The organism is Streptomyces achromogenes subsp. achromogenes (assembly GCF_000720835.1).
GTDB classification, from domain to species: Bacteria; Actinomycetota; Actinomycetes; order Streptomycetales; family Streptomycetaceae; genus Streptomyces; species Streptomyces achromogenes.
On record NZ_JODT01000017.1, the window covers coordinates 1 to 55,837 of the forward strand.

Here is a 55,837-nt window from a genome sequence, read left to right on the forward strand (position 1 = left end):
GTGCGAGCGGCAGGACATGCTGCTCATCGTCGACGACATCCAGATGGGCTGCGGCCGTACCGGCGCCTTCTTCTCCTTCGAGGAGGCCGGCATCACCCCCGACATCGTCACCGTGTCGAAGTCGATCAGCGGCTACGGCCTGCCCATGGCGCTCACGCTGTTCCGGCCGGAGCTGGACGTGTGGGAGCCGGGCGAGCACAACGGCACCTTCCGCGGCAACAACCCCGCCTTCGTCACCGCCACCGCCGCCCTCCACATGTACTGGACCGACGATCAGATGGAGAAGCACACCCGGGCCCGTGGTGAGCAGGTCGGGCAGGCCCTGCTGGCCCTCTGCGACGAAAGCGGTGCCGAGGGAGCGCGCTGCCGCGGCCGGGGTCTGGTCTGGGGCCTGGAGTTCTCCCGGGCACAGCGGGCGTCCGAGGTCTGCCGGCGGGCCTTCGAGCTGGGCCTGCTGCTGGAGACGTCGGGCACCCGCAGCGAAGTGGTCAAGCTGCTGCCGCCGCTTACCATCTCCGCCGACGAGACGGACGAGGGACTGCGCACACTCGCCCGCGCCGTCCGCGACACCGGCTGAGGCACCGCCGGCGTAGTACCGAGAAGCGGTCACCGCGCACGCCGCGACGGAAGCCCCGGCCGGCTGCCGAAGTTCACCGTGCGGCCGGCGGCAGCCGTGCACCTGGCGCGGCAGCGGGCCACGGACGCACGGCGGTCCGCCGCCGGGACTGGATGCCCCACTCCGCTTACGGGCTGGGCGTGTTCGAGCTGGACCCGGCGGTGACCGGCGGACCGCGGCTGCGTGGCATGGCCGGCAGTATGTACGGGTCCCACCTGGTCGTCATCGGCACCCCCGACGGCGAGCAGGGGCTGTAGCAGGCTCCCCGGCCGCGTCGCCGCCACCACCGCCTGGGCGCCGGTCCGTCTCGCACCGGTACGGACAGCGCGGCACCGCGGCCAGGGGCTGCTACGTCAGCTCCGCCTGGTGTCCTGGCGGGACTCCTCGTGCTGGGAGTACGCGGCGATCAGGTCGTGGGGTACGGGGTCGTCGGCGCCGCCGCCTTCCATGGTGGCGGCCTCGGCGCTCCGGGGAAACATGGCCTGCTCGTACGCGTGCAGCGCGGCCTCGGGGTCGTCGGGGTGCGCGGCGAGGGCTTCGCCGAGTTCGGCACCGTCGAGCATGGCCAGGTTGGCGCCTTCGCCGTTCGGGGCCGACAGGTGGGCGGCGTCGCCGATCAGGGTCACCCCCGGCACGCGGTCCCACCGGTGCTCGGCCGGCAGGGCGTAGAGGCGGCGCAGGACGGGCGCGGTGTCGCTGTCGGTGATCAGTGCGGTGAGTTCCGGTGCCCAGCCGTCGAATTCCCGGGCGATCCGCGTGGTGGCCGCGGCGGCGTCGGTGAAGTCGATGGCGGCGAACCACTCCTCCGGTTCGGTCAGCCCCGCGTAGGCGTGCAGGGTGTCGTCCTTCTCCCGGTGGGCGAAGAGGTCCCGGTCCGGAGTGTGCACGATCATCGATCCGCCGCCGACCGCTCGCGCGCTGGCCGGGTGGCGGGTGTCGGCGTGGAAGAGGTAGGTCTCGACGACCGACTTGCCTGTGTACTCGGGTGTGGCGGCGGACAGCAGCGGCCGCACCCGTGACCACGCGCCGTCCGCGCCGATCAGCAGGCTCGTGACGACGGTGCCGCCGTCGGCGAACTCCACCTCGTACCGGCCCTCGCCGAGGGACCGGACGAGGCGGGCCTTGTGCCCCCATCGGACGGTCCCGGGCGGGAGCGAGTCGAGCAGCATCTGCCGCAGTTCGCCGCGCTGTACCTCGGGGCGTCCTCCCGTGCCGTCGTCGGCCTTGTCGAACAGGACGGTGCCGTCCGGGGCCAGCAGCCGCATCGCCTGACGGCCCTCCAGGACGAGGGCGCCGAACTCGTCCATCAGTCCGGCCGTCTTCAGGGCGAGTTGCCCGTTGTAGTCGTGGATGTCGAGCATCCCTCCCTGGGAGCGCGCGGCCGGGGAGGACTCCGCCTCGTAGACCGTGGCCGGTATCCCGTGCACGTGCAGGACACGCGCCAGCATGAGACCGCCGAGCCCGGCGCCGATGATCGTGACGTCAACCGCCATGGGAGTCTTCCTTCCGAGTACGGACCGCCGGGCGGACACCCGGCGGTCACCAACCTCCCCCCGCCGACCGACAAACCACCGACAGACCCCGCAGGACCACCGACAGATCGCCTCCAGGTCACCGACGCCGGGCGCCGGAGCAGGCGTCGGCGGAGCGTCCCCGGGCCCCGGCAGTGGGTTCGGCCGCCCCCGTCCCCGTGGCCGATCACCCATGTCGGCTGAGTACCCGTGCTCAGGCCCGCCGCCATGGTCGGCTCGTAGCGTCCCGTCCATGCGCATAGACCACGCTGCTCACGGCCCGGCACGGCGAGCGGGCATCACCGCGGCGGCTTCCTGTCTGCCGGAGCGGCAGGTGACGTCCCGGCAGCTGCGGGACCGGATCGCCGCGGCCTCCGGGGTGTCCCTGCCGCACCGGCTGTTCGAACGGGCCACCGGCATCGTCTCCCGCCGGACGGTCGCGGACGGCGAGTACGCCTCGACGCTCGCGGTGCGGGCGGCCCGCGACGCGCCGGAGAAGGCCGCGCTCGCCCCGTACGACGTGGACCTGCTGGTCTTCGCCTCCGCCACGCGGGACGTGGTCGAACCGGCGACCGCGCACATCGTCCAGGCCACACTCGCCTCCCGCGCCCACGCGCTGGACGTGACCAACGCGTGCGACAGCTTCGTCAACGGCATCGACACGACGCGCGATGATCCTCGCCGGCCGGGCCCGCCGGGCCCTGGTCGTCACCCGGCACGTCGGTGCTCGACCGGATGCGGCACCGCACCGGACTGGCGTGGAGCGACTTCCGGCACATCCTGGCGCACCAGGTCACCGTGCCGTACCTGGAGCGGTTCGTGGAGCTAACCGGCGTGCCCCGGGACCGGCTCGTCGTCACGGTCCCCGAGCCGGGGAACATGACGAGCGCCGCCCTGGGTGTGCAACTCGACCGGGGGTACGAGGGGTTGCGCCCGGGTGACCGGGTCCTGTTCGTGGGCCTGGGCGGCGGCGTGAGCATCATGACGATGGTGTGGGAGAAGGCATGAGCGCCCTGTGGGTGGTGGTGCCCGCGCACCAGGAGGCGGCGCGCATCGGCGCGACGCTGGACGTGCTCGCGACCCAGCGCGACCGTGACTTCACCCTCGTCGTCATGGACAACGCCTCCACCGACGGCACCGCCGCGATCGCCCACGACTTCGCCGCTGGGCGCCCTTCCCGGTCCACGTCCTCAGCGAGCCGGAGAAGGGGGTGGGCTGCACGGTGGACACCGGCTTCCGGTACGCGATCGGGCACGGGGCGACGCTGCCGGCCCGCACCGACGCCGACTGCCTGCCGCGCCCCGGCCGGACGGCCGGTGCCCGCGACGCCCTGCGGCACGGCGCGGGCCTGGCGTGCGGACGCGTCGACGTGCGCCGCGACGAGCACGGTCCGCCGGGACGGGCCGCCTTCCGCGCCCTGGTCCGCGCGGCCGCGTGCTTCGGGCGGATACGCCCGGCCCACCGCCGCCGCCACGGCTACCTCACCCCGTACCGGATGCACACCGGCAACAACATGGCCGTCACCGCCGCGCGGTACGAAGCCGTCGGCGGCATGCCCCGCCGCCCCTCCCCCACCGACCCGTCCCTCCACCGGCAACGGTCCGTGGCGGGCGGACGGCATGGCCGGGGCAGGACGGTCGGCTCGGCCCCGGTCTGCGGCGTGACGGGCTCAACCGGCGCCCTGGCACGTCCTGTCGGGGCAGGACTGGCGTTCCGCCTTTTCCCACGGTCTGACTCCGAGCTTTCCGGTGGTTCCGAGGTCCAGGTGCGGGGTCACCGTCACCGGTTCGGCGCCTTCCCGCGCCCGCACCCGCACATGGGGCACGTTCACCGGCGTGCCGAATCCGGTGGTGTTGCGCCAGACCAGGGCGGCGGTCGCCGACTCGCCGGGTTTCAGTGTGACGGGCCGGGGCGGTTCGTCGGGCCCGTCACCGGGGGTGATCTCACCACTGCCGTGGAGGATCCGGACGCCGTCGACGGGCCGGAGCGTGTCGTCCAGGAGTTCCAGCAGCGGATAACCCTCGACGGTGTAGGCGCGCTTGCCGCAGTTGTCGAGGTGCAGGCCCACGACGCGCAGCCCCATGGCCGCATCGCCCTTGTCGGCGCTGACCCGGATCCCGGAGGCGGGACACGTGCCAGGTCCGGCCGGCGCCTCGCCGATGGGAACCTTGGTCACCTGGAACACCTTGGCCCCCGTCACCCGAGGCGCCGCCGACGGCAGTTGCCCCGCCCGGACGGTGCCCCGCACGGTCTGTCCCGGACCGACGTCGCGCACGGTCTCGGTCTGGAGGGCCACGGCTCCGCCGTCGCCGCTCAGGAAGGTGAAGACGACCGAGTAGGTCCACGCGTCGGTGCCGTCGTTGGTGACCTCGTACGCCGCGGAGACTCCCGAGTCCGATCCGGTGGTGAGCCCATCGACGGAGAGGGAGTCACGGGTGGGCGACGGGGAGGCCGGCGGGAGGGTCAGCGAGGTGATCCGTACGCCGTCCTTGCCCGGGTCGTCGATCCGTGTGCCGTCCCGGGACGCCGTCGCGCGGGCGTCGGTCCTCCCGGTCTCCTCGTGCTCCGTCCCGCACGCCGTGAGCAGCACGGCGGTCGCGGCCAGGGCCGACAGCAGGGGAAGGGGCGCGGCGAAAGCGGGGCGGAGCTCGGCGGGTCTGCGCATCCGGCCATCCCATCAAGGCAGGCGCCCCGCGTGTGTCGCGCAGGTCACAGTTCCGGTCACAAGGGTGTCACGAGTGGCGCGGGGAGGCACCAAGAGCCCGTCCCGCCACCGTCGTTGGACCGCTTCGGTGAGGTTCGGCCGATGCCGCCGGGAGCGAGCGGGCGGTGGGCGGCGAAACCAGGTCGCCGTGACTCCGTGCGGTAGCCGATCATACGTTCATGCCTCTGAGTGAGACCCTTGCCCGAGTCGACGCGGACCTGTCCGCCGGCCGGGTTCCTCTCGCGCGCCAGCGTTTGCGCGGTCTCGTGTCGTCCTTCCCGTACGATCTGACGCTCCGTCGGCGTCTGGCCGAGGTGTACCGGCTCTACGGCGACGCCGCCGAGGCCGGACGCTGGATGTATCTGGAGGAGGACCGCGATGCCGAGGAGACCGCCGCCTTCGAGGCGCGGTACGGGTCTCCGGCGTGGCGGATGAAGGCCCTCGCCTGGCGCGGCCCCGAGGCGCTGGCCGCCACCGCCTTCGCGGAGCGCGAGCTGGTCGCGGTGCGGACCGCCTGCGCCGAGGAGCTGGGGCGCTCCGTCGACTGGGACGACCCGGACTCCTACCGGGACGGCCTGGAGGAGGAGTCCGAGGACCCCTCGCAGCCGTGGTCGGTGGGCGGTGTACTGCTGGGCGCCGGCTGCCTGGTGGCCGCCCTTGCGTTCCTTGCGATCTGGGTGATCGGAGTCGTCGCCCTCTTCGACTGAGGCGGACCACCGGGGCCGGCGGGGGCGTGGGCCGGCCTTGGTTCGGGCAGCCGGTCACCTCGGGCGCTGTTCGGCCTCCGGCCAGGGCGATCCGGCGGTAGCGTGATCGTCATGACGGTTGAGGGCGAGGCGCTGGTCGGTGGGATGGCGAACGCGGGGGCGGTCTTCCGCCGCGGTGCGCTGGTCGAGCGCCCGGCACCGCGCAACGCGCGCGCCCTGCATGCCTACCTCCACGCGCTGAGGGAGCACGGATTCGACGCGGCGCCGGTGCCCGTCGGTCTCACCGCGGACGGCCGCGAGCAGCTGACGTTCGTCCCAGGAGACGTGGCTCTGCCGCCCTACCCGGACTGGGCGATGACGGAGGGCGTCCTCGCCTCGGTGGGGGTCCTGCTGCGGCGCTTGCACGAGGCCGGCGCGGCCGTGGCCGTCGACACCCGTGCCGAGTGGCCCCGGGACCTGGCCGACCCGGAGGGGGGAACGATGCTGTGCCACAACGACGTGTGCCCGGACAACGTCGTTCTCCGCGACGGCCGTGCCGCGGCCCTGATCGATTTCGACCTGGCGGCCCCGGGCCGTCCTCTGTGGGACATCGCCATGACCGCCCGCTACTGGGTGCCCATGCTCGATCCCGAGTCGGCGGCCGCCTTCTACCCTTCCGGGCTGGACGTGCCCGCACGGCTGCGGGTCCTCGCCGACGGTTACGGCCTCTCGGCGGCGGACCGCGCGGAGTTGCCCGGTGTCATCGAGCAGGCCACGCAGGTGTGCCGGGCCTTCGTCGCCCGCCGTGTGGCCGACGGTGACCCCGTCTATCTCCGGGCGCTGGCCGAGCGTGGTGGCTGGGAACGCTGGGACCGCGTGCGGACGTGGCTGGCGGACCACCGCGAGGTGTTCACGGCCGTCCTGCTGAACCGACCGGAACGGACCGGACAGTCGTAGGGCAGGCGGAGCTGTCCCGTACGGACCGCGACGATCAGTGGAGTCCCGACAGGACGCGCGCCGTACGCAGGAGAAGGCGAGGGCTCGTGAGCGCGCGCGGATGTTTGCGCATGTTCACCACGGCCATGAACTCCTCGTTGACGGCCCGGTCGATCACGGATGCCTCCACGACCTTGTCACCGACCCAGCGGAGCAGCCGGTAGCCCGGAGGGTACGGGCCCGTCACATGCGGCTGGGCGAGGTCGGCGACCGCGGAGACCTTCCATGCGGCGTCGACGACGACGCCGAGCCGCCGGAAGTAGTCCCAGGCCGGCGCCTGCGGAGCGGCCCCCGAGCGCAGGTGGGCCGACAGTGACGAGGCACCGAGCGTGGCGAGGGTGAGCCCCTGGCCGTAGACGGGGTTGACGGAGGCGACGGCGTCGCCGACGGCGATGAGGCCGCCGGGGAAGCGCCCGAGGCGGGTGAAGTCGCGCCGTCGGCTCTCGGGGAAGTGGAACGTCTCGATGTCTCCGTCCCACCGGCAGCGGTCGGCCACTTCACGCAGCGGGGCGACACACCGGCGCATGCGTCGCAGGAACTCCTCGGGGTCCCGGCCGGGCCGGTAGTCGCCGTAGCCGACCAGCACCACGGACCACCGGCTTCCCTCGACCGCCACGAGGGCGCCGGGCTCGCTGAGGCGCTGCTCGTAACCGTTGGCGGGGCCCGGTGTCGCATGGGCGACCACCGTGCCGGGAAGTTCGTCCCCGCGGTGGAACGTGGCGGTGGCGTAGCCGAGGTCCACCCTCATCCGCTCCATGGGCGGGCTGTCCCAGCCGTGCTCGACCAGCCATGTGCCCAGTCGGCTGGAGCGGCCCATGGCGTCGACGACCAGGTCACCGCTCAGGTCGGCGAGGGCGGCGGGCCGCGCGGTGTCCTCGGCGGGCAGCACCCGGACGCCGCACACCCGTGCGCCGTCGAAGACCAGGTCGCGGACCTGCGCCGTCACCACGGTGACCTGGGGCAGGGCCAGGACGCGCCGCCGCACGTGCTCCTCGAGGAACGGCCTGGTGGCGCCCAGCAGAGTGTTGTCCGGCAGGCAGGCCTTCAGTGCTCCATCGACGTAGTACTGCACCTGCGGGCCTCGTCCCACCTGGGCGCCGCCGGCCACGAGTTCCTCGGTGATGCCGGGCAGCCAGCGGTCGAGCTGCGCATGGCCCATCGACAGCAGGGCGTGCAACTGCCGTCTGTGCGGAGCGCCCTGGCCCGCCCCGTCCGCACCGTCGGGATCCACGACGACCACTTCCTCCGCGTGGTCGGCCAACACGCGGGCCGCGAGCAGCCCGGCGAAACTCCCGCCCATCACGATGGCTCGTCGCACCTCGACCCCCTGAAGCAGGCTCGCCCTGAAGCAGGCTCGCACGGACCCGGCTCGGTCGGCGCGCCGAGCCCCGGCCGATGTCACGCCCGACAGCGACTCCACCGGACCCGTCGACTCCACCGGGCCCGTCGGCACCCTCACCCTAAGGGCTGGGCGCCGCCCGCGTACGCCCGTCCCTCCACCAAGTCCGAAATCGACTCCTCCAGTTCATCCGGGTGAGTTACCGGTGCCGTGCCTGCAAGCCGTCTACCGGCCTTGTCGCTCCAGGTAGATGGAGGTGAACACGGCGACCTTGGCGCGCAGGGCCCAGGGGTCGAAGGGCTTGCTGATGTAGTCGACGGCGCCGGCCGCGTACCCACGGGCGGAGTGCTCGGACCCCGTGCCCATGGCGGTCAGGAAGATGATGGGCACGTCCCGCGTCCTCGGGCGGCGTTTGATGTGGGCGCAGGTCTCGTAGCCGTCCATCTCCGGCATCTGCACGTCCATGATGATGACGGCGAAGTCGTCGTGGTCGAGCAGGGCCTTGAGGGCCTCCCGGCCGGAGGAGACGGTGACGAGTTCCTGCTCCAGCGTCGCCAGTACGGCGGTCATCGCCAGCAGGTTGTCCGGCTGGTCGTCCACGACGAGGATCTTGGGCATGCCCTGCCGTCCCGTCGGCAGCACGGCCGTCGTGGTCTGCTCTACGGCGTCCAGCTGGCGTTCGAGCAGATCGCAGCGGTCCTCCGCCGCGGCGCGCTGGGCCTGTGCCTCCTTCAACGCCGCGCCGAGCCGCTCGACTTCCAGCCGGAGCGCGTCGCGCTCCTGGATGAGGCCGTAGACGTCCGGATGCGCCTTGGCGAACTCGTCCGCTCGCCTCTGCTCCGCGATGCGGTCGACTTCCAGCTGGTTGAGCCGCGTCTCCAGGTCGGCGATGCGCTGTGTCCGGTCCAGCAGGGCGTCGCCGAGGACGTCCCCGCGGACGCTGGACCGCCGGGACACGTGGTCGGCGTCGGCCAGTTGCCGTTCCAGGATCTCCACCGCGTGCTTGGGCGACGAGGCGGCGTCCACGGCCGATCCGTACAGGCCCCGCACCAGCTCGATGGCCTCGGTGGTGACCGCGGTGCCGCGATGCTCGGCGACATCGGCGAAGAGGTCGCTGATGACCTGCCAGGGCGGTAACCGGGTGCCGTTGAGGTACCGCGAGACCGTGCCCGGATCGAGTCGGCGCCGGGCGGCGTACCGGCGGACGGACACATCGAGGCTCTCGAACAGCTCGCGCAGCGCCTCGGCCAGTGCCCGGGAAGCCTCGTTCAGGTCCTGTCCGAGTGGTCGCAGTTCACCCATTGCTCTCCCTCTCGGCCGGGCCGGCGCCGATGGAGGCCGGGGGCCGGGGGGCGTGGTCGTCGGCGGCGATGAGGCGGTTGAAGAACGGCACGGCCAGTCCCGTCGCGGCGAGGCCCGCGAGCAGGCTGCGGGCCGCTCCTTCCCCGGAGACCGCCGTCAATCCGCTCGCCGTCGCGCCGGTGAGCAGGGCGAGCAGAAGTACCAAGGCTGATCTCGGTGACAACAAAGGACGGTCCACCGCGCGCTCCATTCATGCGACCCGCCGCTGTCCGACGGGACGTGCCCTCCCCCATCCGGCCGATCGCGGACGGTGGGACCAGGATGGACGAAGCGGGGGGCGTTGCGGTCCACGTCGCGGAAGTGGGGCGGCGCACACCGCGTGTTGCGCGGACGTTGCCGCCACTCGTGCCACCGTCCTGGCCGGTCGGAGGCGTGGCGCGTGATCCGTTGCCGGAGTGTTGCTCCGCAACGGTGCGCGACGGGCGGGTGGGCCGGAGTGCTGGGGGTGCCTAGGATCGTCGGCATGGGACTGCGGCCGGTTCAGGTGAACATCAAGGCTCTCGACAGCTCGGCGGTCGGCCGGTTCTGGGCGGAGGCGCTCGGCTGGACCGCTTACCACCCCGGGGTGACCACCTATGTGGGCCCCGCCGGCGGCCTCGTCTGGCCACACCCGACGGCCGTCGGCGTCGATGTCGTTCCCGTCCCGGCGCTCAAGTCGCCGACGAAGAACCGCGTGCACCTCGATCTCGCCACCACCTCCGCGGCCCATCAGACGGAGTTGGTCGCGCGCCTGCGGTCTCTCGGTGCGAAGCCGGCCCAGGTGGGCCAGGGGACCGTGCCGTGGACGGTCCTCGCCGATCCGGAGGGGAACGAGTTCTGTGTGCTGGAGCCCCGGGAGGCGTACCGGGACACCGGGCCGGTCGCCCGGGTGGTGGTCGACTGCGCGGACCCACGGGCCATGGCGCGGTTCTGGGGTGAGGCGATGGACTGGGTCCCGCACGAGGTGTCCGACGAGCGGGCGGTGTTGCGCTCCGCCGAGGGCTCGGGGCCCTTTCTCGTGTTCCTCCGCACGCCCGACGTGAAGACCGTGCCGGACCGGGTCCATCTCGACCTGCTGCCGTACCCCGGTGACGACAAGGCGGCGGAGGTGACCCGGCTGCGGGCTCTGGGGGCCACCGATCTCGACCTCGGTCAGGGCGACGTCCCGTGGACGTGTCTCACCGACCCGGAGGGCCACGAGTTCTGCGTCCTCGCCCTGTCATGACGCGAAGGCCCGCCTGCCCGGCGCGGGGGCGGCGCGCGGTGTGACGCGGAGCCGTGCCCGGTACCCGGACTCGTAGCGGAACGCGGGCGGGCCGGCCGCCCACGGGTGGGCGGCCGGCCTCTTTCCATCCCGGCACGTGACCTTCGTGCCGTGCCGTGCCGGCGACGGGCGACGGGCGACGGGTCAGCTGACGACCTTGAGCTGCTTCGGCCAGCCGTACCGGTCGGCCGTGCGGAACAGGTCCCTGATGTGGTTCGGCGTGAGCTTGATGCAGGCGTAGGAGTAGTAGTCCCGCACGCCGTCCCAGCGGTACGGGTTGTCCTGGCCGGGCAGCTTGGCGCCCTGCTCACCGTCGGGCTTCATCTCGCTGTGGATGAACAACTCGGTCCGCTTGGTCCGGCCGTCCTTGCAGTACTTGTCCTGGACGTGGATGGCGTAGCCGTTGATGCCCTTCTTGCCGCCTGCCTTGTGCTTCTCGTGCCCGAGCACCTTGTACGAGCCGTTGGGCAGCCAGCCCCGCATCGGTGCGCACTCGCCCTTGCTGCCGTTGCCGGAGCCGGCCCGGTAGCTCTTGATCACCTTGTCCTGGCCCGGCACGCTCTTCATGTAGGACAGCTTCGACTTGGTGGGGTCGGACTGGTTCTTGTCGAAGAGGAAGTAGTACGTGCCGGTGCTGCCCGCGGCGGCCCGCGAGACCGCGGTGCCGGACACCGCGGCTGCCTGCCGGTCCGGGGCCGCCTGGGTGGGCTGGGCGACGGCCGCCAGGCCTCCCGTCAGCAGGATGCCCGTCAGCGCCGCTGTCGTCAGTCGCTTCACAGTGGAACTCCTTCCGTGTGGAACCCCCGTCCGGGGAGCGGTTCTCATCTTGGGAGGCCGGCCGTGTCACGAACCTTGGACGGACCTTGCCCACAACCTTGAATCACTGGTCGGGCGATGCGTGGGGAAGGGGGAGGGCACGGCGTGATCAGTGGTGTGCGTCCGGCTTCTCCGGCAGACCGGCCAGCTCGTCGACCAAGGGCTGGACCCGGTAAGGGATGAGCGCGCTCAGTGCGATGACCGTCGTGCTGCGGCGGACGCCCGGCACCTCGAGGACGTGGTCGATCACCTGTTGCACATGCTGGTTGCTCGTGCCCGCGATGCGGCACCAGATGTCGCCGGGGCCCGTCACGATGCGCGCCTCGAGGATCTGCGGCACCGCCCGCAGGCGCGCGGCGATCGCCTCGCGGGCCGGCTGGTCCACTTCGAACGTGGTGAACGCCTCCACCACATGGCCGAGGGCGGCGACGTCCACGTCCGGTCCGTAGCCGGTCACCACGCCGGAGCCGGTCAGCCGGTCGAGCCGCGCCTGCAACGTGCCGCGCGCGACGCCGAGTTGGCGGGCGATTTCCAGCAGGCCCGCACGCGGGTGCTCCCGGAGCAGGCGCAGCATCCGGCCGTCCAGCCTGTCGAGTCCCTGTCGTGCCACCGTACCTGCCGATCTGCGACCTCGGAGACACCTTCACGCCTCGTTTTTTGTCAGATTAGCAAGGCAATCAAGAGTCTGTTGCGTATTCGTCTGCCGGTGACCCACGCTGTGGCTCCCCGTCCACGAGGAGCAGTCGTGAGGCAGCACACCCACCCGTTCGTTCCCTACCGGCCCGACCGTTACGACGAGGCCGAGATGGTCCGGCGGGGCAAGGACTTCGTGTCGTTCCTCGAACGTCGGCGCAGCGTACGGTTCTTCAGCGACGAGCCGGTGCCCCGCGCGTGCGTCGACCTCGCCATCGCCGCGGCGAACACCGCCCCCTCCGGAGCCCACCTCCAGCCCTGGAAGTTCGCCGTGATCGGTGACGCCGAGACCAAGCACCGTATCCGGGTCGCCGCCGAAGAGGAGGAGCGGGTCAATTACGAGGGCGGGCGGATCCCGCCCGAGTGGCGCGCCGCGCTCGCGCGCCTGGAGACGGACTCGGACAAGGGCTACCTCGATGTCGTGCCGTGGATCGTCGTCTGCTTCGCCGAGAAGAGCACCGCGATGCCGGACGGTTCGCTGCGCAAGAACTACTACGTGAACGAGAGTGTGGGCATCGCCTGCGGCCTGTTCATCGCCGCGCTGCACGCGATGGGGCTGAGCACCCTGACGCACACACCCAACCCGATGGGGTTCCTCACCGAGATCTGCGAGCGGCCCGGCAACGAACGGCCCTACATCCTCTTCCCCATCGGCTACGCCGCGGCCGACTGCGAGGTCCCGGACCTCACCCGCAAGTCTCTGGCAGAGGCCACCGCCGAGAGCCCGGGGATGCGCTGACCCTGTCCGCCGCGGCCGGCGGGAGCCTCGGCAAGTGAGCGCCCCGGCCGGTGGGCGCCTCGGCCGGTGGGCGCCTCGGCCGGTGGGCACTTCGGCCGGTTGGCGGGCCGCCCTCAGCGCGGACGCACGACGAGGATGTCCCGGTGGCCGTTGACGTCGCCCGGCACCAGGCCGTCGTCGTGCGGGAAGGCGACGGTGCGGCCCCCGGCGTCCGCGGTCACCTCGTACGTGCCGGTGGGGCTCTCGGTGCCGTCCACGCCCACGTCCAGCCGCCGTACCGCGCCCGTGCGCAGGTCCTTCGCGAACACGTCGGAGGCGCCGTTGGTGTCACCCGGCACCAGGTTGTCCGCGGCGGAGACGAAGAACACCCGCCGCCCGCCCGCGCTGAGCAGACCCCACCCTGAACTGTCGTGCGCCTGCGTGCCGTCGGCGGCGGTGCTCACGCGCCGGGTGGTGCCGGTGGCCAGGTCACGGACGAACACATCGGCGGCGTCGTTGGTGTCACCGTCCACCACCTCGGCCGACGGGGAGGAGAACACCGCGTAGCGCCCGTCCGGGCTGAGGCCCGTCGTGGGCGACGCCGGCATGCCGAGGGTGTTGCCGTCGCGGTCGACGGCGGCGGGCACGGTCTTCCCGGTGCGGGTGTCGTGAACGTAGAACCACCAGGGCCTCGGCGCCCTCGGCTCCCGCCCGGCCGACCCGCGCGGCGGGTACCACATCCGGCGGAACCCGATCCTGGTGCCGTCCGCGCTCATCGAAGGTGCCAGGGAGGTGCTGGTTCCCTGGAGGTGGTCGGTGAAGACGCTGACCAGCCGCGTGGTGCCCCTCGCCCGGTCGTACACGAACACGTCGATCCCGCTGTTGGTGTCCTGCGGCACCAGGTCGTCGCGGTAGGAGGCGTACGCCACATAGCGGCCGTTCGCGCTGATCACCGGGTCGTAGCTGTTCCCCGGGACCCCGCCCGGGTTGGCCACGACGGCCTCGGTGCGCCCGGTGGCGCGGTCGTGCACGAAGACGTCCCAGGCACCGGGCATGTCGCCGGGGGCGAGGTTGCCGGCAACGGAGTCGAACGCGACGTAGCGTCCGTCCGCGCTCACCGAGACATGTGACGCGGTGGCGTCGGCCTGGCTGCCGTCACTGGCGACGTCGACCCGGTCCACGGCGCCCGTGCGCAGGTCCTTCACGAACACGTCGGCGAGGCCGTTGGTGTCGCCCGGCACCAGGTTGCCGGCGTCCGAGAGGAAGGCCACGAAGCGGCCGTTCCCGCTGAGCACGGCGCCTTGCGAGTCCCCGACGGCCGGGGTGCCGTCCGCCGCCGTGCTCACCACCGCCGGCCCCGGATCCGGCCCCCCGCCGCGCGCCTGCGGTACGGCCGCCGCCGGAAGCACGCCCGCGGCGCAGGCCAGCACCACCACCGGTAAGACGGCCGGTCCCCGGAACCGCATGTGTCCTCCCCTGCCCGCGCCCGAGCCGGTCACCGCCGCCGGAACGCGGACGGCGCGACCGGACGACAACCCCCTGCTGCCCTACGGTCCGAGCCGAGCCAACCCCGGCCCGCCCGCCCGGGTCAACAGACGATCCGGCCACCTGGCCTCAGGACCAACAGTTCGCCTTGTCCAGCCTCTTGACCGAATCCGGTCGGCGACTATGGTCTAGACCTAACGGGAAAAGGTCCAGACCTTTCGGCCCGCGCCTCGGCTCGTCCCGTACGGCCGGCGAGCCCCGGGCCGCACACGCGACGGTTTCGACTCACACCGAAGGAAGTGGCACGGCATGAACACAAAAAGACGAGCGGCTCTCACGATCGGCGCGCTGATCGCTCCGGTGCTCGCCGTCAGTCTCCCGGCGAGCACGGCCAGCGCCCACGGCTGGGTGACCGTGCCCACGAGCCGGCAGCAGCAGTGCGCCGAGGGCACCGTCGACTGCGGCCAGATCAAGTACGAACCGCAGAGCGTCGAGGGGCCGAAGGGCCTGCAGAGCTGTAGCGGCGGACACGCGGAGTACGCCGAGCTCGACAACGACAGCAAGGGCTGGAAGGCCGCGCCGGTCGGCACCACGGCGACGTTCACCTGGCACAACACCGCCCGGCACGCCACCTCCACCTGGCAGTACTTCATCGGCGGCCAGAAGATCGCCGAGTTCGACGGCCGTAACCAGCAGCCGGCCGCGGACGTCAGCCAGCAGGTGAACTTCGGCGGCTTCACCGGCCGGCAGAAGGTGCTCGCGGTCTGGAACATCGCGGACACCGGCAACGCCTTCTACTCCTGCGTCGACGTCAACATCGGCGGCGGCAGCGACGGTGGCAGCGGCGGCGGTGGGGACACCTGCGCCGCGCCGGCCTGGGACGCCGCACACGTCTACAGCGGTGGCGACACCGTCTCCTACGGTGGCCACACCTGGCGCGCCAAGTGGTGGGTGACGGGCGACAAGCCCGGCACCACCGGCCAGTGGGGTGTCTGGGAAGACCTCGGGGCCTGCTAGACCACACTGCCGGGCCCGCCGGCGCGCGCACGGGTTGGCGACCACCGAAAGGCACCCTTCGCCGGGCCGATTCCCGACCGGAGGAGGGTGGACCGCCGGTCACCGGGTATCCGGTCATCCGAGCGGTGCTCCGGAAGAAGCGGGGCACGACGACGGGAGGAGCGTCATGGCCGGAGTTGTCGAACGCATCAAGCAGTTCGCGCGGAGTCCGCAGGGCCGGCGAACGATCGAGCAGGTGCGCAGGAACGCCGCCGATCCGCGCCGCCGTGCTCAGGCGCGGGATCTGGTGCGGAAGCTGCGCGGTCACCGCTGAGCCCCACGCCGCACACGGGCGGCGGGCCCGTGTCCGAGCCCCGCGGCCGGTGCGCCGGTCGCCCAGGCCGCGAACAGGACGTCTGCCTGACAGAGAGCGCTTCGGGCAGTCGTCCTGTTGTGTGATGAACGAGAGTTGGCCTGCAGTCGTCCGGTCCGTGACCAAGTGTCCAGCTCATGGTTCCCTGAAGGCAAAGTTCTCCCTCCAAGATCGGCATGTCCGCGACACCGACCAAGGAAGCGCTTGTGAGAACGCATCGCACTCCGCGTAAAGCCGCCGCCCTCGCCCTGGGTGCCACCCTGCTGGCCCTCCTGACCGCCGCCCCCGCCGGGGCCGACGACAAGGACCTGCCGACGGTCACCCCGACCAGCGAGACCCCCGCCCTCTACGACGACGAGGCGGGCGGCGACTCCGACGCGGACGACCCCGCGATCTGGCGCAACGCGGCCGACCCCGACCGCAGCCTCGTCATAGCGACGGCGAAGAAGGGCGGCCTGCGCGTGTACGGCCTGGACGCCCGGCTGGTGCAGTCGCTGCCCGCGCCGCGTCCGCCGGCGCAGGACGACGCCCCGGGCCGTTTCAACAACGTCGACCTCGTCACCGGTCTGAGCACCCCCGCCGGCCGGACCGACGTGGCCGTGGTCAGCGACCGGGGCAACGACCGGCTGCGGATCTACCGCATCGACCCGTCGAAGCCGAGCGCGCCGCTGACCGACGTCACCGACCCGGCCGCCGCCCCGGTCTTCTCCGCCGACCAGGCCGAGATCAACGACCAGCGCACCGCGTACGGCCTCGCCACCTGGCGGGACAAGGCCACCGGCCGCTCCTACGCCCTGGTCAGCCAGCGGGAGCGGACCCGGCTCGCCCTCCTGGAACTGACCCCGACCGCACGCGGCACCGTCGGCTACCGCAAGGTCCGCACCCTCGACCTCCCGGCGTCGTTCCGGCTGCCCGACGGCACCACCTGGTCCCCCTGCGCCGAGCCCGGTGAACTCCCCCAGGTCGAGGGCATGGTGGTGGACCCGGCCACCGGCACCCTGTACGCCGGCCAGGAGGACGTGGGCATCTGGCGGCTGCGCGCCGATCTGACCGACCGGCCGGTCCTGGTGGAGAAGGTCCGCGAGTACGGCGTCCCCGGCGTCTACGACGAGACCACCGAGGAGTGCGCGGCCGGCGCCGACCCCGGTTTCGGCGGCGAGCACCTGACCGCGGACGTCGAGGGCCTGACCCTGCTCCAGGAGTCCGACGGGGACGGCTATCTCCTCGCTTCCAGCCAGGGCGACAACACCTTCGCCGCGTACGACCGCGAGGTGAGCGAGGACAACGAGTACGAGGGCGGCTTCCGGGTCGGCGCGGCCTCCGCGACGCTCGACGGGTCGGAGGAGTGCGACGGCGCCGCCGTCCTGAACGCCCCGCTGGGCAGCCGCTACCCGCACGGCCTGCTGGTCGTCCAGGACGGCCACGACACCCCCGGGGTCCCCGACGGCCAGGGCGGCACCCGTACGGCGACCGGCTTCAAGTTCGTCGACCTGGGCGACGTGGTGGACGCCGCCGACCTGTGACGCGAGGGTGCCCCGCGGGTGTGCGTTCGCACGCCCGCGGGGCACTTTCCCCGTGCCGGCGGGTGCGTCAGTTCCCCTCGGTTTCGAAGGTGCGGAGCAGATCCGCGGCGACGCTCACGGCGATGGTGGCCGGTTCCTTGCCGGTGATGCCGGCCAGCCCGATCGGGGTCTTGATCCGGTCGATGACGGCGTCCTTGTGACCGCCCTCGGTGGCCAGCCGTTTGCGGAACCGCGCCCACTTGGCCGCCGACCCGATCAGCCCGATGGAGCCGAGGTGGGGGGTGCGCAGGGCGGCGTCGCACAGCGCGGCGTCCTCCGCGTGATCATGGGTCATGATCAGGATGTGGGTGCCGCGCGGCAGTTCCTCCAGCACCTCCTCGGGCAGCAGCGGGGTGTGATGCACATGCACCTGTGCCACCGCGTCCGCCAGCACGCCGAGCCGCTCCTCGGTGAGGATGTCGGAACGGCTGTCGATCAGATGGAGGTCGAGGTCCTGACGGGCCAGGATCCGCGCCAGTTCCAGCCCGACGTGCCCGACGCCGAAGATGGCCACCGCCCGGACCACCGGCAGGGGTTCGAGCAGCACCGAGACCGTGCCGCCGCAGCACTGCACGCCATGCTGGTTGGTCACCTTGTCGTTCAGGGCGAAATCGATCAGCTCCGGCTCCGGCACGGACGCGGCGATCATCTCCCGGGCCCGTTCGATCGCGACGGCCTCGACATTGCCGCCGCCGATCGAGCCCCACGCCTCGCTCCGCCCCACCACGAGTTTCGCACCGGCGTCGCGCGGCGCGTGGCCGCGCACGGTCGCGACGGTCACCAGCACGCCGGGCTCCCGGCGTGCTCGCAACCGCGCGACCGCGGCGACCCACGTCATGTCAGGCACCGTGCAGCGCTTCCGCGCCGGTCCGGTCCCCGCCCTCGGCGACCTGCCCGTTCCCGGCGTGGCCGCCCACGGTGACACCGTCGCGGACCTGACCGTTCCGGGCGGCGGCGCCCCGGCGAGCCGCCTGGACCGCCCAGTACACCGCCTCGGGCGTCGCGGGCGAGGCCAGCTCGACACTCGCCCCGCTCGGCCCGAACGCGGCGGCGGCCTGCCGCAGCGCTTCCCGCACCGAGAACGCCAGCATCAGCGGCGGCTCGCCCACCGCCTTGGAGCCGTAGACCGCGCCCTCCTCGGTGGCGTTCTCCAGCAGCGTGACGTTGAACTCCTCGGGCATCTCCGAGAAGCTCGGCAGCTTGTAGGTGCTGGCGGCCTGGGTCAGCAGCCGGCCGCGGTGCGGTCCGTCCCCGGCGTCCCAGCGCAGGTCCTCCAGCGTCAGCCAGCCCGCGCCCTGCACGAAGCCGCCCTCGACCTGACCGATGTCGATCAGCGGGGACAGGCTGTCGCCGACATCGTGCACGATGTCCACCCGCCGGATGCGGTACGCGCCGGTGAAGCCGTCCACCTCCACCTCGGTCGCGGCGGCGCCGTGGGCGAAGTACTTGAACGGCGAGCCCCGAAACGTCTTGGCGTCCCAGTGCAGCCCCTCGGTCCGGTAGAAACCGGCCGCCGACAGCTGGACCCGCTGGAAGTACGCCGTGCGCACCAGGTCGTCCCAGGCCAGCTCCTGGTCGCTGCCCAGCAGGCGCGCGACGCCTCCGACGATGCGCACGTCCGAGGCATTGCCGCCCAGCCGGCCGGCGGCCACCCGCAGCAGTCGCTCGCGCAGCTGCTCGCAGGCGTTCTTGATCGCCCCGCCGTTGAGGTCGGCCCCGGAACTGGCTGCGGTGGCCGAGGTGTTGGGCACCTTGTCGGTACGCGTCGGGGCCAGCCGCACCTTGTCCAGCGGGATGCCCAGGGTGGTCGCGGCCACCTGCATCATCTTGGTGTGCAGGCCCTGGCCCATCTCGGTGCCGCCGTGGTTGATCAGGACCGAGCCGTCCTTGTAGATCAGCACCAGCGCGCCGCCCTGGTTGAAGGCGGTGAGGTTGAACGAGATGCCGAACTTGATGCCGGTGAGGGCGAGCGCCCGCTTGGTGTGCGGGTGCGCGGCGTTGAAGGCGGCGATCTCCCGCTTGCGGTCGGCGACTCCGGCGTCGTCCTTGACCTGCTGCCAGACGGTGGCGATCCGTTCGGCCTGCGTGACCGGCTGTCCGTACGGCGTCGTCTGGCCCTGGCCCGGCCGGTAGAAGTTGCGCTCGCGCAGCTCCATGGGGTCCAGGCCGAGCCGTGGGGCGCAGCGGCCGAGGATGTCCTCGATCACCAGCATGCCCTGGGGCCCGCCGAAGCCTCGGAAGGCGGTGTTGGAGACCGTGTTGGTCTTGGCGATGCGGCCGGCGACGCGCGCGTTGGGGATCCAGTAGGTGTTGTCGATGTGGCACAGCGCGCGGGCCAGCACCGGCTCGGACAGGTCCAGGCTCCAGCCGCCGTCCGCGACCAGGGTGGCGTCCAGGGCCTGGATACGGCCCTCCGTGTCGAAGCCGATCTTCCACTTGGCGTGGAAGCCGTGCCGCTTGCCGGACATGGTCAGGTCCTGCGTCCGGTTGAGCCGGAACCGCACCGGCCGGCCGGTCAGCTTGGCGCCGAGCGCGGCGACGGCCGCGAAGCCGTGGGGCTGCATCTCCTTGCCGCCGAAGCCGCCGCCCATCCGCAGGCACTGCACGGTCACCTCGTGGGCGGGCACGCCGAGCACGTGCGAGACGATTTCCTGGGTCTCCGAGGGGTGCTGGGTGCTGCTCTGGATGAACACCTGCCCGTTCTCGTCGATCTGGGCCAGTGCCGCGTGTGTCTCGAGGTAGAAGTGTTCCTGGCCGGAGAACTGGAACTCGCCGGTGAACACATGCGCGGAGTCGGCGAAGCCGGCGTCGATGTCACCGGTCTCCATCAGGGGCTGGGCGCCGTGGTAGCTGCCGGCCGCCATCGCGTCCTGAAGGGTGATCAGGGAGGGCAGCTCTTCCAGCTCCACCTCGACGGCCGCCGCGCCGAGCCGGGCCGCTTCCAGGGTCTCGCCGAGCACCCAGGCGACCGCGTGGCCGTAGAACATGACCTCGTCGGGGAACAGCGGTTCGTCGTGCTTCATCCCGGCGTCGTTGACACCGGGCACGTCGGCGCCGGTCAGCACGCGCACCACGCCGGGCACGGCGAGCGCGGGCTCGGTGCGCAGTGCGGTGATCCTGCCGTGGGCCTTCATGACCTGGACCGGGTAGGCGTGCAGCACGTCCTTGGTGCGCCAGACGAGGTCGTCGGTGTAGAGCGCGGTGCCGGTGACGTGCAGGGCCGCGCTCTCGTGCGGCATCGGCACGCCGACGACGGGGTTCTCGGGGCGTTCGGACAGATGGCTCATGACGGCACCGCCTCGGTGTTTCGCGCGTACAGCTTCAGCAGGCTCTGGCCGAGCATCGCGGAGCGGTAGTCGGCGCTGGCGCGGTGGTCGCTCATCGGCGTGCCCTCGGCCCGCAGCACGCGGGCCGCGGCGTCGACGGTCTCCGCCGCCCACGGCTTGCCCTCCAGCGCCTCCTCGGTGGCGAGGGCGCGGATCGGGGTGGCGGCCACGCCGCCCAGCCCGATGCGTGCCTTGCGGACGACCCCGTCCTCGATGTCGAGCGCGAAGGCGACCGCGACGCTGGAGATGTCGTCGAAGCGCCGCTTGGCGATCTTGTGGAAGGCCACGACCGGGGACAGCGGCAGCGGGATGCGCACCGCGCGGATCAGCTCGCCGGGACGGCGCACGCTCTGCCGGTAACCGGTGAAGTACTCCGCCAGCGGAACCTCGCGCTCACCGTCGGCGTCGGCGAGCACCAGCGACGCCTCCAGTGCGAGCAGCACGGGCGGGCTGTCACCGATGGGCGAGCCGGTGCCGAGGTTGCCGCCGAGAGTGGCGCCGTTGCGGATGAGCCGGGAGGCGAACTGCGGGAACAGCTCGGCCAGCAGCGGGACCTCACCGTCGAGACGGCGCTCGATCTCGGTGAGCGTCAGCGCCGCCCCGATCTCGATGGCGTCGGACTCCACGCGCAGTTCCCGCAGTTCGGGCAGCCGGTCGATGGCGACCACGCAATCCGCCCGGCGGGAGCGGATGTTCACCTCCACGCCCCAGTCGGTGGAGCCGGCGACCACCACGGCGTCGGGCCGCTCGCGCAGCAGCCGGAGCGTCTCCTCCAGGGTGCTCTTGCGTACGAACGCGCTGTCGTCCTGGGTGTACTCGGTGGCGGCCGGGGCGGGCGGGGCCTGCTCGCGGCGCCGCGCCAGCGGGTCCTCCTCGGTGGGCGTACCGACGGCGAACGCGGCGTCGCGGATCGGGCGGTAGCCGGTGCAGCGGCACAGGTTTCCGCTCAGCGCGTGCAGGTCGAACCCGTTCGGTCCGTGCTCGGCGTCGGTGTGGCCGTCCGTGTCCGCGTGCGCGCAGCGATCGGGCCGGTAGTACTCGGCGGCCATGCTGCAGACGAATCCCGGGGTGCAGTAGCCGCACTGGGAGCCGCCGCGGACCGCCATCTCCTCCTGCACGGGGTGCAGGGTGGACGGCTTGCCGGGTTCGCCGGCGGTGGCGAGGCCCTCGGAGGTGACGACCTCCTGGCCGTCGAGCGCGGCGACCGGGACCAGGCAGGCGTTGACCGCCACCCAGTCGGTGGGCTTGTTCACCCCGGGCCGGGCCACCAGGATCGAACAGGCGCCGCACTCACCCTCGGCGCAGCCCTCCTTGGTGCCGGTGAGGCCGCGCTCGCGCAGGAAATCCAGCACCGTGGTGTGCGGTGCGGCCGGCGAAATGGGTGTCTCTTTCCCGTTGACCGTGATCCGCGCCGCTACCATGACAGGCCTTCATTCCGGTGCGCGATCGATCGATTCATCATGTTCGCCAATTTCAGGCAGCTTTCTGTGCTCAGACGCGCCACGTGAGAGCAGCGGGCGCAAAACGACACGTGAGAGGACGTGCCGGGATGTCGTTTAGGAAAACTTGAGACGTGCCACGCACGGGCACACCTGAACGGCCTGTTCAGCAGCCGTGTGCGAGGCGACCCGGAACCCAGACCGTGCGGCGAGCGAGGCGACCGAGATCAGAGCTGATGTACATCGGCTGGTCGCCTCCTTTCGGCGGTTATGGTTCGACGTATCGACGTATACCGCAAAATAGTGGCTGGGGACACGGAATTCAAGTGGTCGATCCCCGGTTATTCACCCGGTGCGGAGGTTCCGTTTCCGTGGGTCAGTAGTCGATGCGGTCGGACTTCGCGATCCACGCGTCGAACGGCGCGGTGCGCTCGGGCAGGTCCAGGTGGGCGACCTGCAGGGGCCACGCTTCGGTGGGCCGCTTCTCGAACAGGTCGTAGAACTTGCGGTCGTCGAAGCCGGCCACCGCGGCGTCGTTGCGGTCGGCGCAGTACACGAGCCGGTCCAGGCGCGCCCACAGGGCGGTGGACAGGCACATCGGGCACGGCTCGCACGAGGTGATCAGGGTGCAGCCTTCGAGGATGAAGGTGTCCAGTTCCCTGCAGGCGGCGCGGATCGCGTTGACCTCGGCGTGCGCGGACGGGTCGTTCGTCGCGGTGACCTGGTTGTGGGCGGTCGCGACGACCAGGCCGTCCTTGGCGATCAGCGCGCCGAAGGGACCGCCGCCGCTGTTGGCGCTGTCGGTGGCGACGGCGATGGCCTGCCGCATCCATTCCTGCTCGTTCTGCACGAGGGTCGCGGTGTTCACGGTCACGGTTGCTCCTTGTCGAATGCCGTGGGGTGGGGTGCGGGTACCGTCGGGGAGGCGGTGGCACCCGCACGAACAGGGGTCCGGCCGGACGCGGCGGAGGTGCTCCGGGGGGACCGGGTGCGGAGGGGGCCCGGGCCCGTGGGCGTCGCCGGCGGCGGTCCCGGCGGACCTGGTGGGCGTCGGCGCGTTACGCCGGGTTCGCCGACGACAGGCGGCAAGCCGATGCGGGCGGTGAAGCGGTGGCCGCGGCCGGTGACGAGCCCGGCGGTGCCGTGCTCGTCGTGGATCTCGGCGGGGCGGCGGTGGACGTGACGGCGGAACGATGCGCGAAGTGCCGACAGGGCAGCGTCTTCGACAAGGCCTTCCCCCTTCTTCGCCGTTCGGGCTTGTCAGAGCAGTACACAGCGGGGCGGAGGAATCAGCCAGGCGCCGAAAACATGAAACGTGGGCACCGCGGGACCCTCCGCTTGTAGGTTTCTACGAGTGCCGGTCCGGCCCGGTGTGGACGATGGAGCCGTCTCGCCTGGAACGTCGCTGTTCGCCGGGGGTGGGACGCTTCGTCGGGAAGCATGGGCCACCGGCCGGCGGCTACCGGCCACCACGAGCCGGGCGGCCACCGCACATGTGCCGGCTCCGTCGCGGGTGCGGTAGGGCTCCCGGTGCGGGGGTACGCGTGCGGCATGATGAAACGTGCGCTGTGGCCGGGGCTGCTGGCGGGCGCGGCCGGGGTCGTGGCGATGACCCTGGGCGAGAAGGCCGAGCAGCGCTTGACGGGCCGGCCGAGCTCATACGTTCCGGCGCGCACCCTGGAGCGGCTGACGGGCATGTCCGAGCGGCCAAAACCGCCACGGGCGGTGAACTGGGCGATGCACTACGGGCAGGGCGCGCTGCTGGGCGTGGTGCGGTCGGTGATGGCGCAGGCCGGGCTGCGCGGGCCGGTGGCATCGGCGCAGTTCACCGTGGTGAGGCTGACCAACGACCAGATCCTGGAGAACGCCACCGGGGTCGGCGCCCCGCCGCGGACCTGGCCGCGCGCGGAGCTGCTGGTGGACCTGGTACACAAGGCCGTCTACGGCTTCGCCACCGGCGCCGTCGCCGATGCCCTGGCGGCCCGCTCCGGCCCCGGCCCAGGCCAGCGGCACGCGGCACAGCGGCCGGGCCGGAAGACCGGTGCGGGACCGCTCCCCCGCCACGAGGCGTACGGACACTGAGCGAGTGAGGGCGGCCGGGGTCTGGGCGCCGGCGGCTCGGGCGGAAGGAGTGGGTGATCCATGGCCCTCACCGACGGGTTCACCGGCGACGCGCTCGATCTGCGGTTCATCGGCAATGCCACGGTGCTGCTGCGGTACGGCCCGGTGACCCTGCTCACCGACCCGAACTTCCTGCACCAAGGCGAGTACGCCTATCTCGGCTACGGGCTGCTGAGCCGACGCCTGACGGAACCCGCCCTCGCCCCGGAGGACCTGCCCCGCGTCGACGGGATCGTGCTCTCCCATCTGCACGGCGATCACTGGGACCGCAGGGCCCGGCGGTCCCTGGACCGTACGATCCCGGTCCTCAGCACTCCCCATGCCGCGCGCCGCCTGAGAGTGCTGCACGGTTTCCGGCGGACGGCGGGGCTGCGGACCTGGCAGGGGCTCACCCTCGAACGGGGAGGGGTACGGGCCACGGTCACCGCGCTGCCCGGCCGGCACGCCGGGCACCCGGTGCTGCGCGGGCTGCTGCCACCCGTGATGGGCAGCATGATCGAGTTCGGTGCCGTGGGCGGACCGGTCCGGCTGCGGCTGTACGTCTCCGGCGACACGCTCCTCTACGACGGCCTGGAGGAGATCGGCCGCCGTTTCCCGGCCGCCGACCTGGCCGTCCTCCATCTGGGCGGCACTCGCCTGCCGGGCGGCTTCCTGGTCACCATGAACGGCGCGCAGGGCGCCGAACTGGTCCGGCGTCTTCGCCCCCGCGCGGTCCTGCCGGTGCATTACGAGGACTACACGGTGATGCGTTCGCCCCTGTCCGCCTTCCTGGCCGAGGCCGGCCGGCTCGGTCTCGGTGACCGGATCGTGCCCTGCCCGCACGGCGGCCGGGCGTGTCTGCCCGCCGGCCCCGGAGCGACTCCCATGGTCGGCTAGCGGCGAGCGCGCGCCCGGCCGGTGCTCCGCGGTCAGGAGGACGCGTGCGGGAGCCGCTCGCCGTGGGTGCCCGCGGGCACGGTCGTGTCGAGCAGGAGCAGGGCGTCGTGGTCGGGGGTGCCGGGTTCGGCGGTGTAGACGCCGAGGCGCTGCCCGGGGGTGCCTTCCAGGTGCATGGGCTGGGAGGTGAGGGTGATGGTCCCGACGCGGGGGTGGCGGAAGGTCTTCCGCGCGGGCTTGCGGCCGGTGACCTCGTAGCGCTCCCAGAGCCGGGCGAAGTCACCGCTCTTGAGGAGGAGTTCACCGACGAGGCTGGTCAGGTCGGGGGCGTCGGGGGCGGTGCCGGCGACGGCGCGCAGGCGGGCGACACAGCCGGTGACCTGCCGGTCCCAGTCGGGGAACAGGTCACGGGCCGCGGGGTGGAGGAACAGGTAGCGCGCGAGGTTGCGGTGCCCGGCCGGCCAGTCCTCCAGGCCCGCGTAGAGGGCGAGGCCGCCGGGGTTCCAGGCGAGTACGTCCATGCTGCGGCTGATGACATAGGCCGGGTTCGGGCGCAGCGACTCCAGCAGCAGTTTCAGGTGCGGGCGCACGGTGCGGCTCGGTGCGGGCGGTGGTTCGGGCGCGTACCGGGCGGCCCGGGCGGCGAGCTCCCGCAGGTGCTGGTGCTCCTGGTCGTCCAGGCGCAGCGCGCGGGCGAGCGCGTCGAGGACGGCGGGGCTGGGGCGGGTCTCCTTCCCGCGCTCCATCCGTACGTAGTAGTCGACGCTGATCCCGGCGAGGGTGGCCAGTTCCTCGCGCCGCAGCCCCGGGGTCCGGCGCAGGCCGGGGCCCACGGTCAGGCCGACCCGCTCGGGGCTGGTCCGGGTACGGCGGGCGCGCAGGAAGCGGCCCAGTTCCGCGCCCTCGCTGCTGCCGGTGGGGTGTTCGGATGCCATGTCCTCAGTTTCACACCGCCGTGACCCGGGCGGCGGCGCGGTGGGGGGCCCTGTCGTTACCCCCCGACAACCCGGTCTGGCAGGCGGCCTGCCAGGGCGCGACGGTGGACAGGTGCCGGGCCGGGACCGCGGCGGGCACCGACACCTCTGGTCGTCGCCGACGACCACCCCGCCCGGCCGGCGCCCCGCCCGGCCGCCGTCCCGTCCGACCACCGCCCTGTCCGTGCGCCGCCGTGCGCGGCGCTCGTATCCCGTTGGGAGTTCCCCTTTCTCATGCGCGCAGCAGTGATGTACGGAGCCGGAGACGTCCGCGTCGAGGAGCGGCCGGATCCGAGGATCGAGAAGCCGACCGACGCCGTCGTGCGCACGGTGGCCTCCTGTGTGTGCGGCAGCGACCTGTGGCCGTACCGGTCCATGCCCGCCGACGGCACCGGGCGCCCCATGGGGCACGAGTTCCTCGGCGTCGTCGAGGAAACCGGCGCGGACGTGCCCGGGCTGAAGCCGGGTGACCTGGTCGTCGCCCCCTTCACCTACAGCGACGGCACCTGCGACTACTGCGCCAAGGGGCTGCACTTCTCGTGCCGCAACGGCGGCCGGTACGGGTTCGACGGGGTCGACGGCGGCCAGGGCGAGGCGGTCCGCGTGCCGTACGCGGCCGGCACCCTGGTCAGGCTGCCGGTGTCCGCCGACGCGGCTCTGCTGCCGTCGCTGCTGGCGCTGTCGGACGTGATGACCACCGGTCACCACGGCGCGGTCACCGCCGATGTCGGCCGTGGTGACACGGTGCTGGTCGTCGGCGACGGGGCGGTGGGCCTGTGCGCGGTGATCGCCGCCCGCCGGCTGGGTGCCGAGCGCGTGGTGCTCGCGGGTCACCACGAGGAACGCACCGCCCTGGGCCGCGAGTTCGGCGCCAGTGACGTCGTCGCGGAGCGCGGCGAGGAAGGCATCGCCCGGATCCGGGAGTTGACCGGCGGGGTGGGCAAGGTGATCGAGGCCGTCGGCACCCGCCCGGCCCTGGACACCGCGCTCGGCGCGGTCCTGGACGGCGGCACCGTCAGCCGCCTCGGCGTCCCCCAGTACGAGCAGGGGCCGTTCGGCCGTGCCGAGTTCCTGCGCAACATCACCCTCACCGGCGGCGCCGCCCCCGCCCGCGCCTACATCGGGCAACTGCTGCCCGACGTCCTGGACGGGACGATCGACCCCGGCCGCGTCTTCGACCGCTGCTTCACCCTCGGCCAAGTCCCGGACGCCTACCGGGCGATGGCCGACCGCCGGGTCCTCAAGGCCCTCATCCGGCCTTGAGGAGACGGCGTCCGACGGCCGAACGGACGGGCAAGAGCCGGGAAGGGCCTGTGAGCGCCCCCTCTCAGCGCAGGACGCGGACGAAGACGTCCGTGTGGCCGTTGGTGTCGCCGGGCACGAGGTTGTCCGCGGCGCTGTCGAAGGACACGGTGCGCCCGGAGGCGTCGGTGCCGAGGAAGCCCGCTCCTCCGTTGGACTGTGTCCCGTCGTCGGCGACATCGACCCGCCGGACCTCGCCGGTGCGCAGGTCCCGCAGGAACGCGTCGGCCGCTCCGTTGGTGTCGCCCGGCACCAGGTTGGAGGCGGTGGAGGTGAACACCGCGTACCGGTTGTCGGCGCTGAGGTGGGGGCGGCCGGTCCCGGAGTCGTCGTTCGGCTCGGAGCCGTCGTGTGCCAGGGAGAGGCGCCGGGTGACACCGGTGGTCAGATCCCTGGCGAAGTGGTCCCGCGCGCCGTTGGTGTCCCCCGGCACCAGATTCGCGTACGCGGAGGAGAAGAGCGCGTGGCGTCCGTCCGGGCTGAGACCGACGTCGCCGTTGAGGGGAGTCTCCTCGCCGTCGAGGTCCACCACCGCCGGTGTGGTGCGGCCGGTCCGGGTGTCATGGACGTAGAAGTAGCGGGACCGGGGGCGTTTGTGGTCCGTCGCGGGCTCCTCGGCGCCGGTGCCGAGGCGCCGGGCGCTCGTGAAGGCGATCCGGGTCCCGTCCGCGCTGATCGCCTCGCTCGTGGACCGGCCGCGGCCCTCGGTGCCGTCCGTGGCGACGCTCACGCGCCGGGTGGTCTTCGTCCACCGGTCGTGGACGAAGGCGTCCGACTCGCCGTTGGTGTCCCCCGGCACCAGGTCGGAGCGGCTGGAGGTGAAGGCCACATAGCGTCCGTCGGCGCTGAGGGACGGGGCGTAGGTGAAGCTTCCCTCGGGGCCGGGCCCGATCAGCGGCTCCGTGCGCCCCGTCCGGCGGTCGCGGAGGAAGATGTCCTCGCTGTCGGGGGTGTCCCCGGGGACCAGGTCGCCGTCGAGCGAGTCGAACGCGACGTACCGTCCGTTCCCGCTGATCGAGAAGGCGGTCGGGGGTACGTCGGCCTGAGTGCCGTCGCTCGCGACGTCGACCCGCTCGACCGCTCCCGTCCGCCGGTCCTTGACGAAGATGTCGTTGACGCCGTTGGTGTCACCCGGCACCAGGTTCGCCGACCACGACTCGAAGGCGATGTACCGCCCGTTCGCGCTGACTTGGGGACTTCCCGAGTCGGAGTCCCCGCCGGTCCCGTCGGCGGCGGTGCTCACCAGACCGGTGTGCGGCCGGCGCCCCTCACTCGTGGCCGCCGCCGAGGTGAGGGGCAGCGCCGTCGCGCAGACACCCCATACCGCCAGCCCGGCGGCAACTCGCTTCAAGTACCGCATACTTCCCCCTCGCGACACAGCCCGCGTCCCCGGTCGTACAGGTCGCGGACAGCTAATACCGGGCGGCGCGGAGCGTCAACGACGTGGACGCCGTCGGCCGGCCGGGCTGCCACGGCTCCGCTCGCCGGCGACCGGGGCCGGCCGTGTTCCACGGAGTGGATGGCTCTTGGCCGGGGGATGCGCCTGTTGTACAAATAGATCTCATGATCTCCGAGTCCTTGGTGCGACGCCTGGTCATCGACCTGTGCCGGCGCCCGGGCTCGTGTTGTCGCTGATCCGGCCTGTTCCCGCACCCCTCGTCGTCCGGTGACCTCACCCGGACGAGGGCCCGTGTCGCGCCCTGCCGGGGTGCTCCGTCCGCAACGTTCAGCATCGCTCACGCCGGGGCCGGCCGCCGCCCTCCCCCCTTGAGGCCGTTCCTCCCCGGCGTTCCATGGAGGACGCCCGTGTCCACGACTCCCCCTCTGTCCAAGCCGTCCACCACCGGGCCGCACGCCGACGTACCGCCCGCGCCTGCCTTGCGGGTACGGCGGCTGTGGGCGCGTACTCGCTCCGTGCTGCTGCCGTTGGCCTCCCTCGTCGTCTTCCTCCTGCTGTGGCAGTCGCTGGCGGTGAGCGGCACCTGGAGCGAGACGCTGGTCCCGCCGCCGGCCAAGGTGGGGGACGCGTTCGTCGACGTGTCCACGACGCACGCGGGAGTACGCGGGTACAACGGCACCTACCTCGTGGAACACCTGGGCATCAGTCTGCGCCGCATCGCGCTCGGCGCCGGGCTGGGCATCGCCGCCGGGGTGCTGTTCGGGCTGCTCATGGGCACCGTCGGCTGGCTCCGCGCGTTGTTCGAGCCCTGGATCACCTTTCTGCGGACGCTGCCGCCGCTGGCGTACTTCTCCCTGCTCGTCATCTGGCTGGGCATCAACGAGGAACCGAAGATCACCCTGTTGGCGGTGGCCGCCTTTCCGCCCGTGGCGGTGTCGACGACCACGGCCGTCGCCGCCGTGCCGAGAAGCCTGACCGAGGCCGCCCGCGCGCTCGGCGCCTCGCGGTGGAACGTGGTCACGGACGTCGTCGTCCCCTCGGCGCTGCCGGAGACGCTCACCGGGGTACGGCTCGCCGTGGGCGTGGCCTATTCCTCGCTGGTGGCCGCCGAGTTGGTCAACGGGCTGCCCGGTATCGGCGGCATGGTCAAGGACGCCGCCAACTACAACAACACCCCGGTGGTGCTGGTGGGGATCATCACCATCGGCGTCTCCGGCCTGATCATCGACGGCCTGCTGCTGCGACTGGAACGCGCCGTCGTGCCGTGGCGCGGCCGCGCCTAGCACCAGCCCGCCCTCCCCCAAGTCCCGCTCCCGGTCGCGACGGCGTCGAGCCCGCCGTCGCGGCCGGCCGGTGCACCTTCCGCCCAGTCACCCCGCTCCCAGCACAGAAACGGCCCTGTCATGTCCCCTGTGTCCCACGGCGCTTCCCGCCGGCTTCTGCTGGCCGGTGCCCTCGCCGCCGTCTCCGCGGCCGTCACCGGCTGCTCCTCCGGCGAGGCGACGGCCTCGGGCGGCTCCCGGCGGCTGCGCATCGGCTACTTCGCCTTCCCCAGCGGCGACTTGCTCGTGAAGAACAGAAAGCTGCTGGAGAAGGAGCTGCCCGATTACCGCGTCACCTGGATCAAGTTCGACTCCGGGGCGGCCGTGAACCAGGCCTTCCTCGGCAAGTCGCTCGACATCGCCGCGCTGGGCTCCAGCCCGTTCGCCCGCGGCATCTCGGGCGGTTCACCGATCCCGTACAAGGTCGCGTGGGTCCTGGACGTCGCCGGGGAGAACGAGGCCCTCGTCGCGCGCAAGGGCAGCGGCATCGTCGATGTCGCCGGTCTCCGGGGCAGGACCGTCGCCACACCGTTCGCCTCGACCTCGCACTACAGCCTGCTGGCGGCCCTGCGGACGGCCGGGCTCAAGACCTCCGACGTCAAGCTGGTCGATCTGCAGCCGCAGGCCGTCCTCGCGGCCTGGCAGCGGGGCGACATCGACGCCGCCTATGTGTGGCTGCCCACCCTGGACGAGCTGCGGAGGACCGGTATCCAGCTCACCAGCAGCAAGGAGATCGGTGCGGCGGGCAAGCCGACGCTCGACCTGGCGGTGGTCTCGGACGACCTCATCGCCAGGGACCCACATGCGATCAGCTCCTGGCGCAAGGCGCAGGCCCGGGCGCTGCGTCTGCTCCGGTCCGATCCCGACGGGTCGGTGGCGGCCGTCGCGGCCGAGCTGGGCATCAGCGCCGCGGACGCGCGGGCCCAGCTCAGGCAGGGAGTCTTCCTCACCCCGGAGCAGGTGGCGTCCCCCGACTGGCTGGGCACCGACGGCCGGCCCGGCAAGCTGCTCGGCTACGTCACCGACACCGCGCGTTTCCTCGCCGAGCAGAGGCAGCTCGACGCCGCGCCGGCCGAGGACACCGTCCGCAAGGCGTTCTACCTCAAGGGGCTGTCCGATGACCTCACGTGATGTCTCCGCGCCCCCGGAGGAGGCCGGCACCGGGCGGGCGGAGGCCGTCCGCCTCGACCGGGTCGTCCACCGGTACGGTCTGGGCGGCGAGTCCTTTACCGCCGTGGGGCCCGTCGATCTGACCGTTCCCGCCGGGGAGTTCCTGGTGCTGGTGGGCGCCTCCGGCTGTGGCAAGAGCACCCTGCTGCGGCTCGTCGCCGGGTTCGAACGGCCCACGCGGGGTTCGGTGCGTGTCCACGGTGCCGAACCGCGGCCGGGGGCGGGCGCCGGCGTGGTCTTCCAGACACCGCGGCTGTTCCCCTGGCGGACCGTGCGCGGCAACATCGACCTGGCGCTGCGGTACGCGGGCGTCGAGCGCGCCCGACGGCCCGAGCGGCGACGGGAGTTGCTGGACCGGGTGGGACTGGCGGGGGTCGAGGGGCGCCGGGTCTGGGAGATCTCCGGCGGCCAGCGGCAACGCGTCGCCATCGCCCGGGCCCTCGCCGCCGAGAACCCGCTCCTGCTGCTGGACGAGCCCTTCGCGGCGCTCGACGCGCTGACCCGGGAACGGCTCCAGGAGGACGTCCGTCAAGTGGCCGCGCGGACGGGCCGGACCACGGTGTTCGTGACGCACTCGGCGGAGGAGGCGGTGTTCCTCGGCTCGCGCATCATCGTGCTGACCAGGAGCCCGGGCACCGTGGCCCTGGACCTCCCGGTCCCGCTGCCACGCGCCGGCGTCGACGCCGAGGACCTCAGGAACTCGGCCGAGTTCGCCGAGCTGCGCGCGCGGGTCTCCCACGCCGTCAAGGCCGCCGCGGCCTGACCCCCGTACCCCCGATCCGGAAAGGACACCAAGATGAGCCTTCTCAGCGAGCGGCCCGCCCCGGCGCGGCTGCCGGTCACCCCGCTCGGCCCGCGCTTCGGCGCCGAGCTCCACGGTATCGACCTCGGCCGTCTGGACGACGACGAAGTCCTGGCGCTGCGCGAGGCGTTGGTGGCGTACAAGGTGCTCTTCGTGCGCGGCCAGCACGGGCTGGACGACGCCGCGCAGATCGAGTTCGGCCGCAGGCTGGGCGAGGTCACCGTCGGGCACCCGGTCCACGACTCCGGTGACTTGGCGCCCGAGGTGTACTCGCTGGACAGCCAGGACAACGGGTTCGCCGACGTCTGGCACACGGACGTGACGTTCGTACGGCGTCCGCCGGCGATCTCGGTCCTGCGGGCCGTGGTGCTGCCGCCCAGCGGCGGCGACACCAGCTGGGCCGACAGCCAGTCGGCCTACGAGTCGCTGTCGCCGGGCCTGCGGGACTTCGTCGACACGCTGACCGCCGTCCACGACGGCACCCGTGAGTTCGGGTACTACCTCGCCCAACGCCGGGGCGGCCGGGGCAACGTGTGGGAGGGCGAGGTGTTCACCGAGCTGACGCCGGTGGAGCACCCGGTGGTGCGGGTCCATCCGGAGAGCGGGCGCAAGGGCCTGTTCGTGAACCCCGGCTTCACCTCGCACATCGTGGGTGTCTCGGAGCACGAGAGCCGGGGCATCCTCGACATCCTCTACGCCCACCTCACCAAGCCCGAGCACGTCGTACGGCATCGCTGGCAGCCGGGTGACGTGGCCCTGTGGGACAACCGCAGCACGGCCCACTACGCCAACCGGGACTACGGCGACCGGCACCGCGTCATGCACCGCATCACACTGCGCGGTGACACACCGGCCGGACCGGCGGCCGTCCGCCGCTGACGGGGTGTGCGGGAGCCCGGCGCCCGTGGCCTCCCGCACACATGTCCGGCACGTGCGCGGTTGATCGTTGCGCACGGATGTCGTTTGTGAAGTCCTCGTTGCACGGTGCGTATCGCCCTGTCCCCGGGTGGCGGGCCGTGCTTACCTCGTCGCAACTCAGCGCCGCTCTCCCGCACGAGGAGCACCATGAGCAGCCAGCCCGTCGACTCCGTCACCGCCGGCCACACCGCCGAGGAGCCGTCCACCGGCCCCGACACCTCGGCCTGGTCCTTCGAGACCAAGCAGGTCCATGCCGGTGCCGTGCCCGACCCGGCCACCGGTGCCCGGGCCACGCCGATCTACCAGACCACGTCGTTCGTGTTCCGGGACACCCGGCACGCCGCCGACCTGTTCTCGCTGGCCGAGCCCGGCAACATCTACACCCGGATCCACAATCCCACCCAGGACGTCCTCGAGCAGCGGCTCGCCGCCCTGGAGGGCGGTGTGGCGGCCGTGGCGCTGTCCTCCGGGCAGGCGGCGGAGGCCCTGGCCCTGCTCACCCTGGCGGGCGCCGGCGACCACATCGTCTCCAGCGCCTCCCTGTACGGCGGCACCTACAACCTGTTCCGTCACACGCTGCCCCGGTTCGGCATCGAGGTGTCGTTCGTGGACGACCCGGACGACGCGGAGGCGTGGCGGGCGGCGATCCGGCCGAACACCAAGGCGCTGTTCGCGGAGTCGCTGGGCAATCCGCGCGGCAATGTGCTCGACGTGCGGGCGGTGGCCGACGTGGCGCACGCGGCGGGCGTTCCGCTCATCGTGGACAACACGGTGCCGACCCCGTACCTGCTGCGGCCGCTGGAACACGGCGCGGACATCGTCGTGCACTCGGCGACGAAGTTCCTCGGCGGTCATGGCACGGCCATCGCGGGCGTGGTCGTGGACGGCGGCACGTTCGACTTCGGCGCGCACGCCGACACGTTCCCGGACTTCACCGAGCCGGACCCCAGCTACCACGGTCTGCGCTACTGGCCCGCGCTCGGCCCCGGCGCCTACGCGGTCAAGCTGCGGGTGCAACTGCTGCGCGACCTCGGCCCGGCGCTCTCCCCGCACTCGGCGTTCCTGCTGTTGCAGGGCGTGGAGACGCTGAGCCTGCGCATCGAACGCCACACGGCCAACGCCCAGGCGCTCGCCGAGTGGCTGGAGCAGCGCGACGAGGTCGCCGTGGTGCACTACCCGGGTCTGCCGTCCAGCAGGTGGTACGAGGCCGGGCGGACGTATCTGCCGCGCGGTGCCGGTGCCATCGTCTCCTTCGAGCTGCGCGGCGGCATCGAGGCGGGCAGGCGGTTCGTGGACGGCGTGGAGCTGTTCAGCCACCTCGCCAACATCGGTGACGTACGCAGCCTGATCATCCATCCGGCGTCCACCACGCACAGCCAGCTGGACGAGGCCCAGCTGGTGGCGACCGGCACCGCGCCCGGGCTGGTGCGCCTGTCGGTGGGCATCGAGTCCCTCGCCGACCTGAAGGCGGACCTGGAGGCCGGTTTCCGCGCGGCCAAGGGCGCGTAGATGCACGCCGTCGCCGCCGCCGAGGCGCCCCTGCCGCCGGCCACCGGGGCCTGGCGGGAGGGGGATCCGCCCGGGCGGCGCCGGTGGTACGACGCGGAGAAGCCGCTGCCGTTGGAGGCGGGCGGTGAACTCCCGGGCGTGCGGCTCGCGTTCGAGACCTGGGGGACGCTCGCGCCGGACCGTGCCAACGCCGTCCTGGTGCTGCACGCCCTCACCGGGGACAGTCACGCCGCCGGTCCGGCCGGCCCCGGACACCCGACGCCCGGCTGGTGGGACGCCCTGATCGGTCCGGGGCGGGCGCTGGACACCGACCGCTGGTTCGTCGTCGCACCGAACGTGCTCGGCGGCTGCCAGGGCAGCACCGGACCGGCCTCCCGGCGTCCCGGCGGCGGGAGGCCGTGGGGCGGCGCGTTCCCGTTCCTGACCCAGCGCGACCAGGTGGCCGCCGAGGCCGGACTCGCGGACGCGCTGGGCATCGACCGGTGGGCGCTGGTCGTCGGCGGTTCGATGGGCGGCATGCGGGCCGTGGAGTGGGCGGTGTCGTACCCGGCGCGGACGGGCCGGCTGCTGCTCCTCGCGACCACGGCGGCGGCGAGCGCGGAGCAGCTGGCGTGGGCGGACATCCAGGTGCGCGCCATCCGCGCCGACCCGCACTGGCAGGGAGGCGACTACCACGACACCGGCCGCGGTCCGCACGCGGGGCTGGGGCTGGCCCGCCGGCTGGCCCATGTCACCTATCGCAGCGAGCCCGAGCTCCAGGTCCGCTTCGGCCGTCTGCCGCAGGACGGGGAGGACCCGTGGCGGGGCGGGCGCTATCAGGTGCAGTCCTATCTCGACCATCACGCGGCCAAACTGGTACGCCGTTTCGACGCGGCGAGCTACGTCGTGCTGGCCGAGGCGATGAACGCCCATGACGTGGGCCGGGGCCGGGGCGGTGTGCGGGCCGCCCTGCGCCGGGTGACCGCGCCCGCCCTGGTCGCCGGGGTCGACTCCGACCGGCTCTACCCGCCGGCCCAGCAGGCGGAGCTGGCGGCGCTGATCCCGGGCGCCGACCGGCTCAGGGTGGTGGAGTCACCGTACGGGCACGACGGGTTCCTGATCGAGACGGAGCAGGTGGCGGCGCTCGTCCGCGAGTTGCTGGACTGAGACCGGCACCCGCGCGGCGGCCCGCTCAGTCGGGGGTGCCGCCCGGGATGGCGAGTTCGCGGCCTCGGTAGAAGCCTTCCCGCTCCTCCACGACGTACGGAGCCATGGCGGCGCGCCGCCGCTGCTCGGGCTCGGACGCCCGCCAGGTGTCGCATGTCTCCTCGGAGTCCCAGAACGACACTCCGGTGACCTCCTGTCCGTCCGCGGACCAGTACGCGAAGGCACGGCGCATTCCCTGCGGCCGGTCCGCGGGCCGCCATGCCCGTTCGAAGTCCTCCAGGCCGTCCGGCTGGATGCGGCGGGTCGTCACCCACACGAAGCACTCCTCCATCGTGTCCTCCTCCGCTGCGGCCGTCCGGGGTGTCGGCGCCACTGCGACCACGGTAGGTCCCCGGCGCGGAACGCGCCTGGTGTGACCCTCGTCTCCCCGAACGGGCGATTCGCGAGGTATGGGGGTGTTTTCATGAAGGCGGCGTGAACACGGAAACATTTCTGCAATCTAAGGTCTACTAGCTATATGACCTTGTAAATGCAGGCATTGCAGCCGCTTTGATCTTCCGATCTAATGTCCGGTGTCCGGAGCGGCGACCCCGCCTCCGGTGTGATCCAGGGCGCTCCTCCACGACCGGAGCAGCCGAGGCGAGTCGGGAGTGCGACAGCATGGCAGCGGTATCGATGACACAGGTGTTCCGGCGCGACCGGGTCGGAATGGTCTCGCTCGCCGTCGTCGGGTTCTTCGTGCTCCTCGCCGTCACCGCGCCGCTGATCACCGCCCTCTACGGCAAGAATCCCACCGAGCACTACGGGCAGAACGAGACCGGCCTGCTCAGTCCGGAGGGGCTGCCCGTGCTGCCCAACGGCGGCATCTCCGCCGAGCACTGGTTCGGCATCGAGCCCGGGCTCGGCCGTGACGTCCTCGCCCAGCTCCTCCACGGCATCCGCACCTCGCTGCTGATCGCCTTCGCCTCGGCCGCCGTCGTCGCCGTCGTCGGCGTGGCCGTCGGTGTGACCGCGGGCTACCTCAGCGGCCTCGTCGACCGGGCGTTCACCTTCGTCTGCAACGTCCTGCTCGCCTTCCCGGCCCTGCTGTTCCTGCTCACCCTGGGCCCGGTCGTCCAGACCCGCTTCGTGGGACCGGAGGAGAGCGAACCCGCCTGGATGCAGTTCACCGTCCTCATCCTCGTCTTCTCCGCCTTCGGCTGGGTGCCGCTCGCGATGGTGCTGCGCACCGTCGTACGGTCCCTGCGCGAGCGGGAGTTCGTCGAGGCGGCCCGGGCGCTCGGCGCGAGCCGGCGGCACATCGTCTTCCGGGAACTGCTGCCCAACGTCTGGGCGCCGGTGCTGGTGCACCTCACCCTCGCCGTGCCCGCGATCGTCACCACCGAGGCCGCGCTGTCCTTCCTGGGCGTCGGCATCAACGAGCCCCTCCCGGACTGGGGCCGCATGATCTCCCGGGGCTCGGAGGTCTTCTACGACGACCCCACCTACATGGTGTTCCCCGGCGTCTCGCTGCTCGTCTTCGTCCTCGCCTTCAACCTCCTCGGCGACGCCGTGCGGGACGCGCTCGACCCGCACACCGTCCGCTGACCCCCCGCACACCTTCTCTCATCTTCACCAGCAACATCCGCACGACACAACGGAGTTCGTCATGCCCGCAGTCACCCCGCGCGCCGCAGCCGTCCCGGCTCTCGCCACCGCCGCCGCCCTGCTGCTGTGCTCCTGCTCCGCGGGGGCGGGCACGGACCCGCACCAGAACAGCACCGCCGCCAAGAGCGGCCGGCGGCTGACCGCCGCCCTCGGCACCGCCGAGGACAGCCGGGGCCCCGCCCCGAAGGTCCCCGGCGCCCGCGAGGGGGGCACCCTCACCATCGCCAACCCGGTCGACTACACCCACCTGGACCCGCAGAAGATCTACGCCGGCGAGGCGTACAGCACCTCGCTGCTGTGGGGGCGGCAGCTGACCCAGTATCAGGTGATCGACGGCAGGCCCAGGCTGGTCGGCGACCTCGCCACCGACACCGGCACGTCCTCCGACGGCGGCCGGACCTGGACGTACCACCTGAAGGACGGCATCGCCTGGGAGGACGGTGAACCCGTCACCGCGCAGCAGGTCAAGTACGGCATCGAGCGCACCTTCGCCCCCGGCTTCGAGGCAGGCCCCACCTACTGGCCCGAGTGGCTCACCGGCTCCCAGGACCGCACCGAGGCGGTGAAGAAGTACGGCGGGCCCAAGAAGGACGGCGACTTCGAGGCCATCGAGACGCCCGACGACAAGACCATCGTCTTCCACTTCCCCGAGCCGCAGTCCGACGTGCCGTACATGGCCGCGCAGTCCTCCTCCTCGCCGGTCCGGGCCGACAAGGACACGGGCACCGGCTACGACGTGCGGCCCTTCGCCACCGGGCCGTACCGGATCGTCGAGCACAAGCAGAACAAGAGCCTCACCCTGGAGCGCAACCCGCACTGGAAGCCGGCCACCGACCCGATCCGGCACGCCTACCCGGACCGCTTCGCGTTCACCTTCGGCAAGGCCGTCCTCAACACCGCCCAGGAGGTGTTCAACGGCCAGGGCTCGGGCCCGACGACCCTGACCACCAAGGGCACGCTGCCGCCGGAGCTGATCTCGACGGTCGAACGCGACCCCGTCAAGCGGACGTTGGTCGTCTCCGGCAGCCAGGGCGCCTACACCTCGGACCTGTACATCAAGAACGACCGGGTCACCGACCCCGAGGTCCGCAAGGCCATCCACTACGTCTTCCCGCGTCAGCAGGCCCGCCAGGTCCTCGGCGGGCAGTACGCCGGCGACTTCGCGACCACGCTGTCCTCCCCGGCCGTCGTGGGCTGGAAGAAGTACGACCTCTACCCCGTCGCTCCCACCGGGGACATCGCCAAGGCCCGGGACCACCTGGCCAGGGCGAGGACGAAGGTCACCAAGCTGACGTACGCGTACCCCGTCTACAGCGCGCAGGACGACCAGGTCGCGCAGGTCCTCGCCGACGCCTTCGCCAAGATCGGCGTCGAGCTGGTGGTGAAGGGCCTCCAGCCGGCCGCGTTCGACGCCGAGGTGTTCCGCAACGACGCCCCGTACGACCTGTGGCTGTCCACCAACTCCGTGGACTGGCCCACCCCGTCGACCCTGCTCCCCGACAGCTTCGAGAGCCACCTCGATCCGCTGTCCAACTCAATCCGCTACGCCAACCCGCGGGTGGACGCGGAGCTGGCCCGCATCGCGAAGATCGGCGACGCCCGGAAGAAGGCCGCGGAGCTGATCGGCCTGGAGGAGACGGTGATGAAGGACGTCCCCGTGGTGCCGTTCCTCTACAAGAGCGTCTCCCAGTTCCGCGGCAAGGACGTCGGCGGCGCCGCCATCCACCCGATCTACGGCGCCACGGCCGCGGTCGACCTGTACCTCGAGAACGCCTGATCCCGCCGATCCCCGCGACCATGACCCGATACCTCCTCAAGAGGGTCGCGCAGGCAGCGGCGGTGCTCCTCGCGATCACCGCCCTGGCCTTCGCCCTCTTCTACGCCGCCCCCTCCGATCCGGCGCTGATCGCCTGCGGCCCCAGGTGCGACACCGCGCAGGTCGAGGCGGTCCGCGCGAGCATGGGGCTCGACCGGCCGCTCCTCGCCCAGTTCCTCGACTACGCCGGCGGCATCGTGACCGGCCGCACCATCGCGGACGTCGACGGCACCCCGATCCCCTGCCCGGCCCCCTGCCTCGGCTACTCCTACACCCTCCACCAGCCCGTGCTCGCCGCCATCGCCGACCGCCTGCCGGTGACCGTCTCCCTCGCGGCCGGCGCGCTGACGGTGATCGTCGTCCTCGGCGTGGGCTCGGGCCTGGCGGCGGCACTGCGCCGGGGCCGGCCGACGGACCGCCTGCTGTCCGGCTTCAGCCTGCTGGGCGCGAGCGTCCAGATCTACTTCCTCGGCTACGTGCTCCAGTTCCTGCTCGTCTACACGACGGGCCTGGTCCCGCTCCCCCGCTACGTCCCCTTCGCCGCCCACCCCGCCCAGTGGGCCCTGGGGCTGCTCCTGCCGTGGCTGGTCCTCGGCTTCGTCAACGCGGCCGTCTTCGCCCGGCTCACCCGCTCACAGTTGCTGGAGACCATGCACCACGGGTATGTGCGCACGGCCCGCGCGAAGGGCCTGGGCACCCTGCGCGCCCATCTGAAGTACACCGCGCGCGGAGCGGCCGGCCCGCTGGTCCAGTTGCTCGGCCTGGAGGTCGGGGCGCTGCTCGGTGGCGCGTTCATCACGGAGACCGTGTTCGGTCTGGGCGGCGTCGGCAAGCTGGCCGTCGACGCGGTGAACGGCAACGACCTGCCCACGGTCGTCGGCACCGTGCTCCTGGCCGCGTTCTTCGTCGTCGTGTTCGTGGCCGTCGCCGATGTGGTGGTGGCCTGGCTGGATCCCCGAGTGAGGCTCGCATGAGCAGACCATCCGCTTTGCGCGTACGTGACTTGACGGTCACCTTCGGCACGGCCCGCGGCCCGGTGCCGGCGGTCCGGGACATCTCCTTCGACGTGGCACCGGGTGAGGTGCTGGGACTCGTCGGGGAGTCCGGTTCGGGCAAGTCGACGATCGGTCTGGCGGCCCTGGGCCTGCACGATCCGGCCCGCACCCATATCGAGGGGAGCATCCGGCTGGGCGGCGGACCGGAGTTGGTGGGCGCGCCGGAATCGGTCCTGAAGCGGGTGCGGGGCGCCAGGGCCGCGATGGTCTTCCAGGACGCCCTGGACGCGCTGTCGCCGTACCACACCATCGGCGCGCAGATCGCCGAGGCGTACCGCGTACACCATCCGAAGGCGGGCCGCAGGGTGGCGCGGCAGCGGGCGGCGGCGATGCTGGAGCGGGTGGGCATCCCGGCCGCCCGGGCCTCGGACCACCCCCACCACCTCTCGGGCGGCATGCGCCAACGGGTGGTCATCGCCATGGCGCTGGTCAACGACCCGGACGTGCTGATCGCCGACGAGCCGACCACGGCGCTCGACGCCAGGGTCCAGCGCCAGGTTCTCGACCTGATCCGCGAACTCCAGACGGAGACCGGTACGGCCATGCTCCTCATCACCCACGACGTGGGCGTGGTGGCGGCCACGTGCCATCGCATGCTGGTGTTGCGCGCCGGCGAGGCCCTGGAGGAGGGGCCCACCACGCGCCTGCTGACCTCCGCCGCGCACTCCTACACCCGGGCCCTGGTCCAGGCGGCCCCCACTCTGCGCACCCCGCCCCGCAGCCGGCTGCCCACGGTGGAGGATCCGGAACCGAAGCCCCGCGCGACGGCCCGGCCGGGTACGGCCCCCGCCCCCACCGGTGTGCTGGCCGAGCTGCGCGACCTGCGCGTGGAGTACCCGGGCCGGCGCCGCTTTCGCCCGCACACCGCGGTCGACGGCGTGAGCCTGCACGTGAGCCGCGGCGAGACCCTGGGCCTGGTCGGCGAGTCCGGCTCGGGCAAGTCCACGATCGCGAGGGTCCTGGCCGGCCTGCGCCGCCCGACCGGCGGGGAGGTCCGCTTCGACGGCCGGGACATCTCCGGGGCGGCGACGAACGCGCGGCTGCGCCGCGAGCTGAGCCGGGACGTCCAGTTGGTGTTCCAGGACCCGTACGCGTCGCTGAACCCGCGCCGGACGGTGGAGCAGATCGTCACGACGCCGCTGCGTGTCCACACGGACCTGGACGCGGCACGGCGCCGGGACCGGGCGGTGGAACTCCTGGAGCAGGTGGGCCTGTCCGCGTCGCACCTCTCCCGCCACCCGCACGAGTTCTCCGGCGGCCAGCGCCAGCGCATCGGCATCGCCCGCGCGCTGGCCGTCCGGCCGCGCCTGGTCATCGCCGACGAACCGGTCTCCGCGCTGGACGTCTCCGTCCAGGCGCAGGTCCTCAATCTCCTCATGGACCTGCGCGAGGAGCTGGGCCTGTCGCTGCTCTTCATCTCCCACGACCTCGCGGTGGTACGGCACTTCTGCGACCGCATCGCGGTGCTGAAGGACGGCCGGCTGGTGGAAGCGGGGCCGAGGGACACGGTCTTCGACACACCGGCCGCGCCCTATACGAAGGAACTCCTGGCCGCCGTCCTGTGACCGGGCACCTCCCGCGGCGACCGCCTGGCCCCGCGACCGGCGCACCGTGCACCGGCACGCTCCCCCGGCTCCGCCGGAGGACCCGGCTCACCCCGCTCGGCGGGCAACCACCCGCGACGCCTCACGCGCCCTTGCGCACGCTCTGTCAGCATCCTTGTGCGAGCCGTGACACTGGCTGCCGTCGCCCGGTGACACCGGCGGCAGAACCCGCGGAAAGGAAACAAACCCCCCATGTACCGTGTCACTTCGCTCGCCATCGCCTCCCTCGCCGTCGTCGCGGCCCTCGGCACCGCCCCCGCCGCGTCCGCCACCGCCCCGGCCCCGGCCGGCAAGAGCTCCGCCGCGGCCTTCCACTGCGACCCGGGACGCTTCTGCATCTACAGCGGCTGGGACGGCGGCGGCACCCGCTGCCAGTGGTCGCAGGAGAAGGTCGCGAACACCGCCGACCTGTGTTCCTTCATCCGCAACGGCAAGAACGTGCTGTCCGTGTGGAACGGCACCGGCCACCGCGTGCAGTACTACACGCAGACCAACTTCAACAACCGCGTCGGATCGACCGCCGCCGGCCACGGAGGGAACCTCATGGGCAATTACCAGATCCGCTCCTTCCAGAAGCAGTAGGCGCCCGCGGACGTGTGGGGCCCGGGCGGGCGGTCCGCCGTCCGCCCGCCCGGGAGCCGTACCGGCGCCGGGATCCGTACGCGGCGCCGGGCGCCGTGGTTCCGGCTACCTCAGTCCGTCGTCCAGCGCGGTCATCAGCTGACCGTTCGGTGTGTCGCCGGACATCTCCCAGACGAACCCGCCCAGCAGCCCCTTGGACTTGATCCAGGCCGTCTTCTTCCCGATCGACCAGGCGTCGTCGAACGACCACCACTGGCCGCCCGGACCGGTGTAGCCGTACGTCGAGACGGACTGCTCGTCGTGGCGTACGGTCATGGCGGGGAAGCTGGTGATCAGGTTGTGGTAGCCGCGCACCCCGGCCTCGGTGTCGAACTGGCCGGGCGCCGCGCCGCCCGCTTCCTGCCACTCACCGGCGGCCCCGCCGTCGGTCACGCCCTGCCAGCCGCGCCCGTAGAACGGGAAGCCCACCGTCAGCTTGCGGGGATCGACCCCGGCGTCGAGATAGACCTGGACCGCGTCCTCGACGCTGAAGTGGAAGGGGTACGGGTCCTGTGCGTCGGCGTAGAGGTTGGAGCCGTGGCCGGTGCGTCCCGGCTCCCAGGAGTTGTCGCTGCCGGCGCCGTGGAAGTCGTATCCCTGGACGTTGGCGTAGTCGAGCGAGTCGAAGATCCGGGTCAGGTCCCAACCGGCGGAGATCTTCGCGGGGTCGGCCGGGGTGAACGCGGTCAGCAGCCGGTGTTCGCCGCCGAGCGCGTCGAGCTGCTTGCGGAACTCGGCGAGCAGCGCGGTCAGGTTGGCCTTGTCCTGGGTGCCGTAGTGGTTGCCCGGGTGTCCTTCGGAGCCGGGCCACTCCCAGTCGATGTCAATGCCGTCGAAGATCCCGGCGGCCGTGCCCGGGCCGCCCGCGCCGTTGTAGACGGGCAGATCGCCCTTGATCCACACGTCGACGCAGGACTTGACGAACTTCTCCCGGGAGGCCTGGGTGGCGGCGGCGTCCGAGAAGAACTTCGAGTACGTCCAGCCGCCGAGCGACACCACGACCTTCAGCTTGGGGTACTTGGCCTTGAGCTTCCTCAACTGGTTGAGGTTGCCCCGGAGTCTGGCCCAGCCGTCGTCGGCGACTCCGTCCACCGACTGGGCGGCCGACATGGGACGGGCGTAGTCGGCGTCCGCGTCACCGGCGCCGGTGCCCTCGTCGGGGTCCTGGGGGTTGGCGGAGACGCCCTTGGTGACGCCCGCCTGGCAGGTGAGGTTCACCGGGTCCAGGTTCTCGAAGGCGTAGTTGACGACATCGAGCTTGGCCGCGGCGCCCGAGGTGTCCAGGTTCTTCACGAAGTACTGGCGGCCGTAGATGCCCTACTGCGCGAAGTAGCCCACCTTGAGCTGCCTGCCCGGCCCGGCCACGTCGTCGGTGGTGACGGTCAGCGCGTTCGACGCCGGGGAGGAGTTGTCGGCGGTGTCGCGGGCCTTGACCGTGAAGGTGTAGGCGGTGGCCGGGGAGAGCCCGTCGACCGTGGCCGTCGTGGCATCCGCGCCGACGGTTTTCGCCAGCGTGCCGCCGCGGTACACGTCGTAGGCGGCCACGGCCACGTTGTCGGTGGACTTGTCCCAGGCCAGGCCGACGCCGGAGGAGGTCTTGCCGGTGGCGCGCAGTCGGCCGGGCGCGGTCGGCGGTGCCGGGTCGGTCGCCGGGTCGACGGTCTTGACGGTCACCGGTGCGCTCGCCGGTCCCGCGTTCCCGCGGGTGTCCTTGGCGCGCACGGTGAACGTGTAACTCGTCGCCGGGGCCAGGCCGCTGACGGTGGCGGTGGTGCCGGTCGTGGTGGTCACCGGGGCCGGGCCGCCGAGCACCTCGTAGGAGGCCACGGGGTGGTCGCCGCCCTGCGCGGCGGCCCAGCTCAGCGCGACCGAGTGGGCCGTGACCGCGGTCGCCTTCGGTGCGCCGGGCGCGGTCGGCGGGACGTCGGGGGTGCCGTCGCACTTGTCGCCGTTGACGGTGCAGCCCGTCGGGGCGGTGAGCGGTCCGTTGGCGATGAACCAGTAGCTGTACGGTTCGGTGCTGCCGCCGGCCGGGACGCCGGCGTTGTAGAAGGCGTTCTTCACGGTCACGTGCCGGCCGGAGACGGTCGCGTCGCCGTTGTAGTGACCGGTGACCGAGACCCCGGCCGGCAGGTCGAACTCCAGGGTCCAGCCGCTGACGGTGGCCGCGCCGCTGTTGCGGACGACGTAGGTCCCCTTCCACCAGGAGCCGTTGTCCTGGCTGGTGAACGTCGCCGTCAGCGTCCCGGCCGCATGGGCGGGGGCGGCCAGCGCGGCGAGCAGCGCGAGCGGCAGGAGCAGCACGGCGCCCAGCGCGGCGACCCACCGCCGGAATCGGGCACCGCGCCGCGGGGCGCGGTGCCCGGGGTTGCCGGAGGGCGCTTCGGACGGATTGCGGCGAGGGAGTACGAGCGGTGGTCTGCGCCGGTGGAACATGGCTCTCCCTGTGGTCGTGGGGTGGTACAGGGGTGAGGTGAACCGTGGGTGCGCGTTGCCTGACCGAGCGCTTTCAACGTAGAAGGTCTGGACCAATGCGTCAACGGCCTGAGTGGGCAAGCCCGTTGAGGCGGGGGTACGCCGCGTACCTCAGTGGGGGCGCGGGGCTGCCGGCAGGTCCGCCCGCAGGAATCCGAGCGTGGACAGTTCGTTCACGGTCGCCTGCAACCGGCTGATGCGTTCCCGGCCCATCCGGACGAGTTCCTCCCCCGCGGCTGCCCACCGGTCGAGGTCGGGTGACAGGGGCGGGATACCGGCGAGGATGTCCGCGCTCTCCTTCAGGGTGATCCCCACGCGTTGCGCGGCGCGGGCGAGCCTGATCCGGCAGATCGCGTCGACGGTGAACCGGCGGGCGTTGCCGCTGTTCCGGTGGGCGCTGATGACCCCGTAACGCTCGTAGAAGCGGACGGCGTTGGCGGTCACTCCCGCGGCCCTGGCCACCTGCCCGACCGTCAGTGTCGCCTGGCTCGCTTCACAGTCCACGTGTTCGACGACTGTCATGAGGTCCGTCCCTGGTCCGCCGGTGATTCCTGCCGGTCAAGTATCACGGGGGCGCGGCGTGGGGAGCGCAGGCGTACGACCAGGGCCAGCGACATCACGACGAGGGCCGCCGCTTGGGTCAGCCGCTGGGCGTCCACGAGGGTGGCCGCGTACTCGGCTCTGGCCGCCGCTCCGCCGTCGGTCACGGCCGACAGCGAGGCGCCGCCGGTCATCGTGGCCGTGAGTCCCGTGAAGAGCGCGCTGACCGCCGCCGTGCCCAGGCCGTTCGCGACGGTGCTCACCAGCGACAGCAGCGCGGAGGCCGAGGCCAGGTCGGGGCCGTGGAGATCGCGGCTGGAACCGGAGATCGTCGGCATCATCACCGCGCCGGTCCCCGCCCCTTGGAAGAACCCGAGCAGCCCGAGCAGCGCGTAGGGGGTGTCCGGCCGGACCACGATCACCTGGACGAGGCCGGATCCGATCGCGAGGCCCAGGCCGGTGCCGACGACCAGCCGGGGGCCGAGCCGTTCGAGGCAGCGGGCGGCGAACTGCACGCTGATTCCCATGCCGACCGTTCCGGGAACCATCAACGCCGCCGTGACCGACGCGCTGTCCGCCCGCAGGATCTGCACGTAGGCGGGCATCAGCACGACCGTGCCGAAGTAGGGAGCCGCGTACAGGGCGAGGACCGCGGCGCCCCGGCCGAACACCGGATTCCGCAGCAGACCGATCCGCAACAGCGGTTCCGGGTGGCCGAGCGCCCGCACCGCGAACACCGCGACCGACCCCGCACCGAGGGCGGCCGTGGTGATCCGTGTCCAGGCCGGGCCGTCCTGCGCGCTGATGCCGTAGGCCACCGCGACGAGTCCCGGAACCAGCAGCACCGCTCCGAGCAGGTCGAGCCGGCCGCGCCGTCCGCGTGCCGCATCGGCCGGCAGCCAGGCGAGCGTGCCGACGGCGCCCAGCAGTGCCGATGGCACGGTGATGAAGAACAGAGGCCGCCACGACCCGGTGCCCAGGAGCAACGCGCCGAGCACCGGGCCCAGGATCGGCCCGATCAGCATCGGCAGACCGGTGATCGCCATCATCCGGCCGCGGCGCGCCGGTGCGACCGCCCCGAAGCCGATCGCCATCCCGAGGGGCGTCATCAGGCCACCGGCGAGGCCCTGTGCCGCTCGGGCGGCGATCAGCCAGCCCAGGCTGCCGGACGCCCCGGCGGCGACGGAGGCGACCGCGAAACCGAGCAGCGCCGCCAGGTACACCCGACGCGCGCCCCAGCGTGCGGCGAGACCCGCGGCGAGCGGCATCGTCGCGACCATGGCGAGCGTGTACGCGGTGATGATCCATTGGGCGGCGGCCAACGACGTGCCGAACGCCGCCATCAGCCGGGGCAGCGCGACCGCGACGATCGTCGCGTCCAGCACCGCCATCAGTCCGCCGGACGCCAGCACGATCGCGGCGCGCACCTCCGCTCCGGTCAGCCTGTTCGCCGCGCGCACTGCCGGCATCGTCGGCTCGTTCATTCCGCGAGCCGGTTGTCGAGCGCTTCTTCTGTCATGGCGCCGACGCTAGGCATTCGCCTATGGGTGAACTCAACACCCGTCCAGCCGGTGCCGGTTGTATCGGCCTACTGCGGGTTCCCGTTGGCGGCGAGGCGGGCGCTCATGTCCGCGTGGGCGCGCCGGGAGTGGGTGTTGGCCGGGTCGTGGAGGAGGCGGAGGTAGTCGTAGAGGACCTGCACGCACTCGTCCCGGGTGGAGTAGGACGCGTCCGAGGCCAGTTCGAGGTTCTTGGTGACCTCCATCAGCCGCCCGTCTGACGCGGCGTACACCGGGTGCCAGACGAGCCTCACCGCCGGGTGGAGGGCCATGATCACGCGCAGTTGCGGCACTTCCTGTGCGATGAGGACGCTGTCGGGGTTGTACGCCCGTAGAAAGATGTGGACAGGGCCGCGGGCGCGGCTCACGAAGGCTTTGGACAGGACGTTCCACATCGGTGTCTTGAGCATCCAGTCCGAGGTGAGGGTCAGCTTGTCGACCACCCCGCCGAACGGCGTCGCCTCCAGGGGGGTGTGGCCCTTGGCGAGGGCGTAGTCGCTGACCTCCCTGCCTCCCGACCAGAGCGCCATCGTCGGCGTGTCGATGCCCAGGTAGTCACCGACCATCTTCACCAGCTCCTGGTACCAGCTGTTCGACGCGCGGTGCTCGCGCTGCTCCTGGCGTACGGTGAACCTCGTCATGGCCTCGTCGTTGAGCCGGCCCTGCTCCGCGATGCCGCCGAGCACGAGCTGCCAGGCCGCGTCCGTGACATCGTCGGGGAAGCCCCGCCTGGGCCATCATGGCGCGGAACGTGCTCCATTCGCCGTGCGCGGTGGGGTCGGCGGCGTTCCGCCGGGCCTCCTCCCGCACGTCGGGATCGGCCTGGCGCTGCACCCGGCGGGTCACGGCCGCGTTGCCCACCGTCCGCTGGAGCACGGCGAGTCCGGCGGGATGCGGTGCCCGGCCGGGGCCGAGGTCCGAGGCCGTGTCCTGGACGCGCCTCCTCGGCGCCGTCGCCGGCGCCGGCACCGAGTGTGTCTCCGTCTTCCGCACGCCCCAGCCCTCCCGAATTCGCCACTCCGCCCTGAGACTAGAGCCTAGGCGACGGGGCTGAAAGCGCGTCAGCCGAGCCGGTGCCGGGTCCGGGTGTGCGCGGTCGTGTCACCCAGGTCGCTCAGCATGGGTTCGGAGGCGCGGACGGCACGCAGGACCTCCTGGGCGAGGTCGGCGGTGATCAGCTCGGGCCGGTCCACGGCGGCCTCGGCGAGCGGTCGTCCGTCCGGGCCCCAGATGGCGCTGGATCCGCAGGCGTTCCAGCCCCCCGTAGTGCCGATGTGATTGGCGAGCACCGCGTAGCAGGTGTTGTCCAGAGCCCGTGCCGGGAACCATGTGCGTGATTCGTGGTACCCGTTGCCGACCCCGAACAGGGCGCCGACGACGTAGGCGTGGCAGCCGTCCAGCGCCGCCGCACGGGCGTGCTCGGGAAAGCCGGAGTCGTAGCAGATGCCCAGCCCCAGGCGCCAGCCCTCCAGCTCCAGGGTGCACCCGGCCGCACCCGCGCGATAGATCTCGTGTTCCGACGTGAACAGGTGCTGCTTGTCGTAACGGGCGGCGAGTTCCCCGTTCGCGTCGATGACCAGGGCCGACACATACAGATCGTCCTGGGCGTGGAACGCGGCGCCGACCACGGCGACCGTGCCGGTCTCCCGGCAGGCGTCGGCGATGGGGGCCAGCCGCGGGTCGCCGGACCGCACGGCGCATCGCCGCGGGTCGGACCGGACGAGGTCGGGCTCGTAACCGCTGAGGAACTTCTCCGGGAAGACCACGAGCCGGGCCCCGGCCCGGGCGGCGTCGTGGACCATGGCCGCGACGGTGGCCGCGTTGGCGTCGACATCACCGGCCTCTGCCTGCGCCTGAGCGGCGGCTATGCGGAGCGGACGCGACGGGAGCGGATGGGGGCGGTACTGGGCCGCGTGTTCTGTCACGGATCTTCACCCTACCGCCGCGCCCCGGCACATCTCTGTGCGAGGGTGCGGGCATCAGTCTCCGGCAGGGCGGCCCTGCGTCGCCGCGTGCCCTTCGCGGTCGAGGATGGCGTGCACCACGGAGTCCCGCCACGCTCCGCCCTTCAGGACGTGCTCCCGGATGACGCCCTCTTCGACCATGCCGACGGCCGCCATGGTCCGGTCGGATGCCTCGTTGCGCGGAGACCGCGCGCCCCAGATCCGGTGCGGGCGCAGGTCGTCGAAGCCGAAGCCGAAGCCTAAGCCGAGCAGGAGCCGTACCATCTCGACGCCGTAGCCGGCGCCCCAGGACCGTGGGCGCAGCGCGAAGCCCAGGGTGGCGCCACCCTGTTGGTGAGGATCGAGGTCCGGCCTTCCGAAGCCGACGAGTTCGGCGCTTTCCCGCTCGACAACGGCGAGCGCGTATTCCCCGCGCGGCGTCTCGGCGGCTGCGGCGATGGAGCGCGCCACGATCCGGCCGGCCTCCTCTCGGCCGCGCGGCTCGAACGACAGGTGCTCCGTCGCCTCCGGGCTGCCGTAGACGGCCGGCACCGCGTTCACGTCCTCGGTGCTCAGTTCCCGGAGGGCCAGACGGGTGCCGGAACGTTCGACCGGATACATGCCCCGACTCTATCCACCGGTCCCTGTCCGGCCCGGGACAAGCTCAGGGCCGGACAGGGAAGAGCCCAGGGCCGGGTTCCCCCTGGCCGCCCGTCGTCGTGGCCGCGTAAGGTGCGCGAGTCGTGGCGGGAGGAGAGGCGGTCGGTGACGTGGCATTGACGGTGGTCGCGCGGGAGCGGTTGGCGGGGGCGGCGCGGGCCGCGCTGGGCGGTGGGCGGCGGCTGGTGGCGGTCGAGCGGGTCACGGGCGGCAGCAAGAAGGGCGTGTACCGCCTGGTGATGGACGACGCGACGACCGCGATCGCCTACCTGTGGGACGACACCGAGAACTACTGGCCGGCGGCCGAGGGCGACGACGACCTCACCGACCCGTTCTCGCCGGGGCTCGGGCTCGATCTGTTCGAGGCCGCGCACGCACGCCTGAGCGCGCTCGGCGTCCGTGTCCCGGCGATCCGCCTCGTCGACCACGCCGACGGCGACGGCTCGGCCGGCCTCGCCGTCGTGGAGGACCTGCCGGGCCAGACGCTGGAGCAGGTGCTCGCCCGGGACCCGCGTGCGGCGGCCCCGGTCATGGCCCGGCTCGCCGAGGCCCTGGAGGCGATGCGCCGGCACCGCGCACCGGCGTACGGCAAGGTGGCCGTGGTCGACCAGGGCGGCAGGTCGCGGGGGTCGTCGTGCGAGGAGGCCGTCCTGGCCCGCGCGTTGCGGGACCTCGCCGAGGCGGCGTCGCGCGACCCCCGGATCGCGGCGGCCCGCGACCGGCTGGCCCAGCGGCTGCTGCGCCTGGCGGGCGCGGTGCGGCCCCGCGCGGAGTACGCCGTCGTGCACGGCGAACTGGGCCCCGATCACGTCTTGGTGGACGCGGACGGGAACCCCGTGCTGATCGATATCGAGGGCACGATGTACTTCGACATCGAGTGGGAGCACGTCTTCCTGCGCATCCGCCTGCACGAGGCGTACGGGCCGCTGGCGGTGGACGGACTGGACGCGGACCGGCTCGCGCTGTACCTGCTGGCCCAGCGGCTCTCGCTGACGGCGGGACCGCTGCGCCTGCTCGACGGGGACTTCCCCGACCGGGCGGCGATGGCGGGCATCGCCGAGCACAACCTGAACGAGGTCCTGGCACTGGTCGGCGACTGAACGCACCGCGCCGGACCGGGTACCGCCGCGACACTCAGGCCGCCGCACGACGGCCCGGCCGTACGACGGTCAGTCCGTACGAGTCAGTCCGTACGTCGGTCGCGCTCTGTCCGCGTCGGGATGTGCGTACGCAGACGACGGCGGGCCCTGGCCATGAGCAGCAGGGCCCGCGCGTCGGCCGGGGACGGTCCGGTCAGGGCCTCGGTCACGGCTATCTCGACACCGCCGCTGTACTGCGCCGACAGGTTGTAGAGGAAGGCGCCCAGCGTCACCAGGCCGGTGCCCAGGACGACTTCCGCGATGACGACTCCGACGGCGACGGCCAGGAAGGTGCTGAACGCCGGCAGGACATCCGGTGCCATGGCGTTCAGCATGATCCAGGCGACGCCCGCCGTGGCGACCACGAGCACACCGAGCCCGGCCAGCAGGAGGAAGCTCGTCACCATCACCGACCAGGGATCGGCCTCCGACAGACGCAGCCGTATCGGCCGCCGGCCCGACACGGGCGCCCCGCCGCCGGGCACCCGCCGGCTCCGGGGACCGAAGACCGGCCCGGACCGTCCGGCACCGGCGGCGGACCCTACGGACCCGGGCGGGCCGGACGGATCCGGCGGAGCGGGCGTCTGCGGGGATACGAGGGCAGCACCGGAGGCAGGGGCACCGGCAGGGGCAGGCGCGGGGTGCTCGGCCGTCGCACCCGTGCCGTCGGGAAGGCCGGGCCGCTCCGGGGGTACGGACTTCCCGCCGGGTATCGGCCGGCCGTCGGTCTCGTCGGGCGGCACCGCGCGCCGGCGTCCGGTCGGCCCGGTCTTCGCGGCAGGGCCGGAGCCACCGTCCCGCCCGGGTGTCATCCGTCCGTGGAAGGTGCTGCTGGGCCTGCGCTTGGCTCGGCTCATGCCTGTCTCCCTGACTGGCCTGGCAGCCGGGCCGTGGCGTCCACCGTCGAACGGGCCATTGCCGACCGCCAGGCGGCCTCTGGGGCCTGCTGGTCCGTGAATCCGACGGTATCGACACTTTCGCCCGAATGCACCCGCGAGGGGTACGCCAGGGGCACCACGGGGCGGAGCCGGTCCTCGGTCCGTCAGCCGGTGTGGGGGCCGATGTGGCCGGTGGTGACCTTGCCCGCGGTGGGCATCGCGACCGGGGCGGAGGCGACGTCGTCGGTGTTGCAGTAGGCGGTCAGGGAGGGGTGGGCACCGCGGTCGACGGACTTCAGCCGTCCGTTCTCGCGCAGGCTCACCCGCGCAAGCCGGCGAAGAAGGTGTACGGCCCGGACTCGGCCACCCGGGCCTCGGTGCCGAGGCTCACGGGGGCGTCGGTGAACAGCGTCCGCCCGGCGGCCTCGTGCTCGCGCGCCTGGTCACCCTCCGCCCGGTGGACGGTGACGGTCTGCCGTCCGTCCTCCGGCGGGGAGAACACGAAGCCGAACGCCACGTCGGCCCGGTGATCGCCGTCGGTGTCCACATTGACGCGGTAGACCGCGTCCGGGTGGAATGCCTGGCCACCGGCCGGCGCGACCGGGTTCACGTTCATGCACGGATGCCGGGCGCCGGTGGCACGGCTGCGGCCCGGTGAGAATCGCACGGTCGGCTCGCTCGGACCGCGCGGCAGGGCGGAGAGCGGGCCGCCGCACCGGTGGACGGCTCGGCGCCGCCCCGGTGCGGTACCCGGCCCCGGGTGATCGGCGCGGCGCGGTGGGCACGCGCGGCCGGCGGGCAGGCTCGCCGCCGGAGCGCTCCGCCGTCCGGGTGATCCGCCGGGCGGCGCCCGGGTGGGCTCCGCCGGGGCCGGTACGCGTAGGGGTGCGGGTCAGCGTACGACGTCGAAGACGTTCTTCTGGATGCCGTTGGCGTAGGCCTCGTGCTCGACCAGCCTCAGCTTCTGGGCGTCCTTGTCCGTGGCGCTGAACAGGCGCTTGCCCGCGCCGAGCAGGAGCGGGAAGACGAGCAGGTGGTAACGGTCGATGAGGCCGGCGTCCGAAAGGCTCCGGTTCAGGGCGGCACTGCCGTGGACGATGATCGGGCCGCCCTCGGTGGCCTTCAGCGCGGCGACCTCGTCGAGCGAGCGCAGGATCGTCGTCTCGCCCCAGTCCGACACCAGGTCGCCCTCGGTGAGGGTGGTGGACACGACGTACTTCGGCATCGCCTTGTACTGCGCGAACTCCGGCATGGCGGGCCACACCGGGCTGAACGCCTGGTAGCTGACCCGGCCCAGCAGCATCGCGCCGGCCTCGTGCTGTTCCCGGCCCTTGATCTCGAAGGCCTCGGGCAGGAACTCGATGTCCTTGAAGGTCCATCCGGAGTTCCGGTAGCCGGGCTCGCCGCCCGGTGCCTCCACCACACCGTCGAGCGAGACGAAGGCGGTGCTGATCAGGGTACGCATCTGGGGGTTCCTCGGTATCTCGTCATCAGCCGCGCGCGGCTGACCAGGGTGACAGCCACGGCACATGGTTCATGATCTTTGACCGTGGAGCACGCGAGAACTCATCGGCCGGTGTACGGCACGAGTCGCGGGCCCCGTCAACGACCGCCCGCCGGACGCGCCGTGGAGGGAATTCCCGCCACCGTGCGGCCCCGTGGCGGTGTCGTGTGCCAGGCTGCCACCGAACGTGCCGCTTCACCCGTCCGGGCCCGTTTCAGTGCAGGAGGCAGAGCCCTTGACCGCCGACGAACAGCCGCTTGGCTGGGACACCACCACCGTGGCCGATGCCTACCGGGACCGCGACATGCGGCTCGCCGAGCAGCTGATCTTCCCCGCCCTGCTGCGGCGGCTCGCGGGGAGGGCCGGGCCCGGCCGGCTGGCCCTGGACATCGGGTGCGGCACCGGCGCGGTCGCGGCGCGGCTCGTGAGCGCCGGGGAGTGGGAGGTCCAGGGCCTCGACCCCTCGGCCGACATGCTCGGCATCGCCCGAGCGGACCGCCCCCACCCCCGTGTCTCCTACCGGTTGTTCGACGGCCGCACCCTGGACTGGCTCGCCGACGACAGCGTCGATGCCGCCGTGTGCTGCCTGGTGTACTGCACCGACCCGGACGACGGGCGGCTGGCCGCCCTCACCGCCGAGATCCGCCGGGTGCTGCGCCCCGGTGCGCCGTATCTGCTGGCCGACCTCAACCCGGCGGCGACCGGCGTGGCCTTCTCCACGCTGCGCCACGGCGAGCCGGGGGCGGTCTACGGCGACGGCGACACCGTGCCCACGCTGCTGCGGCTGCGCGACGGCACGACGATGACGAGCGCCACGTACTACCGCTCCCTCGACCGGTACCGGCGTTTCCTGGCCGAGGCCGGCTTCCCCGCCCCCGCCGTCGAGTTGCCCACGCTCCCCTCGGACAGCCCGGGCGCCTCGGCGGTCCCGGCGGAGCTCCGCACCGCGCCGTACATGATCCTGTCGACCCACGCGTGACCCGACCCGCTCCCGGTGCGCGGCCGCGCGCTCCGGCGGTGGCGTCAGGCGGATTCCCGTACGACCAGCTCCGGAGCGAACACGACCGACGTGGGATCGGTGCGGGTGCCGTGGATGTGTTCGTCCAGCAGACGGGCCATCTCGGCGGCCATGTCCTCCACGGGCTGGCGCACGGTGGTCAGGTGGGGGTGCCGGTCGACGGCGGCCGTGGAGTCGTCGAAGCCGACGACCGCGACGTCCTCCGGCACCCGCCGGCCGTGGTCCCGCAGCGCCTGGCAGGCGCCGCGCGCCATGAGGTCGTTGGCCGCGAACACCCCGTCCACGTCCGGGTGTTCGGCGAGGAGGGCGGCCATGGCCGCGAGGCCGCTGTCGTGGGTGAAGCCGCCTTCGGCGACCGGGACCCGGGCATGGCCCCGCCGGGCGAGGGCGTCGCGGAAGCCGGCCAGCCGCTCCTGACCGGCGGGCAGCGCGAGCGGACCGGAGACGGTGGCCGGTCTGCGGCAGCCCCGGGCGAGCAGGTGCTCGGCGGCGAGCCGGCCGCCGTCCCGGTGGGCCACGTCGACATGGCTGAGCGGGACGGGACGGGCGGGACGGGCGAACAGGACGGCGGGCAGCGACGCCTCGGCGAGGAGGGCCGGCAGCGGGTCGTCGGCGTGGCTGGAGACCACCAGGGCGCCGTCGGCCCGGCCCTGTCCGAGGTAGGTGAGCACCTCCTCGCGGGCGGCGGCGGACTCGGCGAACATCAGCACCGGGTGGACCGAGCGCGGGCGGAGGTGGCCGACGATGCCCGCGACCACCCGCCCGAAGAACGGGTCGGCGAACACCCGGGCGGCGAAGCCGGCCTGGGCCTCCTCGGAGGTGTCCCCGGCGCCGGAGACCACCAGCGCCACGGCCTCGGCCCGCCGGGTGACCAGGGAGCGGGCGGCCCGGTTGGGCGCGTACCCGGTACGCCGGATGGCCTGGCGGACCAGCTCCTGGATCGCCGGGTCCACGTTGCGTACGCCGTTGACGACCCGGGAGACGGTGGCCCGGGAGACGCCGGCCTCCCGGGCGACGTCCTCCAGGGTGGGGGCCTGTCTGCTCATGTCCCGCACCCTAACGGCCCGTCGGGCGGTGCCGGTAGAGCGCTCTCCCGGGTCCCGGCCCGGCCTCGATGTGCCTGGGGCGGTCAGCCGTAGACGCCGAACTCGTACAGCGAGTAGCCCCAGCCGGTGCCGCGGGTGGTGCCGTTGATCCGGACGTACCGGCCGGTGCCGCCGACGTCGAGGTCGTCGACGCCGCCGTTCCCGTCCGTCACGGTCCGCACGGTCTGCCAGGTCTGGCCGTCGTCGGAGGTCTGCACGCTGTACGCCCTGGCGTAGGAGGCCTCCCACAGCAACCGGACGTGGCGGAAGGCGGTGCGGGTGCCGAGGTCGACCCGGATCCACTGGGGGTCGCTCCAGTCGCTCGCCCAGCGGGTGTCCGGGTCGCCGTCGACGGCGTGGGCGGCGGGGCAGGGGCAGTCGCCGTAGCCCGGCTGGAAGGAGGAGGCCGTCGCGGGTTTGCCGAGGGCCAGGTCGGGGCCGTTCACCGGGGGCGGGACGACCCGGACGGAGCGGGTCCCGACGCCGACGTTGCCATGGCCGTCCTTGGCCTTCACATAGATCTTCCACACGCCGGGCCGGTCGGGGGCGGTCACCTTCAGCCGGCCGCCGCCGAGGTCGGTGAAGGGCAGGGAGGCGAGGTTCCTGTTCTGGTCGATGTACGCGCTGCTGTCCAGGACTTCGTAGCCGACCGGGTCGCCGTCGGGATCGGCGGCGCGGACGGACAGGACGAGGTCGCGGCCGGCCGGGACCGCGCCCGCGTCGCCCTCGACGGTCGGGTCCGTGACGACGGGCGGGGTGTTGTCGTGCGTGGTGTCCCCGCCGTAGGCGCGTTTGACCGCGTAGTACGAGAGCCGTTTCTCGCCCGCGGGCAGCAGGTTGAACCAGATGCCGCCGAAGTCGTACTCGGTGCCGTAGTGGAACATCGTGG

Annotated in this window: 54 protein-coding genes and 1 pseudogene (1 of these 55 cut by a window edge); 28 read left to right on the plus strand and 27 right to left on the minus strand. The window is 72.5% G+C overall.

Annotated features, from left to right (window positions below; translation table 11 throughout):
* Together IH25_RS0117825 and IH25_RS41220 are read left to right on the plus strand one after the other, a co-directional pair.
* Positions 1-577 (plus strand): aminotransferase class III-fold pyridoxal phosphate-dependent enzyme (locus IH25_RS0117825; RefSeq protein WP_030610743.1); only part of this gene is annotated, 577 nt, incomplete at its 5' end.
* Positions 578-729: 152 nt separating this feature from the next.
* Complete coding sequence (locus IH25_RS41220; RefSeq protein ID WP_157846983.1) at positions 730-873, plus strand: hypothetical protein; 144 nt, start codon at positions 730-732, stop codon at positions 871-873.
* A 96-nt stretch (positions 874-969) separates the two neighbouring features.
* Here IH25_RS41220 and IH25_RS0117835 read toward each other — a convergent pair whose 3' ends face one another.
* Complete coding sequence (locus IH25_RS0117835; protein ID WP_030610745.1) at positions 970-2,109, minus strand: FAD-dependent oxidoreductase; 1,140 nt, start codon at positions 2,107-2,109, stop codon at positions 970-972.
* 271 nt (positions 2,110-2,380) lie between these two features.
* Here IH25_RS0117835 and IH25_RS37580 point away from each other — a divergent pair, with 271 nt between their 5' ends.
* The 3 genes from IH25_RS37580 to IH25_RS39525 are packed head-to-tail and all read left to right on the plus strand — an operon-like array spanning position 2,381 to position 3,791.
* Entirely contained in the window at positions 2,381-2,956 is a 576-nt protein-coding gene (locus IH25_RS37580) for a beta-ketoacyl-[acyl-carrier-protein] synthase family protein (RefSeq protein ID WP_245172810.1), read from the plus strand.
* Entirely contained in the window at positions 2,863-3,135 is a 273-nt protein-coding gene (locus IH25_RS42300) for a 3-oxoacyl-[acyl-carrier-protein] synthase III C-terminal domain-containing protein (protein WP_245172811.1), read from the plus strand. Before IH25_RS37580 ends, IH25_RS42300 begins: the two co-directional genes overlap by 94 nt.
* Positions 3,132-3,791 carry a glycosyltransferase family 2 protein gene (locus IH25_RS39525; RefSeq protein WP_245172812.1) on the plus strand — a complete coding sequence of 220 codons (660 nt, stop codon included), beginning with the start codon at positions 3,132-3,134 and terminating at the stop codon, positions 3,789-3,791. The genes IH25_RS42300 and IH25_RS39525 overlap by 4 nt, the downstream gene beginning before the upstream one ends.
* A 5-nt stretch (positions 3,792-3,796) precedes the next feature.
* Here the strand turns inward: IH25_RS39525 and IH25_RS0117850 are convergent, their stop codons facing one another.
* Positions 3,797-4,792 (minus strand): DUF4232 domain-containing protein, encoded by a 996-nt coding sequence (locus tag IH25_RS0117850; protein WP_051753980.1) that lies wholly within the window; start codon positions 4,790-4,792, stop codon positions 3,797-3,799.
* 218 nt (positions 4,793-5,010) lie between these two features.
* Between IH25_RS0117850 and IH25_RS0117855 the strand changes: the two genes are divergently transcribed.
* On the plus strand, positions 5,011-5,538 hold the full coding sequence (locus IH25_RS0117855; RefSeq protein WP_030610751.1) for a DUF6584 family protein: 528 nt from the start codon (positions 5,011-5,013) through the stop codon (positions 5,536-5,538).
* Positions 5,539-5,649: 111 nt separating this feature from the next.
* A complete protein-coding gene (locus tag IH25_RS0117860) occupies positions 5,650-6,474 on the plus strand; it encodes a phosphotransferase (RefSeq protein ID WP_030610754.1) in 825 nt (274 codons plus the stop codon).
* A gap of 34 nt (positions 6,475-6,508) precedes the next feature.
* On the opposite strand, the gene IH25_RS0117865 is transcribed toward IH25_RS0117860, so the two are convergent.
* The 3 genes from IH25_RS0117865 to IH25_RS0117875 all read right to left on the minus strand — a co-directional run bounded on the left by IH25_RS0117865 (position 6,509) and on the right by IH25_RS0117875 (position 9,359).
* Entirely contained in the window at positions 6,509-7,831 is a 1,323-nt protein-coding gene (locus IH25_RS0117865) for an FAD-dependent oxidoreductase (RefSeq protein ID WP_030610757.1), read from the minus strand.
* 246 nt (positions 7,832-8,077) lie between these two features.
* Positions 8,078-9,154 (minus strand): response regulator, encoded by a 1,077-nt coding sequence (locus tag IH25_RS0117870; protein WP_030610760.1) that lies wholly within the window; start codon positions 9,152-9,154, stop codon positions 8,078-8,080.
* Positions 9,147-9,359 (minus strand): hypothetical protein, encoded by a 213-nt coding sequence (locus IH25_RS0117875; RefSeq protein WP_342447366.1) that lies wholly within the window; start codon positions 9,357-9,359, stop codon positions 9,147-9,149. The genes IH25_RS0117870 and IH25_RS0117875 overlap by 8 nt, the downstream gene beginning before the upstream one ends.
* A gap of 318 nt (positions 9,360-9,677) precedes the next feature.
* Here IH25_RS0117875 and IH25_RS0117880 point away from each other — a divergent pair, with 318 nt between their 5' ends.
* Entirely contained in the window at positions 9,678-10,418 is a 741-nt protein-coding gene (locus IH25_RS0117880; RefSeq protein WP_030610766.1) for a VOC family protein, read from the plus strand.
* Between the two features lie 183 nt (positions 10,419-10,601).
* Here the strand turns inward: IH25_RS0117880 and IH25_RS0117885 are convergent, their stop codons facing one another.
* Together IH25_RS0117885 and IH25_RS0117890 are read right to left on the minus strand one after the other, a co-directional pair.
* The gene (locus IH25_RS0117885; RefSeq protein ID WP_030610769.1) at positions 10,602-11,234 is read right to left on the minus strand and encodes an invasion associated locus B family protein; all 633 of its coding nucleotides are present in this window, start codon (positions 11,232-11,234) and stop codon (positions 10,602-10,604) included.
* 148 nt (positions 11,235-11,382) lie between these two features.
* Entirely contained in the window at positions 11,383-11,883 is a 501-nt protein-coding gene (locus tag IH25_RS0117890) for an Lrp/AsnC family transcriptional regulator (protein WP_030610772.1), read from the minus strand.
* 135 nt (positions 11,884-12,018) lie between these two features.
* Between IH25_RS0117890 and IH25_RS0117895 the strand changes: the two genes are divergently transcribed.
* Positions 12,019-12,705: a nitroreductase family protein gene (locus IH25_RS0117895; RefSeq protein ID WP_030610774.1), complete on the plus strand. Its 687-nt coding sequence runs from the start codon at positions 12,019-12,021 to the stop codon at positions 12,703-12,705.
* A 113-nt stretch (positions 12,706-12,818) separates the two neighbouring features.
* Here the strand turns inward: IH25_RS0117895 and IH25_RS0117900 are convergent, their stop codons facing one another.
* On the minus strand, positions 12,819-14,150 hold the full coding sequence (locus IH25_RS0117900; RefSeq protein ID WP_051753981.1) for a TolB family protein: 1,332 nt from the start codon (positions 14,148-14,150) through the stop codon (positions 12,819-12,821).
* Positions 14,151-14,478: 328 nt separating this feature from the next.
* Here IH25_RS0117900 and IH25_RS0117905 point away from each other — a divergent pair, with 328 nt between their 5' ends.
* From IH25_RS0117905 to IH25_RS0117915, 3 genes are all read left to right on the plus strand, one after another.
* Positions 14,479-15,186, plus strand: a complete 708-nt coding sequence (locus IH25_RS0117905; protein ID WP_030610780.1) for a lytic polysaccharide monooxygenase — start codon at positions 14,479-14,481, stop codon at positions 15,184-15,186.
* Between the two features lie 166 nt (positions 15,187-15,352).
* Entirely contained in the window at positions 15,353-15,499 is a 147-nt protein-coding gene (locus tag IH25_RS41665) for a hypothetical protein (protein ID WP_167346029.1), read from the plus strand.
* Between the two features lie 215 nt (positions 15,500-15,714).
* A complete protein-coding gene (locus IH25_RS0117915) occupies positions 15,715-17,061 on the plus strand; it encodes a phytase (protein WP_051753982.1) in 1,347 nt (448 codons plus the stop codon).
* A 67-nt stretch (positions 17,062-17,128) separates the two neighbouring features.
* Here the strand turns inward: IH25_RS0117915 and xdhC are convergent, their stop codons facing one another.
* The 4 genes from xdhC to IH25_RS0117935 all read right to left on the minus strand — a co-directional run bounded on the left by xdhC (position 17,129) and on the right by IH25_RS0117935 (position 22,739).
* Positions 17,129-17,938: a xanthine dehydrogenase accessory protein XdhC gene (gene xdhC, locus IH25_RS0117920; protein WP_030610786.1), complete on the minus strand. Its 810-nt coding sequence runs from the start codon at positions 17,936-17,938 to the stop codon at positions 17,129-17,131.
* 1 nt (position 17,939) lies between these two features.
* Positions 17,940-20,387 carry a xanthine dehydrogenase molybdopterin binding subunit gene (gene xdhB, locus IH25_RS0117925; RefSeq protein WP_030610788.1) on the minus strand — a complete coding sequence of 816 codons (2,448 nt, stop codon included), beginning with the start codon at positions 20,385-20,387 and terminating at the stop codon, positions 17,940-17,942.
* The gene (locus IH25_RS0117930; protein WP_030610791.1) at positions 20,384-21,847 is read right to left on the minus strand and encodes a xanthine dehydrogenase small subunit; all 1,464 of its coding nucleotides are present in this window, start codon (positions 21,845-21,847) and stop codon (positions 20,384-20,386) included. Before IH25_RS0117930 ends, xdhB begins: the two co-directional genes overlap by 4 nt.
* Positions 21,848-22,241: 394 nt before the next feature.
* Entirely contained in the window at positions 22,242-22,739 is a 498-nt protein-coding gene (locus IH25_RS0117935) for a nucleoside deaminase (RefSeq protein ID WP_030610794.1), read from the minus strand.
* Between the two features lie 677 nt (positions 22,740-23,416).
* Here IH25_RS0117935 and IH25_RS0117940 point away from each other — a divergent pair.
* Positions 23,417-23,947 (plus strand): hypothetical protein, encoded by a 531-nt coding sequence (locus IH25_RS0117940; protein ID WP_030610798.1) that lies wholly within the window; start codon positions 23,417-23,419, stop codon positions 23,945-23,947.
* Positions 23,948-24,007: 60 nt separating this feature from the next.
* Positions 24,008-24,862, plus strand: coding sequence for an MBL fold metallo-hydrolase (locus IH25_RS0117945; protein ID WP_030610801.1), 855 nt, complete (start codon positions 24,008-24,010; stop codon positions 24,860-24,862).
* A gap of 32 nt (positions 24,863-24,894) precedes the next feature.
* Here IH25_RS0117945 and IH25_RS0117950 read toward each other — a convergent pair whose 3' ends face one another.
* Positions 24,895-25,797 (minus strand): helix-turn-helix transcriptional regulator, encoded by a 903-nt coding sequence (locus IH25_RS0117950; protein WP_030610805.1) that lies wholly within the window; start codon positions 25,795-25,797, stop codon positions 24,895-24,897.
* 273 nt (positions 25,798-26,070) lie between these two features.
* Between IH25_RS0117950 and IH25_RS0117960 the strand changes: the two genes are divergently transcribed.
* The gene (locus IH25_RS0117960) at positions 26,071-27,099 is read left to right on the plus strand and encodes a zinc-binding dehydrogenase (protein ID WP_030610808.1); all 1,029 of its coding nucleotides are present in this window, start codon (positions 26,071-26,073) and stop codon (positions 27,097-27,099) included.
* A gap of 64 nt (positions 27,100-27,163) precedes the next feature.
* Here the strand turns inward: IH25_RS0117960 and IH25_RS0117965 are convergent, their stop codons facing one another.
* Entirely contained in the window at positions 27,164-28,489 is a 1,326-nt protein-coding gene (locus IH25_RS0117965; RefSeq protein ID WP_167346030.1) for a TolB family protein, read from the minus strand.
* 527 nt (positions 28,490-29,016) lie between these two features.
* On the opposite strand from IH25_RS0117965, the gene IH25_RS0117970 reads away from it, so the two are divergent.
* The 6 genes from IH25_RS0117970 to metX all read left to right on the plus strand — a co-directional run bounded on the left by IH25_RS0117970 (position 29,017) and on the right by metX (position 35,404).
* Positions 29,017-29,820, plus strand: a complete 804-nt coding sequence (locus tag IH25_RS0117970) for an ABC transporter permease (protein WP_051754026.1) — start codon at positions 29,017-29,019, stop codon at positions 29,818-29,820.
* A gap of 120 nt (positions 29,821-29,940) precedes the next feature.
* Positions 29,941-30,990, plus strand: coding sequence for a taurine ABC transporter substrate-binding protein (locus IH25_RS0117975; protein ID WP_030610816.1), 1,050 nt, complete (start codon positions 29,941-29,943; stop codon positions 30,988-30,990).
* Entirely contained in the window at positions 30,977-31,792 is an 816-nt protein-coding gene (locus IH25_RS0117980) for an ABC transporter ATP-binding protein (RefSeq protein ID WP_030610820.1), read from the plus strand. The genes IH25_RS0117975 and IH25_RS0117980 overlap by 14 nt, the downstream gene beginning before the upstream one ends.
* Positions 31,793-31,825: 33 nt before the next feature.
* Positions 31,826-32,710: a TauD/TfdA dioxygenase family protein gene (locus tag IH25_RS0117985; protein WP_030610823.1), complete on the plus strand. Its 885-nt coding sequence runs from the start codon at positions 31,826-31,828 to the stop codon at positions 32,708-32,710.
* 186 nt (positions 32,711-32,896) lie between these two features.
* Positions 32,897-34,258, plus strand: a complete 1,362-nt coding sequence (locus tag IH25_RS0117990; protein WP_078844291.1) for a bifunctional o-acetylhomoserine/o-acetylserine sulfhydrylase — start codon at positions 32,897-32,899, stop codon at positions 34,256-34,258.
* Entirely contained in the window at positions 34,259-35,404 is a 1,146-nt protein-coding gene (gene metX, locus IH25_RS0117995) for a homoserine O-acetyltransferase MetX (RefSeq protein ID WP_030610830.1), read from the plus strand.
* Positions 35,405-35,429: 25 nt separating this feature from the next.
* Here metX and IH25_RS0118000 read toward each other — a convergent pair whose 3' ends face one another.
* Positions 35,430-35,777, minus strand: coding sequence for a hypothetical protein (locus tag IH25_RS0118000; RefSeq protein ID WP_245172813.1), 348 nt, complete (start codon positions 35,775-35,777; stop codon positions 35,430-35,432).
* Between the two features lie 287 nt (positions 35,778-36,064).
* On the opposite strand from IH25_RS0118000, the gene IH25_RS0118005 reads away from it, so the two are divergent.
* The 5 genes from IH25_RS0118005 (at position 36,065) to IH25_RS0118025 (ending at position 42,108) form a co-directional block, all read left to right on the plus strand.
* Positions 36,065-36,991 carry an ABC transporter permease gene (locus IH25_RS0118005; protein ID WP_051753984.1) on the plus strand — a complete coding sequence of 309 codons (927 nt, stop codon included), beginning with the start codon at positions 36,065-36,067 and terminating at the stop codon, positions 36,989-36,991.
* A 61-nt stretch (positions 36,992-37,052) separates the two neighbouring features.
* Positions 37,053-38,828: an ABC transporter substrate-binding protein gene (locus tag IH25_RS0118010; protein WP_051753985.1), complete on the plus strand. Its 1,776-nt coding sequence runs from the start codon at positions 37,053-37,055 to the stop codon at positions 38,826-38,828.
* 20 nt (positions 38,829-38,848) lie between these two features.
* The gene (locus IH25_RS0118015; RefSeq protein ID WP_030610842.1) at positions 38,849-39,841 is read left to right on the plus strand and encodes an ABC transporter permease; all 993 of its coding nucleotides are present in this window, start codon (positions 38,849-38,851) and stop codon (positions 39,839-39,841) included.
* Positions 39,838-41,487 (plus strand): dipeptide ABC transporter ATP-binding protein, encoded by a 1,650-nt coding sequence (locus tag IH25_RS0118020; protein ID WP_030610845.1) that lies wholly within the window; start codon positions 39,838-39,840, stop codon positions 41,485-41,487. Before IH25_RS0118015 ends, IH25_RS0118020 begins: the two co-directional genes overlap by 4 nt.
* Positions 41,488-41,718: 231 nt before the next feature.
* Entirely contained in the window at positions 41,719-42,108 is a 390-nt protein-coding gene (locus tag IH25_RS0118025; protein WP_030610848.1) for a peptidase inhibitor family I36 protein, read from the plus strand.
* A gap of 105 nt (positions 42,109-42,213) precedes the next feature.
* Here the strand turns inward: IH25_RS0118025 and IH25_RS37585 are convergent.
* The 6 genes and pseudogenes from IH25_RS37585 to IH25_RS0118055 form a co-directional block, all read right to left on the minus strand.
* A pseudogene (locus tag IH25_RS37585) lies at positions 42,214-44,583 on the minus strand (glycosyl hydrolase family 18 protein).
* Between the two features lie 150 nt (positions 44,584-44,733).
* Positions 44,734-45,144, minus strand: a complete 411-nt coding sequence (locus IH25_RS0118035) for a MerR family transcriptional regulator (protein ID WP_051753987.1) — start codon at positions 45,142-45,144, stop codon at positions 44,734-44,736.
* The gene (locus IH25_RS0118040) at positions 45,141-46,631 is read right to left on the minus strand and encodes a DHA2 family efflux MFS transporter permease subunit (RefSeq protein ID WP_051753988.1); all 1,491 of its coding nucleotides are present in this window, start codon (positions 46,629-46,631) and stop codon (positions 45,141-45,143) included. The genes IH25_RS0118035 and IH25_RS0118040 overlap by 4 nt, the downstream gene beginning before the upstream one ends.
* A 119-nt stretch (positions 46,632-46,750) precedes the next feature.
* The gene (locus IH25_RS0118045) at positions 46,751-47,407 is read right to left on the minus strand and encodes a hypothetical protein (RefSeq protein WP_030610857.1); all 657 of its coding nucleotides are present in this window, start codon (positions 47,405-47,407) and stop codon (positions 46,751-46,753) included.
* Positions 47,408-47,782: 375 nt separating this feature from the next.
* Entirely contained in the window at positions 47,783-48,646 is an 864-nt protein-coding gene (locus tag IH25_RS0118050) for a carbon-nitrogen hydrolase family protein (RefSeq protein ID WP_051753989.1), read from the minus strand.
* Positions 48,647-48,700: 54 nt separating this feature from the next.
* Positions 48,701-49,285 carry a GNAT family N-acetyltransferase gene (locus tag IH25_RS0118055; RefSeq protein WP_030610863.1) on the minus strand — a complete coding sequence of 195 codons (585 nt, stop codon included), beginning with the start codon at positions 49,283-49,285 and terminating at the stop codon, positions 48,701-48,703.
* 263 nt (positions 49,286-49,548) lie between these two features.
* On the opposite strand from IH25_RS0118055, the gene IH25_RS0118060 reads away from it, so the two are divergent.
* Complete coding sequence (locus IH25_RS0118060) at positions 49,549-50,424, plus strand: phosphotransferase family protein (protein WP_245172826.1); 876 nt, start codon at positions 49,549-49,551, stop codon at positions 50,422-50,424.
* A gap of 83 nt (positions 50,425-50,507) precedes the next feature.
* Here the strand turns inward: IH25_RS0118060 and IH25_RS42305 are convergent, their stop codons facing one another.
* The 4 genes from IH25_RS42305 to IH25_RS0118080 form a co-directional block, all read right to left on the minus strand.
* Positions 50,508-50,927, minus strand: coding sequence for a DUF3566 domain-containing protein (locus IH25_RS42305; protein WP_245172814.1), 420 nt, complete (start codon positions 50,925-50,927; stop codon positions 50,508-50,510).
* Positions 50,928-51,505: 578 nt separating this feature from the next.
* Positions 51,506-51,664 carry a hypothetical protein gene (locus IH25_RS41230; RefSeq protein ID WP_157846984.1) on the minus strand — a complete coding sequence of 53 codons (159 nt, stop codon included), beginning with the start codon at positions 51,662-51,664 and terminating at the stop codon, positions 51,506-51,508.
* Complete coding sequence (locus tag IH25_RS0118075) at positions 51,661-51,957, minus strand: DUF4331 family protein (protein ID WP_030610872.1); 297 nt, start codon at positions 51,955-51,957, stop codon at positions 51,661-51,663. Before IH25_RS0118075 ends, IH25_RS41230 begins: the two co-directional genes overlap by 4 nt.
* 276 nt (positions 51,958-52,233) lie before the next feature.
* The gene (locus IH25_RS0118080; protein ID WP_030610875.1) at positions 52,234-52,806 is read right to left on the minus strand and encodes a dihydrofolate reductase family protein; all 573 of its coding nucleotides are present in this window, start codon (positions 52,804-52,806) and stop codon (positions 52,234-52,236) included.
* Positions 52,807-53,080: 274 nt separating this feature from the next.
* Between IH25_RS0118080 and IH25_RS38585 the strand changes: the two genes are divergently transcribed.
* Complete coding sequence (locus IH25_RS38585) at positions 53,081-53,824, plus strand: class I SAM-dependent methyltransferase (protein ID WP_051753991.1); 744 nt, start codon at positions 53,081-53,083, stop codon at positions 53,822-53,824.
* 44 nt (positions 53,825-53,868) lie between these two features.
* Here IH25_RS38585 and IH25_RS0118090 read toward each other — a convergent pair whose 3' ends face one another.
* Together IH25_RS0118090 and IH25_RS0118095 are read right to left on the minus strand one after the other, a co-directional pair.
* The gene (locus tag IH25_RS0118090) at positions 53,869-54,909 is read right to left on the minus strand and encodes a LacI family DNA-binding transcriptional regulator (protein WP_030610881.1); all 1,041 of its coding nucleotides are present in this window, start codon (positions 54,907-54,909) and stop codon (positions 53,869-53,871) included.
* An 83-nt stretch (positions 54,910-54,992) separates the two neighbouring features.
* Positions 54,993-55,837, minus strand: the end of a protein-coding gene (locus IH25_RS0118095) for a discoidin domain-containing protein (RefSeq protein WP_030610884.1). 904 nt of this gene lie beyond the right edge of the window; the window shows 845 of its 1,749 coding nt (coding positions 905-1,749); its start codon lies beyond the right edge, outside the window; the stop codon is at positions 54,993-54,995.

Excerpts from the sequence above, each read along its gene's own strand:
- IH25_RS41220 (WP_157846983.1), top strand. The coding sequence starts at position 730 with ATGCCCCACTCCGCTTACGGGCTGGGCGTGTTCGAGCTGGACCCGGCG.
- IH25_RS0117835 (WP_030610745.1), bottom strand. The coding sequence starts at position 2,109 with ATGGCGGTTGACGTCACGATCATCGGCGCCGGGCTCGGCGGTCTCATG.
- IH25_RS37580 (WP_245172810.1), top strand. The coding sequence starts at position 2,381 with ATGCGCATAGACCACGCTGCTCACGGCCCGGCACGGCGAGCGGGCATC.
- IH25_RS42300 (WP_245172811.1), top strand. The coding sequence starts at position 2,863 with ATGCGGCACCGCACCGGACTGGCGTGGAGCGACTTCCGGCACATCCTG.
- IH25_RS39525 (WP_245172812.1), top strand. The coding sequence starts at position 3,132 with ATGAGCGCCCTGTGGGTGGTGGTGCCCGCGCACCAGGAGGCGGCGCGC.
- IH25_RS0117850 (WP_051753980.1), bottom strand. The coding sequence starts at position 4,792 with ATGCGCAGACCCGCCGAGCTCCGCCCCGCTTTCGCCGCGCCCCTTCCC.
- IH25_RS0117855 (WP_030610751.1), top strand. The coding sequence starts at position 5,011 with ATGCCTCTGAGTGAGACCCTTGCCCGAGTCGACGCGGACCTGTCCGCC.
- IH25_RS0117860 (WP_030610754.1), top strand. The coding sequence starts at position 5,650 with ATGACGGTTGAGGGCGAGGCGCTGGTCGGTGGGATGGCGAACGCGGGG.
- IH25_RS0117870 (WP_030610760.1), bottom strand. The coding sequence starts at position 9,154 with ATGGGTGAACTGCGACCACTCGGACAGGACCTGAACGAGGCTTCCCGG.
- IH25_RS0117880 (WP_030610766.1), top strand. The coding sequence starts at position 9,678 with ATGGGACTGCGGCCGGTTCAGGTGAACATCAAGGCTCTCGACAGCTCG.
- IH25_RS0117900 (WP_051753981.1), bottom strand. The coding sequence starts at position 14,150 with ATGCGGTTCCGGGGACCGGCCGTCTTACCGGTGGTGGTGCTGGCCTGC.
- IH25_RS0117905 (WP_030610780.1), top strand. The coding sequence starts at position 14,479 with ATGAACACAAAAAGACGAGCGGCTCTCACGATCGGCGCGCTGATCGCT.
- IH25_RS41665 (WP_167346029.1), top strand. The coding sequence starts at position 15,353 with ATGGCCGGAGTTGTCGAACGCATCAAGCAGTTCGCGCGGAGTCCGCAG.
- IH25_RS0117915 (WP_051753982.1), top strand. The coding sequence starts at position 15,715 with ATGTCCGCGACACCGACCAAGGAAGCGCTTGTGAGAACGCATCGCACT.
- xdhC (WP_030610786.1), bottom strand. The coding sequence starts at position 17,938 with ATGACGTGGGTCGCCGCGGTCGCGCGGTTGCGAGCACGCCGGGAGCCC.
- xdhB (WP_030610788.1), bottom strand. The coding sequence starts at position 20,387 with ATGAGCCATCTGTCCGAACGCCCCGAGAACCCCGTCGTCGGCGTGCCG.
- IH25_RS0117930 (WP_030610791.1), bottom strand. The coding sequence starts at position 21,847 with ATGGTAGCGGCGCGGATCACGGTCAACGGGAAAGAGACACCCATTTCG.
- IH25_RS0117940 (WP_030610798.1), top strand. The coding sequence starts at position 23,417 with ATGATGAAACGTGCGCTGTGGCCGGGGCTGCTGGCGGGCGCGGCCGGG.
- IH25_RS0117945 (WP_030610801.1), top strand. The coding sequence starts at position 24,008 with ATGGCCCTCACCGACGGGTTCACCGGCGACGCGCTCGATCTGCGGTTC.
- IH25_RS0117950 (WP_030610805.1), bottom strand. The coding sequence starts at position 25,797 with ATGGCATCCGAACACCCCACCGGCAGCAGCGAGGGCGCGGAACTGGGC.
- IH25_RS0117960 (WP_030610808.1), top strand. The coding sequence starts at position 26,071 with ATGCGCGCAGCAGTGATGTACGGAGCCGGAGACGTCCGCGTCGAGGAG.
- IH25_RS0117975 (WP_030610816.1), top strand. The coding sequence starts at position 29,941 with ATGTCCCCTGTGTCCCACGGCGCTTCCCGCCGGCTTCTGCTGGCCGGT.
- IH25_RS0117980 (WP_030610820.1), top strand. The coding sequence starts at position 30,977 with ATGACCTCACGTGATGTCTCCGCGCCCCCGGAGGAGGCCGGCACCGGG.
- IH25_RS0117985 (WP_030610823.1), top strand. The coding sequence starts at position 31,826 with ATGAGCCTTCTCAGCGAGCGGCCCGCCCCGGCGCGGCTGCCGGTCACC.
- IH25_RS0117990 (WP_078844291.1), top strand. The coding sequence starts at position 32,897 with ATGAGCAGCCAGCCCGTCGACTCCGTCACCGCCGGCCACACCGCCGAG.
- metX (WP_030610830.1), top strand. The coding sequence starts at position 34,259 with ATGCACGCCGTCGCCGCCGCCGAGGCGCCCCTGCCGCCGGCCACCGGG.
- IH25_RS0118005 (WP_051753984.1), top strand. The coding sequence starts at position 36,065 with ATGGCAGCGGTATCGATGACACAGGTGTTCCGGCGCGACCGGGTCGGA.
- IH25_RS0118010 (WP_051753985.1), top strand. The coding sequence starts at position 37,053 with ATGCCCGCAGTCACCCCGCGCGCCGCAGCCGTCCCGGCTCTCGCCACC.
- IH25_RS0118015 (WP_030610842.1), top strand. The coding sequence starts at position 38,849 with ATGACCCGATACCTCCTCAAGAGGGTCGCGCAGGCAGCGGCGGTGCTC.
- IH25_RS0118020 (WP_030610845.1), top strand. The coding sequence starts at position 39,838 with ATGAGCAGACCATCCGCTTTGCGCGTACGTGACTTGACGGTCACCTTC.
- IH25_RS0118025 (WP_030610848.1), top strand. The coding sequence starts at position 41,719 with ATGTACCGTGTCACTTCGCTCGCCATCGCCTCCCTCGCCGTCGTCGCG.
- IH25_RS0118035 (WP_051753987.1), bottom strand. The coding sequence starts at position 45,144 with ATGACAGTCGTCGAACACGTGGACTGTGAAGCGAGCCAGGCGACACTG.
- IH25_RS0118040 (WP_051753988.1), bottom strand. The coding sequence starts at position 46,631 with ATGCCGGCAGTGCGCGCGGCGAACAGGCTGACCGGAGCGGAGGTGCGC.
- IH25_RS0118055 (WP_030610863.1), bottom strand. The coding sequence starts at position 49,285 with ATGTATCCGGTCGAACGTTCCGGCACCCGTCTGGCCCTCCGGGAACTG.
- IH25_RS0118075 (WP_030610872.1), bottom strand. The coding sequence starts at position 51,957 with ATGAACGTGAACCCGGTCGCGCCGGCCGGTGGCCAGGCATTCCACCCG.
- IH25_RS0118080 (WP_030610875.1), bottom strand. The coding sequence starts at position 52,806 with ATGCGTACCCTGATCAGCACCGCCTTCGTCTCGCTCGACGGTGTGGTG.
- IH25_RS0118090 (WP_030610881.1), bottom strand. The coding sequence starts at position 54,909 with ATGAGCAGACAGGCCCCCACCCTGGAGGACGTCGCCCGGGAGGCCGGC.